Below are 57671 nucleotides of genomic sequence, written 5' to 3'. Positions count from 1 at the left end.
CATACAATATTAACGTGTTTAAAGACCAACAGTAGAAGTGAGTTATTCCTTATACGAAAAACGGCCTCTTTCTTTGATGCAGACAGACGTTCTGCAAAAGTAAAGGGGCCGTTTCATTGTGTGATTTTAAGTTAGTTCTGGGAATAAGTAATATAATATATCCGTCGTCACTCGACGTGATTCACCTTTATACGGGTAAATATGCATATACATCGATGGATTGAAGTTCGCTTCAATAATGCCATATGCACCTGGGTTTGCTGCTGGGACATCAAGGTCTTCGATAATTAAATCGATACCACTGATTTTTGCACCAAGGGCAGCTACTGCACCCACCGCAATCTCTTTATAATCATTTGAAATACGGTCCGTTACATCAATGGAGTCTCCGCCCGTACTGACATTGGAATTCTCGCGTAAATAAACGATTTCTCCGTCTTTTGGGATCGAGTCCAATTGATAACCTTGACCTTTTAACATCAAAACCTCCAATTCACCAAGCTGGATCAGCTCAAGAGGTGTGCGGTGATCTGTGCCGCGTAATGGGTCCTGATTCTTTTCTGTGACTAGTTCTTTGATCGTTTGCTTCCCATCACCTGTAACGTTAGCAGGTACACGTAGCATCACGGCCAGTACTTTGTCATGTAACACGAAGAATCGATATTCCGTACCGTTTAAAAACTCTTCTAATAAGATAGAGGAATCTTCGGCAAATGCAATGTTGATGGCGGATTCATAATCTTCGTAGCTGGCACCGTCTTTAAAGATGGATATACCAAGCCCGTAGTTAGTTGTTTTCGGCTTCACTACAAACGGTGTCTTAGCAAACATCTTATAGGCACGCAAAGCATCCTCTTTATTATTAAACTCTTCACCACCTGGAACATGGTAACCTTTTTCGTGAAGAATTTTCTTTGTCACGGTTTTATTTTCCATAATTAAAGTAGAAACATACGTATCTTTACTCGTCATATTACCGTTTTTTACGTATTCAATATGATCCCGCAGTTCCAGCTTCAAGAATTGATCTTGACGATCCAAGACTTCTACTTTGATCCCTTTTTGGAACGCGTCATACATCATAATCTGCGTGGATAACTCCATGTCGGTAAAGCCTGTCAGTTCATATGGCTTCTCCCATAGCTTCGTATACGTTTCCTTCGCGATTTCTGTAGCTACTTGGCCTTGACTTGTTTTTTTACCCTCTGAATAAAGTCTTCCCGCCAGCGTTTTGGAAGGATCAGCAAGCATCTCTCGTAGATTCGCAAATAATGAGTCGGAAACAGGGAAGTCCAGATCTTTTGATAACTGTTCCATCCCGTCAACGAGTTCATGCGCTTCCGCTTCAAACTGTGTATGTGACAGTGGATGCTCAAGTGCGACTATATCATTGCGAGCATCACCAACCTTACCCCACTCATCACTTTCCGGGTTTTCATCTTTCTGTAAAAGATAGAGCAGGAAGACATGCAGGAATTCCGCTTGCTCATAGCTAATGCCATTCGTTTCAAACGGATTCAAGTCGATATTTCGTAACTCTACGTATCGCACGCCAGTATGCTTGAAGTCTGCTACGCGATCACTGCCGCGCAAACGCATCGCCGTGTAAAATTCTTTTTCTTCTACTAACAACCCTCTATTAACTACGGAAGATAAGTCCGAAATGTATTTCTGGATTGTGCTGAATGATACATTTACGTCATCATGATTCACATAGCCAAAACGGCTGCTTCGAATACTTCTAACCGGTTCTCCTGGTTTATCGTCGCATCCATAGAAGTTCTCTTCACTTGTAGGAGAAGCGCCATAGAAATACGTGACGAGCCAGCGGTAGTACAAGTAGTTTCTCGTCAATTTCAAATAGATGTCTGTTTTGAATTGCTGATAATTCTCGATATCTGATTGTAAACCAAATAACATACGGAGCAATTCGTCACTGAATTCGAAATTGAAATGAATTCCGCAAATCATTTGTTTGCGGCGGCCGTATGAATTGGCCAAAGAACGACGATAGAGAACATTTTCAAAATTGTTCAGCTTCGCAATCGTGATGTCTTCCTCTTTTTCAGGAAGGGCAGGAGGCATGCTTAATGGCCAGAGCATTTCTTCCTTGCCCATGGAACGATAAGCTACGTCATGAATGCCTGATAGATAATCGAATAATTCTTCCAGTGTATCTAGAACAGGTGTGATTAGTTCCATTTGTGTTTCTGAGAAATCACGTTGAATATACGGATGTTCGTCTCCCATTCCGATATTCGCAGGGTGGTCGGTCGTTGCAAGATGTCCATTTAAATCTACGCGCTGACCTTCTTTTTCTATACCATAACGAGCTTTCAGAACGTATGGCTTTATACGTTCGTCAGCTAACATTTTCTTAAGATCCATTGTAACTATCCCTCCTATGTAATATATTTTTAAGTCCGTTCCTCTATCTTAGTTCATATACCCTTAAAAACAAAAACATCCACACTGCCTAGCAATGTGGATGTTTAAACTTGTGAAGAGAAAGGAGAAGGCACCGTTGATCGACGCTGCAGGTGGACGCTTTCACATGGGCGTGGCTTGAGCCTCCTCGCTTCGCTGTCGGGCCACAAGCCACGTCCTCCGAAAAGCGTCCTCCTCTGGAACGGAAATCCCACGCAGTATCCTATTTCAACTCTCTAAGTTTATTCAATTTATCCCAAGTTCTTCATATGGAAATCAAAGTGTTCCTCCAGGAAAGAAGAGATGAAGAAGTAGCTATGGTCGTAGCCTTCTACTTTGTTATATTCCACTGCTTGATTATGCTGCTTCGCATTTTCAAGGAACGTTTTCTCATTTAACTGCTCCGGATAAAAGCCATCTGCAGTACCTTGCGTAATAAGAATGGGTGGAATACCTGCTTCCTTCACTAACTCGGCAGTATCCCACTCTTTCCACGTCGCTTTGTCTTCACCTAGGTACGTCGTAAATGCTTTGATTCCCCAAGGAACATCGCTTGGACTTGAAATGGGAGAGAACGCGGAAATCGCTTTGAAACGGTCTGCATTTTTCATTCCAATCATCAACGCACCATAACCGCCCATTGAGTGACCCATAATACTTTCTTTTCCTGAGAAGTTAGGCACAAGAGTAGCTGCAATTTTACTTAACTCCTGTGTTATATACGTATACATCTGATAGTTCTTTGCCCAAGGCTCTTCCGTAGCATTCAAATAGAAGCCAGCACCTTGTCCAAGGTCAAACGCCTCATCGTCCGCTACGTCTTCTCCGCGCGGTGATGTATCTGGAATAATAACCGCGACTTGAAGTTTTTCAGCTAAGCTTTGGAAACCGCTTTTCTGGCTGAAGTTATCATCTGTACATGTTAATCCTGAAAGGAACCAAATTAATGGAATTTCCTTTTGTTCTTTATTTGACGGTAAGAAGATACTAAATGTCATATCACACTTGAGGACTTCTGAATAATGGTTGTACTTGTTTTGTTCCCCACCAAAAGATCGTCTTTGCTCAACGCGTTCTACATTCATGATCTCACTCTCCATATGTTAGTATTGATCGAATTGATTCACCTTTATGCAGTAAATCAAATGCTTCATTGATATCGGTAAAGTTTAGTTGGTGCGTAATGAACGAATCTAAATCAATTTCACCGTCCATGTAGTCATCAATCATCCCTGGCAATTCAGTTCTTCCTTTTACTCCGCCAAATGCAGATCCGCGCCATACGCGACCTGTAACTAGTTGGAATGGACGTGTATGAATTTCTTTACCAGCACCTGCGACACCAATAATGATGCTCTCGCCCCAACCTTTATGGCAGCATTCAAGAGCGGCTTTCATGACTTCGACATTACCGATACACTCAAAGCTGTAATCTACTCCACCATCCGTCATATCTACAATGACTTCTTGAATAGGCTTATCGAATGTAGAAGGGTTGATGAAATCTGTTGCGCCCATCTTCTTCGCCAGTTCAAATTTATCTTCATTGAGATCAACCGCGATGATGCGGCTCGCTTTCGCTTGCTTTAATCCTTGAATAACGGCTAAACCAATAGCTCCTAGACCGAAGACTGCCGTAACAGCACCTTCTTCTACTTTCGCTGTTTTATGAACAGCTCCAATGCCTGTAGTGACGCCACATCCGAATAGACATACTTTATCGAGTGGGACGTTGTGGTCTTCTACTTTAACTAGGGAGATTTCAGACACGACAGTATACTCACTGAATGTACTTGTTCCCATGTAGTGATAGATGGGTTCACCGTTGTAAGAGAAGCGTGTAGTACCGTCAGGCATTAATCCTTTACCTTGTGTTTCGCGAATTGCACCACATAGGTTAGTTTTACCGGATAGACAGAACTTACATTTTCCACATTCAGGTGTGTACAATGGAATCACGTGATCGCCAGGTTTAACGGAAGTAACTCCTTCACCTACTGAAACTACGACACCAGCACCCTCGTGACCTAATACGGCAGGGAATACTCCTTCCGCGTCATCGCCCGATAATGTATATGCGTCTGTGTGACAGACAGAAGTGTAAAGAATTTTGACTAATACCTCATTAGCTTTTGGTTCTTCTACATCGATTTCTACAATTTTAAGTGGTTCTCCAGGTTTGAATGCTACAGCTGCTCTACTTTTCAAATGAAGCCCTTCTTTCTTTTGCTTTATAGTGTTTACATTTCTATCATTACATATTATAATTCACCATGCAATACTGACTCTTTTGTCACTATGAACATGAATAGTATAGAAAGAAGTGAAGCAATATGGTCATTCATTATAAAGATAAACAATATTTCACTAGTAAGGATTTAGCTTTATCCGTCATTGGTGGACGTTGGAAAATTGCGATTATCTGGTGCTTGCTACACGAATCGCCATTACGACTAAGCGAGATGCAGAAAAAGCTTCCTGACGCCAATCAACGCATGTTAATCAGACAGTTGCGTGAGTTGGAAGAGGATAATATTGTGACACGCTACGTTTATCCTGTTGTGCCACCTAAAGTGGAATATCAATTAAGTGAAACGGGTCTGCTATTAGAACCAGTCGTGACATCGATTTGTAATTTCGGCGACCAGTTTTTGCAAACGATAGAAGTAGAACAAACAACAGTCGACTGAATGAGGACATTCTATAACCAAACAGGCTATACTAAGAATCACAGCAATATACTAGAGAGGGAACAGGTGATCACATGAATAATAATGACATTTTAAGTAGACTGCGCTATGCACTGGATTTAAAAGATTCTGCCGTTGTAGAAATGTTTGCATTAGGCGGACTGAAGACAAACAGAGCAGAAGTTAAAGAAATGCTAACAAAAACGAATGAGGATAGCACGGATGAAATGCAAATGAATGAATATGCCAAAGAAATTGACAACATTACGTTAGAGTCATTTCTTAATGGACTCATCATTTCAAAAAGAGGAGTACCTGAGAACACAGGAAATGCTCCTCAACCATTTTTAATGTCTGAAGAAGGCCATCGTAATGTAAATAATATTTTGCTGAAAAAAGTGAAAATCGCGTTAACGCTAACAAGTGAAGATATGCTAGATATTCTAGAAAGTGTAGGCGTGACGATCTCTAAAAATGAACTGAGTGCGGTTCTTCGTAAGGAAGGGCACCGCAATTACAAACCATGTGGAGATCGATATGCACGTAACTTTTTAAAAGGGTTAGCTATTCGTTATCGCGATACAGACACCGAGAATTAATAGTATATAATGAAAGATAAAAGTTAGGAGTGTTGGAGAAATATGTTCAAGCGTAACAAAGCATTGTACTTTATGATGAGTGTACTGGCATTGGCCATTCTTTTAGTAGGTTGTGGAAAAGCGACTGAAGAAGAACCAGCAGAAACAACTACTGAGACGCCGACAGAAGAACCTAAAGAAGCGGTAGATTACTCGGCAGATGTAAAAGAAAATCCAGTTGTAACCATTACAATGGAAAATGACGAACAAATCGTCTTGGAATTAGAGCCGACTGTTGCACCGAATTCAGTAGCAAACTTCATTTCGTTAATTGAAGACGGCTACTATGATGGGTTGATCTTCCATCGCGTCATTCCAGGTTTCATGATCCAAGGTGGCGACTCTTCGGGTGACGGAACAGGCGGACCTGGTTACTCTATTGATGGAGAATTCACTTCGAACGGCTTTGAAAATAATATGAAGCATGAGCGCGGTGTCTTGTCGATGGCTCGTGCACAGGACCCGAATTCCGCAGGTTCGCAATTCTTTATCATGACAGATGAAACGGCTTCTCTGGATGGCGAGTATGCAGCTTTTGGTAAAGTAATTGAAGGCATGGAAACAGTAGATGCTATCGTGGCTAATGAAACAGACGCTATGGATAAGCCTGTTGAAGAGCAAAAGATGAAGACGGTTGAAGTAGATACGAAAGGCTTCGATTATCCTAAACCAACTACACATTAATACGGAATGAAAAACGCAGTAGCCCATCATATAGGGCTATTGCGTTTTTACTAGTTATGACGTCTATATTTCCCGGGAAATCAATACGACATATGATTCACAGTACAAGAAAATGAGCTACTCTTTTTTAATTTGCTTTAACGTAGCGACGATAAGAAAGCTAACAATGACCAGTAACAACCAAGAACTTAATTTTCCAATTCCAACTAGATGCCACGTCTCACTCTGGTTTGGATAGGTCCATGCACCAAAGAAAGTAGCAATGTTTTCAGCAATCCAAACAAAAAATCCTATAAGAACAAATGAAAGAGCTAACGGCATTCGATACGATATATTGTTTACCCGATAGCGTACCGACGCTCGCCAGAAAATGATGAGCACGAGTATGGACAACCACCAACGCATATCAATCCAATAGTGGTGAGTGAAGAAATTTCCGTAGATGGCAATGGATAGCGGAACGACTGTGTAGAAGGGAGGCCATTGAATGAGTTGTACATCAAGTCGACGCCAGGCCTGACACAAATAACTTGCTACACTCGCATACATAAAGCCACTGTATAAGGGGACATCTAAAATTTTGAAATACCCTTCCTCGGGGTAAGACCATGAACCCATATGTACTTTGAAGATCTCCAAAGTAAGACCGATTATATGAAAGAGCGTAATTACTTTAAGTTCGTCCCGGGTTTCAAGACCCGAACGTAGCATCCACCACTGAGTGGCTATAAAAATAACAAGCAACCAATCATACCTTGGCAGGAATGGCAGAGAGATAATTTGTGTTAGTGCAAGTGAAGTGAAGATTATGACAGGGAAGATACAAGAAAGTGCTTGTTGCCAGCCAAACGTACTAAGTTGTTTTATAGCATGTACGACTCCTGTTTGTATACGGTGCGAATTCATAAACCACCACCTGCTTTTCTTAATGTAAATTAGTAGGACGCAGATATAATAGACAAAGTTCATTTACAGGTAGACGTTTCACGTGGAACATAGTAAATCAAAGCGGGAGGGGGATGGGTCTTGAGAAGATATGTAATCGATGCACATATTCATATGGATATGTATGAAAAAGATCACCAAAGTAAGATTTTGAGTGAGTTGGAACGAAATGATGTAACGGCACTAGTTTCGGTCTCGAATAATCTAGAGTCTTCTGTACGACAACTAAACCTTGCAAAAGCAGATGATAGAATCAAACCAGCAATTGGTTATCACCCCGAACAAGCTTTGCCGACGGAACAAGAAGTTTTATCTATTTTACGACTAATTGATGATCATGCAGAAAGTCTAACGGCTATTGGAGAAGTGGGGTTGCCTTATTACTTGAGACGAGAACGGCCGGGCTTGGATTTAGCTCCTTACGTACATTTGTTAGAGTGTTTTATACGTAAGGCAGGACAACTTGATTTACCAATCGCTTTACATGCGGTGTACGAAGATGCGGAAATAGTGTGTGAGTTACTGGAAAAGTACTCAGTTTCACGCGCCCACTTCCACTGGTTCAAAGGAGAAGATCGTGTTTTGCATCGTCTTGTTTCAAATGGCTATATGATTTCAGTAACGCCTGAAGTGGTATATAGACCAAAGATCCAACAATTAGTAGAAAGTGTTCCACTCAGTCAATTGATGGTAGAAACTGATGGCCCTTGGCCCTTTGAGCAGATGTTCAAAGATACGTTAACGCACCCCTCTATGGTCCATGAGAGTATGAAGAGCATAGCAGCCATTAAAGGGGTCGGTCTAGAAGAAGTCTATGAAGAAATATATTCTAGAACACAAGAATTTTATAGACTATAAAACAGAGATACGTCGCTATGACGTATCTCTGTTTTTCAATAGCTTTAATCTTCATGTACAAATTACAATAATTTTATGTGGTGTAGTTTGTGCAGGTATGCTTCTCGTTGCCGAACTGTACAGCACAATCAAATTCCGGTCGGCTATATTTCCTGTGAAATACTGACCATTTGTAGAAAGTATTTCAGTTTGAGGGGATAGATTTAGCTGAAGTGTTCCATCGCTACTTTGTAAGCGACGATTGAAGGAGTCTACTTTAACATTTTCTCGTTTAGAATCCTTTGACATAACTATGGCTCTAAATTGAGGAGGATAGATCATAGGAGTGGCGGCGTCCGCATCATAAAATCCTGTAACGCGATCACCAACAAGAATTTTCACTTGATGAACGAAATAAGTTGTTGGTTCTACTACAAAGTTAACAACGTTTCCGCGACCATTATCGACTGTCATTAGCATGTAGCAACCTGAGTCGTTGTTTTGCCCGGTGTAAAAATCATTTATTACCATTACGACACCGCTAAAAGATTCAAGATTCATTGTAAAACTCCTTTCATTCTCAACTCGTATCTATCTAGACTATGCAAAGCCTTCTAGTTCGTGACTGATTAAAAAGGCTGAAATATAAATTGAAAAAATTTTCCAAAATATGATTGACAAAGAGGTCAATAAAAGATATATTAAATGATAACTGTTCTCATTTATCTCTTAAAATCGTCACATAATCGTCATAAAACAATAGGCGTTTGAGTGCCTTCCTTTCATGTATGAGGCTATTTATGAGATACTTTAGAAGTAGAAGTCTATCCGACAATTGGCAATCAATTATTGGATTTATGTAGCATGAAAAATGACAAGTGAGAGGAGATTATGTACAAGTGAAAAAAACATTTTTGTACTTTTTAGTTGTAAGTTTTTTCGTGCTGACAGTTGGCTTGCCACAAGCATCCGCTAAAATAGCAGACGGTACCCAGCAATTAAACTATCAAGTAAACCAGCCAGACAGCTCTAATGCATCTATTGCTAATGATTACTTTCAAAAGCCAGCACTCGTCACCGTAACGAATGGTTCTGCCATCGTACAGCTTACTCTTAAGAATAGCTCATGGATTACGAAGTTTGAGCCAGCGGGCGGTGCAGAAGTAGTCAATGAAGACCTTAAAGCCGATACAAGAGTTGTAGAGTTTAGTGTAAGTGACATTTCTAAACCAGTGAAGATTCCTATGAAAGTAGATGTTGAGGATATCAATTATCACCACGAGTATACAGTTGATCTGGTGTTTGAAGAAAAAGCTGCCGTGACACCACCAGCTGTAAAACCTCCTGCAACAAATACGACGCCACCAAGTACGAACACGAATACGAATACCAATACGAGCTCAGGTACTATAACGAAAAAGCCTACTACAAAAGAGCCAGTAAAGAATCCACAAACTAGTGATTCAACGCCGTACCTATTAATCTTTGTATTAGCAGGTTCTGCATTTTTATTGTATAGAACTAGATTCCAAAGAAAACAGGGGGAACAGTAATTATGACGAAAAAAACATCATCTCGCGCAACGAAAGTAGTACTTGCTTCATTATTAGCAGCTTCTATCGCTATTCCAACAGCAGCATCCGCTAACCCGATCAGCACAAGCGATCAAGCAGTGTCGGCTTTGAAACAGACAATTGCTGTCGATCAAGTAGTTGACTTTCATGTTTATAAATCAGGTACAACTACACCAGAACCTGCAATCAGCAGTCACCTTGTTCCACAAGGTACGTTGGTAGAAAAAGATGGAGTAACATATGCGAAGGTAACGGTTGCAGTTAAATCAGCTCCTATGATTGCAGGCTTTCAAACGAAACAAGGAGAAGAGTTTGCTGATGCAACGGAAGTTAAAAATACGGACGGCACAACGACTTATACTTTCCCAGTAGTAGCGGATGAAATACATTCAGCCAAAATCCATGTTGTATACGCACCTGCTAACATGGACAAGTGGTATCCATTCGATTTCAAAGCAACAGTCGCGAAAGCAGACACAGATGCAGAAACAATTAGTAAAGTAAACGTAAAAGTTTACAAAGATGGAACAAAAGAAGAGTCTATCATGAAGGATTACATGTCCTCGACAGCTTCCGTAAAGAAAGTATCCGATGGTAATGAAGTAACTCTTACTTTCCCTAAAGGCGGTTACATCCACGGATTCAAAATTGCTGGCAAGGAAATTCCAATTGCAACAGATGACAAATCAACAGGGGCACGCACATATACATTTAAAGTAGCAGACCTAACAAAGTTAGTGAATGCTGACCTTCACGTAATTGTAAATGAAGGACCTGTTAAGTATGATGCAAACCATAAAGTACAACTGGACTTCACTAATGAAGTGAAACCAAACCCAACACCAATCGTAAATCCATTTAAAGATATTGACAAAGACGGCAACAAAGAAGCAATCCTTGCGTTGCTTGATAAAGGGATTGTAAAAAGCGCGGATAAGTTCAATCCACGTAACAACATCACACGTTCACAGTTTGCATTAATGGTAGCTCGTGCGTTAAATCTCGACACAACTAAAGATGTTGGATTTAAAGACTTAGGTAAAATCACAGATAAAGAGCGCATCAGCGCAATCAATGCTCTAGCAGAAGCAGGCATTGTACAAACGAATGAAAAGTTCAACCCGAATAACACATTGACTCGCCAGCAAGGTGCTTTGATGCTGTACCGTGCAATTCAATTTGCAGAAGGTAAAGAAATCAAAAAAGGAGATACAACTCTTCCGTTCTATGCAGATGGAAAAGTCATTACAGATCCTGAAGCGAAGCAAGCATTTGCATTGTTATACGCAGAAAAAATTATGACAGGCGCAAAACAACCGAATGGTAAAGTTTTGATCAACTCTGGCGATTCTCTACAACGTACACAAATGGCTAAAATTCTAAACGGTTCATTGAACTTCATGAAAAAATAAGAGTAAATACAGCTACTTCCTTTCGCTTTTTTACATGCGGAAGGAAGTTCCTGTCGTTTTACATGATATGTAAAGGAGTGTACGTTTGAAATGAAAAGAATTGTGTGGTTGCCTCTACTTTTGCTACTCATCTCAGCGTGGCTTCCTTTTCATTCTGTAAATGCAAATGAAAGCAAAACTAACGCAACAGATGTCTATCAAGTTGAACTAAATTTTCTATCACATGAAGCAGAGGATACAGATGTCTTATTTACTAAGCAGGCTACGTTAACTGTTAAGGAAGATCGCTATACGTTATCGATTTCAGCGAAAAATGATCACATCCTAACGCATATCACTGCCATGCAGCAAGGGAACAAAATGAGTACCCGACTGAATAGAGCAGAAAATTTAGTTCAGTTTGATATAAAGGATGTACAACAAAAGATTGAACTAGCAGGAACGTATAGATTAGCGAAAGAACATGCACAGCAAACATTTTCTTCTGAACTCCTCATCGAGCAACAGTCATTGCCAGCGTTTGATCAAAGCCAACCGATACAGTCAATTCAGGCAGGTGACGATACGATACACTATCAACTGCTGTTAGCTGGAAAATTGTCTGCAATGTATGACTATGTCAATCCAGTAATTCGTATCATTGAACGTGATCATCGATACTATTCACAGTTGGAGATTCTTCATCCTAGCAAGGTCAAGGGATTTACTGTGGAGCAGCAAGGAAACTTAGTGGAACCTAAAATAGTATCGCAAACCGATACACGTATTGTGCAGTTTGAAGTAGAAGACTTCCAGAAGGGGATACGCGTTTGGATGAAAGCGGAGAACCCTGTTAGTTCGCATGTAGAAGAAGAGTTTTTACAAATTGTTTTCAACCAGCAACAAACAGCGAAGTTTCTACGTAAGGAAGCTTCAAATAGTAAAGCTGTTTCTTCATTGACTAAGCGAGTAGAGCAACCTGCAAAATCTACTACTGCAGAGAAACCATCTAACGTTACGAAAAAAGATGAAAAGTTGGATAAGTCATCCGAAGAAAAGCAGCCAGTACAGACAGACGTACCCCCTCTTCTGACGGAAGAAAAACTGGAGTTTGATCGTACAGTGGACGATGCGAAGAAACAACCAGATCAAGTCGTTGCACAAGTAGCAAGTGAACCTGAAGAGGTAGCCATGAACGAGGAGACCGATCAGACAATACCGTTTGATATGTTGAAAATCGGTGTATTATTGTCATTGTGTATGCTGTCGGGTATTTTATTTTTACGCAGGCTGACAAAGAAAAACAGCGTAATAAGTGATAAATAACGAGTGGAGGATTACATTGTGCAAAAAAAATGGAAATATATACTGCTGATGTTGGCAATCATGACAGCAGCGATTATCGCAGGATGCGGTAATGATAAAGAAGAAAAGGCTGTTTCAGCAGATGACGCAGTGAAGAGTGAAACAGAAAAAACAAGTGATCAGCGAATTATTGCCGGTACTGTCGTTATTGCAGAAATTCTCGACAAGTTAGACATAGACGCTATCGCTATTCCTGAATCTGAAAAACAAATGGCAAGCCGTTTCGAGGGACTTCCTACCATTGGTAATGCCATGACGCCTGATATGGAAATCGTGAAATCTTTGGACACGACAGATTTCTTATCTGTTTCTACATTGGAATATGATCTTGAAGATGGGTTTGAGCAATTGAATATACCCGCCACATTTTTGAACTTTCAAAGTATCGATTCGATGATGGAGGAAATCCAAGGTCTTGGAGTGCGTTATGGTCGTACAGCACAAGCAGATAAATTAGTAGGGGATCTAGAGAAGAAAATTGAAGCAGCGGAAGTTGTGGCTGCGAACCGTAAAGGGCCGAGTGTTTTGATCTTACTCGGTATTCCAGGTAGTTATTTAGTAGCTACAGAAAATTCCTACGCAGGTGACTTAGTGAAACGTGCAGGGGGAACGAATGTAATGGCAGGGCAGGATCCTGAATACTTATCGTCCAATACGGAGTATCTTCATAATAGTAATCCAGACATTATCTTGCGTCTATCACACGGCATGCCGGATGAGGTCGTGGAAATGTTCAACGAAGAGTTTCAAACAAATGATGTATGGAAACATTTCGATGCTGTGAAAAATGGTAAAGTGTATGATTTAGAAGAAGAGTTATTCGGTACAACGGCTTCATTGCAAGTACCTGAGGCATTAAGTGAGCTAATGAAGATATTCTATCGATAACTCGATGAATTTCGTTTGAAAAGGAAGTCCGTCATGAAAAAAAGAATAACTAGTTATATAATCGTATCCCTGTTGCTTGTCGTAACTATCGTGTATTCAGCTACGACAGGCAGCATCAAAATGGGATTCTTTGAATTTTTTGGTGCACTCTTTGAACAAGGTAACAGTCAGATGGAAGCGATTCGTGATTTGCGATTTCCGCGCATGATTGTCGCAATATTTGCAGGGGCGGCATTGTCGGTATCGGGTGTCTTGCTACAGTCTGTCATGCGTAACCCGTTGGCGGATGCAGGGATTATCGGAATATCTTCCGGTGCGGCATTTGTACAGTTATTCATTATTTCATTCTTCCCGGCGCTCTTTTTCATGACGCCTTTATTTGCATTTATGGGCGGTGCATTCGCTTGTTTTCTAGTGTTTGCTCTATCGTGGAAATCAGGTCTTAGCCCGTTAAAATTAATTTTAGTTGGAATTGCGATCAATGCTATGTTCACAGGTCTCACTGAAGCTTTCATCAGCTTTGGTGGTTCATTAAACGTCTCAGCTTCCAGTGTCATCGGTTCAAACTTGACGATGCGTACATGGAGTGATGTCTCGACGATTGCGACGTATGGAACGATCGGATTGGTGCTAGCTTTTGCATTATACAGCTGGTGTAACTTATTGGTGTTGCAAGATAAGACAGCAAAAAGTATTGGCTTCCATGTCGCCCGTGCCCGTTTAATTATAGCGGCAGTAGCAGTATTATTGGCAGCGATATCGGTTGTAGTGGCAGGTGTGATTTCATTTGTTGGATTACTTGTGCCACATATTGCCCGTAGGTTAGTAGGGTATGATCACAAAGTGCTCATACCGTTCACTGCACTTTTGGGGGCGTTGATTATTCTACTTGCAGATACACTAGGGCGCACAATAGTAGCGCCGCTTGAAATACCCGCCTCAACGCTGATGGCGATTATCGGTGGACCGTTCTTAATATTCTTACTGCGAAAAGAGTGACTTGTTATGGAAATGAAGCGCATTGTTGTATCGCATGATAATATAACGAATCATTTGGATGACGTTTCTACGTCTATTTCTAAAGGGAAAGTTACAACGATTATCGGCCCGAATGGTTGTGGAAAATCGACATTACTCAGCGTTCTATCGAGAAGCAATATGCCGAAGTCGGGCACAACTTCACTCGAGAATCGTGACTTGGTGATGTTTAAGCCGAAAGAATTCGCAAAAAAACTAGCTATTGTGTATCAGCAGAATGACGTGCCAAAAGACTTGACGATTGAAAAATTGGTCAGCTTTGGCCGGTTACCTCATAAAACATTATTGCAGCGAAATCAGCAAGAAGATCAAAACGCTATAGATTGGGCATTGTCCGTCACGAATCTGACAGACAAGCGGCATAAAGACTTAGAAGCATTATCTGGCGGAGAGCGTCAACGTGTATGGATTGCCATGGCACTTGCACAACAATCGGAAATACTATGCTTAGATGAGCCGACCACCTATTTGGATATTTATTATCAGATTGAATTATTGGAGCTCGTAAAATCACTAAATGAAGACTATGGATTGACGATTGTCATGGTATTGCATGATATCAATCAGGCAATTCGATATAGCGATGAAATTATTATGATGAAGAATGGTCGTATTATTGCAGAAGGTCCACCGCGTGAGGTCATTACAAAGGATGTCATTAAAGAAGTGTATGGAGTCAATGCCGTATTCAAGGAAGATGACGAATTAGGCCTTTACATGATGTCCCTTGGCATTTAGGAGGGAAGCTGATGAAGAAACGTCTGTCGAAACTGTTGCCTTTCGTTTATTTGGCAGTCTTTCTCTACTCAGGCTATTTACTCGTACAGTATTTGTACACTTACGTGGAATCAGCCAGTTCGTTAAAAGATACGCAACAAATATATGAGACAGCCCTTGAAGATACAAAGCAACTAGCTGTAGCAGAAGAAACGTCACAAGAACATTCGTTAGGTGAGTATTCAATGCGTAGGCAATTTGAAAAATTGTATAAAGTGAACGAGGATATTGTCGGATGGGTGTCTGTGGAAGGTACCAAGTTACATAACCCCATACTGCAAGCTGAAGACAATGACTATTACTTAAATCGAAACTTTACTCGAGAAAGTAGCCGTGCGGGAAGTGTCTTTATGGATTTTCGTAATGATATCCAAGACATGAGTCAAAACACGGTACTCTATGGCCATGCAATGAGAAATGATACGATGTTCGGTAGCTTGAAAAAATTCGGTGAACAAGACTATGCAGATGAACACCCTATTATTTATGTCGATACGTTATATGATGGCTATGATATTGAAGTCTTCGCAGCCTATGAAACGACGATTGATTTTTATTATATTGAAACAGATTTTCAGACGAATGAAGAATTCAGTGAGTTTTTAGGAGAAGTTGCAGCACGGTCGCTAATCGATATGCCTGTTGAAGTCGGACCAGAAGATCGAATCGTCACGCTGTCTACGTGTAATAACTCTGTGAATAGTAAAGATAAACGATATGTAGTGCAAGGAAAACTCGTGAAGCGCTGACATACATTGATAATATGAAGAGTTGCTCTTAACGAGTAGCTCTTTTTAATTTCTTTAAGGATTCGTCTGATAATGATACGATAGATGAAAACAATGAGGTGGGGGACTTCATGGACTTAGAGCAACTACAAAATAAATTATTCGAGAACAAATCCTTGTTCATTGGGGAAGAGACAGCATTCCGTTCAGCCGTTATTATTCCGTTAGTAGAAGCGGAAGGAGAATGGCATGTGCTATTTGAAGTGCGTTCTTTCACGATGAGAAAGCAACCGGGTGACATTAGCTTTCCGGGCGGCAAAATAGATATAACAGATGCATCACCCATGGAAGCGGCTTTACGAGAGACACAGGAAGAGCTCGGAATTAATCCGAAGACGGTGCAAGTACTAGGAGAGTTAAGTCCATATATAGCATCGCCTTCATTCGTTGTCTATCCGTTTGTGGCAGTGGTTGATTACAATGAAATTATTCGTAGCTATAATAAAGACGAAGTGGAAGAAGTGTTTGCGATTCCACTGGACTGGTTGATAGAACATGAGCCCTATATGCATACAGTAGCAGTCGAAACAGCACCACCGGATAATTTCCCATTCGAAAAGATCATGAACGGGAATCAATATAAATTTAGAAGCCATTCACTTGAAGAATGGTTTTATGAGTATGGTAATTATACCGTTTGGGGTTTGACGGCTAGAGTGTTAAAGCATTTCATCGAGATCATGAAGAAATAAACTGGAATGAGGATCGAGTATGAAACAAAAGAAGTCGTGGAAATTTAAGTTATTTATTGGACTCGCTATTTTGCTATTGATCATTGCGGTTGGTTTCTTCGCGTTTGCTAGCTTTTATTATAAAGCGCAGTCTTACGCAGAAGATAATTTGCAATCAGATTCGGAAGTAACAGTCAAAAATGAAAAAGAGTTGGTGTTTGAACCGACTTTGAATAAAAAGAATATCGGTTTTATTTTTTATCAAGGTGCAAAAGTAGAGGCAGAAGCCTACGCTCCGATGGCAAAAGAGCTGGCAAAAGAAGGTTATACTGTGGTCATTCCTCACTTGCCGTTGAAAATGGCCATCTTTTCACCTGATCGAGCGGATAAAGTAATACGCAAGCATCCTGAAATTACTACATGGGCGATTGGTGGGCATTCTTTAGGCGGTGTCACGGCATCTGACTATGCATTACGGCATGATAAGATTGCTACGCTAGTGTTGTTGGCTTCTTATCCTGGGAGTCACACCGATTTGAGTGAAACGTCGGTGGATGTTTTGTCGATTTGGGCGAGTCGTGATGAAGTGGCAGATGCGAAGGCTATTAAATCGGCGAAGGCTAGTATGCCTAGTGGTGCGAAGTTCTTGGAGATAAAGGGCGGTAATCATGCAGGGTTTGGTGATTACGGCGAGCAGAAGGGTGACGGCAAGGCTACTATATCGAATGAAGAGCAGATGACTCAGACGACTACTGCTATTTTGGAGTTACTTGATACATTGAAGTAAGTTAGTAGGGCATATTCAGTAGCGGGCTTAACGACGTTACATCCTGAACTATTTTAAAAAGCTGTCCCGGAAATCGTAATCACGACTTCTGGGACAGCTCTATCTAGTGTTTATACAATTTTGCAATCAGGCTACTGTTAATGTAACGGCAATATTGTCTCTTGTAGCTTTAGAGTAAGGGCAGACTTGGTGTGCTTTTTCTACTAGTTCTTCTAGTCGTGCTTTTTCGATGTCTGTACCTTTTACTTGTAGTTCTACTTCTAGTTTGAAGCCACCGTCCGATTCGTCTTTACACAGGCTAACGTTTGCCGTGACTTCGGAAGAGAATTTAACACGTTCTTTGCTTGCGACGAGTTGAAGTGCGCTGTCAAAACAAGCCGCGTAACCCGCAGCGAATAATTGCTCGGGGTTAGTAGAGTGCTCTAATTCTTTCGCTCGTTTTGTTCCAGGCATTGCCGTATCGAATTCAACTACTTGGTCGGAAGATGCAACATGACCTTCTCTTCCTCCGTTAGCAGTTGCTGTGGCTGTAAATAGTTTTTCTGACATGAAATCACTACTCCTTGTATAGATTTTTTAGTCTCACTCCTTTGTGTACCCGTTTTTTCGTTTTATATGTACCATTTATTTAATTTTTTCCAGATAAGTGTGGTAGCTTCATCCAACGTGTTGAATCAATTTATTTACATCAGTTAGGAAGTGGGGACGAAGAATGAATAAGAATGATATTGCAGACATTCGTAAACGATTTAAATTAGATACAGATCTTCTAACAATCACTGATATTTACCATGTGTATATTAGACAGGAAAGCAGTGAGATTTATCATGAGGAAAGCCAGGTCTTTGCTTTACTGGACCGTGAACAACAGGAATTATTCATGACGAACTTCAAGAAAGTACTTGGTGGTAAGCTAGGTATGAAGTTATTTGAAGTGAAGTTCGAACGTCAGGAAGAAGAGCATAATGAGGAACACGCGCAAAAGTTATTGTATGAAGGTTTGCAGGCAGAAGAAGTAGATAATTGGAAAAATGAGATGCAGCATTTGGCATTGAAGATGGTGAAAGACATTCAATATGAAAAAGATCTTGTCATCACATTTGTTCGTGGGAACTACTTTAAGAAGACTAAGCGTAACAGTGAAGAGACGGAAATTGATATGCGTGATGAAGTGTTTACGACACCGTTTATTCTATGCAGTATGAATCACACCGACTTGCCGAAGCGCTCTATCGTATTTGATTTCCAAGAGCGTGAATTTAAATCGAATACGATGCTCGACCCTATCATTAATCTAGCATCACCAATCGGCGGCTTTCTCTTCCCTTGCTTTACAGACAATTCAGCTGATGTAAACCATGTCTTGTATGCAGCGGGTAAAGCGAATAAGCCGGATTATGCCTTCATAGAGAATGTCTTGAATGGAGAAGAAGTAGTTACTGCCGCCGACGATAAAGCTGTTTTCGAGGAAATCGTTAAACAAGTAGTGGGTGGCGAAGTAGATACGGAAACGCTAGGAAATGTCTACGAGGCAATCTACAGGTTGACTGTAGTGGATGAAGAAGAGGAAGAACCGGAAGAGCCACCAGCAATTGATGCGAAGCAAGTAGAGCGTGTGTTGAAAATGAGCGGTGTCGACTACGTCAATACAGAAGCGGTAGAAACGGCTTTCCAGACTATAGTCGATAACACATCTTATGAAATGAAGGCGGCTCACATTGTCCCGAGCTATACATCGAAGTCAATCAAAATTGAAACCAAAGTGGCCAATATTTCAATCAGTCCACAAGACTTGAAATATGTGAAGCAGGTCAATTATGATGGCAAGCAATGTATTTTGATTGAAGTAGAAGAAGATACGATTATTGAAGGATTTAAAGTGATTTCAGAAGATCTATTAACATGAAATTTTTCATTTCTTAAATAAAAAGAAAATATAACAGAATTCTGACACTTTATTGTGATTATCTTCACAAACAAACAGACAAGTCTCTTTAAACCTCGTTATATTTGATGTATACTAGAAAAGATGGTAGTAGTTGTATGGTCAAACCAAGACAGAATAAAGTGCTCCTAGTACGCGCCATGTATGCTGTGACGCCTTATTTAGGAACATTTACGTTTCTGTAAATTTCACATATAAGGAAGGTCAAAATGAGTAATAGACAAACTAAATCAGATGTTATTTTAATTGGTGCCGGAATTATGAGTGCGACACTAGGAACGATGCTAAAGGAATTAGCACCAGACTGGAACATCTCTTTGTTCGAGAAACTGGATAGAGCAGGTGAAGAAAGCTCGCATGAGATGAATAATGCAGGAACAGGTCACGCAGCATTGTGTGAACTGAATTACACTTCTGAAAGACCGGATGGTACTGTAGATATTGCGAAAGCGGTTAAAGTAAACGAGCAATTCCAGCTTTCTATGCAGTTTTGGTCACATCTAGTAGAGAAAAAATTAATTAAAGATCCTGAGCAATTTATAATGCCACTGCCACACATGAGTCTTGTACAAGGTGAAGACAATGTGAAGTATTTGAAGAAGCGCTTTGAAGCTATGACAGCAAATCCACTATTCGAAGGAATGGAGTTTTCCGAAGATCCGGAGAAGTTGAAAGAGTGGATTCCATTAATCATGGAAGACCGTACTGTCAATGAAGCAATTGCTGCAACAAAAATTGATACAGGTACGGACGTAAACTTTGGTGCGTTAACTCGTATGTTAATCGAGCATATGCAAAAAGTGGGCGTTGAAGTGAACTATGGTCATCAAGTGGAAGACATCAAGCGTACAAGTGATGGCGAATGGGAATTAAAAATAAAGAATAATAAAGATGGAAAACTCGAATTCCACAAAACGAAATTTGTTTTCATTGGTGGCGGAGGCGGAAGTCTTCCATTGCTTCAGAAAACAGGTATTCCTGAAAGTAAGCATATTGGTGGATTCCCAATCAGTGGGGTCTTCATGGTTTGTAAAAACCCGGATGTTATTGCAAAGCATCATGCAAAAGTATACGGTAAAGCTAAAGTTGGTGCACCGCCAATGTCTGTTCCACACTTGGACACTCGCTATATAGATGGCGAAAAATCCTTGCTGTTCGGACCATTTGCAGGCTTCACACCGAAGTTCTTAAAAGAAGGTTCTATGATGGATCTAATTGGTTCTGTAAAACCTAATAACTTAACGACTATGCTAGCATGTGGTGCAAAGAATATGTCGTTGACTAAGTATTTGGTAGAACAAGTAGTACAAACAAAAGAACAACGTATCAATGAACTGCGTGAATTTATTCCAGACGCGAAGAGTGAAGATTGGGATTTATGGACGGCAGGACAGCGTGTACAAGTTATCAAGGACACTCCAGATAGCAAAGGTACGCTACAATTTGGTACGGAACTTGTAACAGATAAGGATGGCTCAATTGCAGCATTGCTAGGAGCTTCTCCGGGCGCATCTACTGCAGTAGCAGTTATGCTGGACCTTATTAACAAGTGCTTCCCTGAGCAAGTAAGCGACTGGGAGCCGAAGTTGAAGGAGATGATTCCTTCATTTGGTAAAGCATTAGCAGAGCATCCTGAATTATTGAAGGACATGCATGCATCTACTTCCAAAACATTGAAACTAACAGAGAATGAGCTGGAGAAAGAAGTAGTTCATAACTAATAGTTAGAATCACAAAACTCTACTACGATAGGATTCGTAGTAGAGTTTTTTAATGAATTAACTGTTATATACACTTAACCCGTTTAGTTCTAGAAAATGAATAGTAAGTATAAATAAACAGTACCCACTGCTTTTGCAGTGGGTACTGTTTATTTAAACATGGAGACCTTTTTTAACATAGCGCACACTGGGATGGCAATCGCTATTCCCACTGCACATTGCACTAGATCACCTGGTATGGAAGCAAGTGGGATGATTAAACTGTTGTAGAGGATACTTTCCCCTACGTAGTAGCCTGCAACAGTGAATGGTGTGGAAATCAGCATGGCGAGTAGGTTGAATTTGAAGCTTGTTCCTTTACGGCCGTTTGACCATGCAACTTTACCAACAATATACCCTTGCAAGCCACGTGTCAGGATAGTGATAGGTGCCCACAATGCCCAGCCACTGACAAGGTCGAATAAGCCCATTCCGATAGCTCCTGCGATCATTCCTTTTTTAGGTCCGAATAAAATAGAGACAATGAACAACATGGCAGTACCCAGGTGAATCAGTCCGCCGTTTCCAAGAGGGAGCTTAATATTAAGTAAAAGTGTAGCGACGAACACGAGTGATGCAAGCATAGACGTCAGTATTAAATCAAATGTCTTTGTTCGTTGCGTAGGATAACTTTGTGTTTTCTGCATGGTCTGTACCGTCCTCACGTATAAAAGTATTAGATTTAGAATAAAGGGAATCTGATACTTTAAAAAGAGTCAATACAAGATAAAGTTTAGTGGTCAGAATAGAATGGATACATAGTTATGATTTTGAATTACGAATAAATACACTCTATACTAAAGAAAAAGGAAGTGAGCTAGTATGAAAAAACAAAACATTGCTTGGATTGCAGGAGCAGCTGCACTTCTTCCTTTTGCCTATGGCATGGGAGCTACCGCCTTGATCCGGTCAGCAGGGTACCGAGTCATGAAACGTCTGCCAGAACGAAGGGGTATTGCTTTAACATTTGACGATGGACCTAATCCCGTTTACACGATACAACTGCTCGATTTACTTAAGCATCATCAAATCAAAGCAACATTCTTCGTAGTGGGCCAACATGTTCGAAATTATCCTGAGGTTGTCGAACGTATGCACAAAGAAGGTCATCAAATCGGTATTCATCACGACAACCATACATCTAGCTGGTTGCTAACGCCTTCTATGTTGTCACGAGAAGTTAAGGAAACCCATCGTACCATCTTCGATATTACAGGAGAAGCGCCAACAGTATACAGACCGCCATGGGGTTTTATGAACGCAGCAACATTATTCGTCACGAGACCTTATCAAATCGTCCTCTGGTCACACGTTTTCAAAGACTGGAAAATAAATAGTTGTGAGCAAGGACTACTAGAAGGCTTGCGTAACGTCCCAACTGACGGTTCGATCATCTTACTACACGACGACGGCACTAACCGAGGTGCCGATGACCGTGCACCAGCGCATATGTTGGACAAGCTCTCTATTTACTTAGATGAAGCTGTAGGAAAGGGTGTAGAATTTGTTTCTGTTAATAAGAGTGAATTGTAGTTGTTCTGTATAAATCCACAATAAATTACATGAAAAGGTCTCTAATCTTGCTATAGGATTAGAGGCTTTTTCACGTAATTTTAAAAATGCTAACTCTACTACTTGTGAAAATTCTTATAATAGTGTATAAACATTGTATAAGGTTTTATTGCGAAACATGTAATTATTCCATTGATTATACAACTTTGTACAACGTTTGTTTCATACTAGAAGTAGGGAGATGTAAAACATGAAGAAAAAGGTAAACGTAATTGGCGCGGGTGTAGCAGGACTCGCGAGTGCCATCCGACTTCAACATGCAGGTTATCAAGTAGAGCTATTTGAGAAGGAATCTATGGCTGGAGGTAAGATGCACCGTATTCAACAAGACGGCTATCAATTCGATTTAGGGCCTACTATTGTGATGATGCCCGATCTGTATAAAGAAATTTTTTATCTATGTGGAAAAGACCCCGACGACTATATTCCCATGGAACGTTTAGATCCAATGTATAGCGTATATTTTGGCGACAAACCACAGGATCACTATGAAATCTCCGCTGAACTATCAAAACTGATGGAAGTGTTCGAAGGGATAAGCGAAGACGACGCGGCTGGATTCCTAGAATACTTGCAAGTGATTTATAAGCGGTTCCTAGTAGCGAAAGAACATTTCTTGCAGAAGCCATTCCGTAAACCATCGGATTTCTATAACTTGTCTGTACTTAAACAAGGTTTGAAGCTGAAGACGTTTGACACAGCGGATGCGTTTATGAGCAAGTACATTAAAGATGAACGTCTAAAACAGATGATCAGTTTCCAAACATTATATATTGGGGTTTCTCCTTATAGTGGTCCGTCACTGTATACGATGATTCCGATGATCGAATTCCTCTATGGCGTCTGGTTTATTAAAGGCGGAATGTACACTATGGCATCGTCGCTTGAGCGTTTGTTCCTAGAGCTTGGAGGGAAAGTACATTACAACACACCGGTTGAAGAGATTGTCATTGAAAATAGAGAAGCAAAAGGTATCCAAGTTGCGGGTGAATTTATCAAATCCGATTATGTAATGTGCAATGCGGACTTTCCATACGCAATGAAAAATTTGGTGAAAGATGTACCTTCTAAAGGAAAATACACAGATAAGAAAATAGATAATATGAAATACTCTTGTTCATGCTTCTTGATGTATCTCGGAATGGATAAGAAATATGAAGAAGTAAAGACTGCACACAACTTTATCTTCAATGAGAAGTTGAGAGAAAACTTGGATGATATTTTTACTGGTAAGAAACTAGAAGAGGCATCTTTCTACGTTTATATTGGCTCCAAGTTGGATCCTTCATTGGCACCTGAAGGTAAAGATGGTTTGTATATTCTAGTACCTGTTTCCGATCGTTCATGTTCACAATACGACTGGGATGAAGAAACAATCCAGCATTATCGTCACTACGTTCTAGAAGCATTGAAGAAAGTAAAAGGCTTTGAAAACGTGGAAAATGAAATTGTATCTGAAAGCTTTATGACACCGAAAGACTTTGAAGAACGTTTCAACGCACAAAACGGAGCAACATTCGGTTTGCAGCCAACACTTAGCCAAAGTAATCATTTACGTCCACAAAGTAAAGCAACGCATTGTGAAAATTTATACTTTACAGGTAGTAGTACACATCCAGGTGCAGGGGTGCCGATTGTTCTTCTTTCCGCACGAATCGCGACAGAAGAACTCATGCATGATGATAGAGGTATATTATTCCAAGCAACTTGAGAGGAGAATTCATATGGTAATCGATCGATCATCGACTATAGCTTCTGACTATGCCTATTGTGAAAAAATCATCAAGCGTCATTCAAAGAGCTTTTATTACGCGTTCTCAAATCTACCAAAAGATAAAGCACGCGCAGTATATGCTATCTATGCCTTTTGCCGAACTGCAGACGATAGTGTAGATGAAAATAAAGCAAGCGGTTTACAACTTATTGCGTTGGATCGATTGACAGATGAACTCAATCATTTTGCAAAAGGCCAAGAAGTAGATCATCCATTATGGAGAGCTTTACGTGACGTATTCAATCGTTTCGATATGGACATACAACCGTTTTACGAACAACTGACAGGGCAACGCATGGATATTCATTTTATTAGCCCATCGAATCTCAGTTCATTGGAAACGTATAGTAAGTATGTAGCAGGTTCTGTAGGAAAAATGTTATTACCAATTATTGCAAGTAACGCTAAGACAGACTTGAATCGCGTGGCGGAAGATCTCGGTATTGCGATGCAATTAACAAATATCCTTCGTGATGTTGGTGAAGATTACCGAGATAAAGGTCGTATTTACTTGCCACAAGAGGAAATGGAGCGCTATAAGTATAGTGAAACTCTTTTGTTAGAAGGGCAAATCACAAAGAACTTTGTGGATATGTGGGAATATCTTGCGAAACGTGCGGAGAACTTATATGACAATTTCACGCAACATATTGGAGAATTCGATGAAGACAGTCGTTTTCCCGTATTGTCGTCAGCACATGTTTATCAAGGAATATTAAATAGTGTACGAAAAAGTGGATACGATTGTTTTAATCAGAAGAATTATGTGTCAGCGGTGGAAATGGCAAAGCTAGTTGCCCGTGCGAGCATGTAAGAAGGAGAGTGGCCCTATATGTTGGAAAACCAAAAACGCGTAGTGGTGATTGGTGGTGGCCTGGGTGGGCTGTCAGCTGCTATTTCATTAGCGCAACGTGATTATTCTGTAACCTTGTATGAACAAAACGATCATCTAGGTGGAAAATTAAATCGCTTGGAGCAAGATGGTTTCGGTTTCGATTTGGGCCCTTCCATTTTGACGATGCCGCATATTTTCGAAAAACTGTTTGAGGATAGTGGGAAGTGTATGTCAGATTACGTAAAAATACTTAGATTAGAGCGCGAATGGCGTTCTTTCTTCCCCGACGGTACAGTGCTCGATTTATATGGTGATTTACAAAAGATGGAGCAGATGAACCCACAGTTATCACATAAGGATATGAAAGATTATCAGAAGTTACTGAACTATTCTAAAGGTCTGTATGACATGACGGAAGCGGGCTACTTTAAAGAAGGACTGGACTCCACGAGTGAAGTGATTAAACATCACGGCGCACTCAAGTCGATTAAAGGCTTTGATCTGTTTTCTACTGTACACAGTGCAATTGACGAGCGTGTACGTAATCCGCATCTGCGCGATATGTTGTCGTACTTCATAAAATATGTTGGTTCTTCTCCTTATGACGCGCCAGCTATTCTGAATATGATGGTCTATATGCAGCATGCACAAGGTTGTTGGTATGTACCGGGCGGAATGCATCATTTAGCTAATGCACTTGTCCAATTGGCAGAAGAAGTTGGTGTCAAGCTACATACAGGGATAGGTGTGCGGAAAATGAAGACAGCAGGAAACCAAATTATTGGCGCTGAACTGGCTCACGGTGAAATAGTAGAGGCAGACTATTTCGTTTCCAACATGGAAGTAATTCCGTTCTATCAGAAGATGGTCGATAGTGAACCTAAGTTCACCAAAAAACTCGAGAAGAAGTTTGAACCATCCAGTTCAGGCTTGGTGCTTCATTTAGGCGTAAAAAAGAGCTATCCGCAACTTAATCATCACAACTTCTTCTTCTCTAAGAATCTTAAAAAGCAAATGGATAAAGTGTTTGTGAAGAAGCAATTACCTGATGACCCAACAATTTATCTTGTTAACACGAATAAAACAGATCCTTCACAAACGTTACCAGGTCACGAAAATCTGAAAATCTTACCACATATTCCATATATTCAAGATAACCCATTTACACCAGCGGATTATTTGAAGCTTGAAAATAATGTGCTGAAAAAGCTTGAGCGTATGGGGCTAGAAGGTTTACGTGAGAATATCGTGACACGTGATGTCTGGACGCCTCATGATATTGAACGCACATATGGCTCTCACCGTGGAGCGATTTATGGGACGGTATCGGATAAAAAAAAGAATAAAGGATTCAAACACAAGAAGCATAGTGAACGCTTTGATAACTTGTACTTTGTTGGCGGTACAGTCAATCCAGGTGGCGGTATGCCCATGGTGACGCTAAGTGGTCAACAAGTATGTGATAAGATCCTGACGCGTGATATGGTGAAACGGTCACGATCATAAAGGAATGATGCGGAGGAGGAGTTTGCGATGGATGTCTTATCGATCTTGCTACTGATAGCACTTGTCATAGCACTCCTTGGCTTGTTATGTGGCGTACTAGTTTTTTGGCGAGTACCTACCATTCAACATAAAGGTATTCCCACATCTTCTGTTTCCATTATCATTCCAGCAAGAAATGAAGAGTTTCGTCTGAAGCCGTTACTTGAATCCATTGTTCATCAGCAACACGTATCGTATGAAGTAATTGTGGTAGATGACGGCTCTACTGATGGAACAAGAGAGCTGGCGCGATCTTACGGTGCTACCGTAATTTCAAATGAATTGTTGGAAGAAGGTTGGATTGGAAAATCTGCTGCTTGTTGGGCGGGTTCATTGGTAGCTAACAATGAATTATTACTATTTATGGATGCAGATACGGTCTTTACACATCCAGACAGTTTGTCGAATTATATCGCATCATTTGAATCCATGGGGAGCCGTGGAATTTTGTCTTTACAGCCGGAACACTGTGCTGAGAAATGGTATGAGCAGTTGGCATTTCTGTTTCCACTCATTGTGATGGTGGGTATGAACGTCTTTACAGTTGCAGGAACTCGTTTGAAAGCCGGGGGTTCATTCGGGCCGTGCTTGTTATGTGATAAGATGCAGTATGAAGAGATTGGTGGACATGCTGTCGTACGTGGAGCCGTAATGGATGATTTGGCGCTGGGGAAGGCGTTTCAACAACATGATTTGCCTGTACGTTGCTATGGCGGTAAGGGAATAGCCTGGTTGCGTATGTACCCGGGAGGCTTATCCGACATGGTACAAGGCTATTCAAAAAGTATGGCAAGTGGTTCTGCGGCTACGCACCCACTCGTTATGGTATTGATCTATGCGTGGATGGCGGGTGCATCAGTTGCTGCTAGTATGCTACTTGCTTCAGGCTTTAGTTCGACAGGTTGGCTAGGGGTGTCTATTGGTTTATATATACTGTACGCAGTTGAATTAGCGGTCGCATCTAAACGTGTCGGTCGTTTTGTTTGGTGGATATTCCCGTTATATCCACTATTGTTGGTCGTCTTTATTTCTATATTTACGTACTCACTTTATCTATCAAAGCGAAAAGGTAGTGTACAATGGAAAGGGCGAAATATTAATGTATGAGGTAATGAGTTGAAGGAACCAATGAAGGGGGTGATGGGATGCCGCTGATCGAATTGCCACTGCATAGAATCATTCTTCTGGATGCAGTCGCGTGGATGATCTTTCATCTAACTATATCGGTGGCGGCGCAGCGAATTCCTATCAATTGGTTTGCGCGGAATGGACGCTTGTTTAAGAGTTTTTCTTGGGAACAGGAAGGACGAATTTGGCAACGGTTATTCCGCGTGAAGAAGTGGAAGGGGCATATTCCAGACGGTACGTTGTTCATTTCGAACGGATACAATAAAAGTCATTTGCATGGAGCGGATGATTCATCGCTTTATGACTTTCTTTTAGAATCAAGACGTGCGGAATGTGTACATTGGTTAACTATTTTGCCAGGATTTCTCTTCTTTTTCTGGAATCCAGTTTGGGCTGCTTGGCTTAATGTTGCCTATGCCGTACTGTTTAACGTGCCGTTGATCGTGGTGCAACGATTTAATCGTCCTCGATTGGAAAGGCTGTTGAATTCATCACGATAAGTTTTGTAGTAGAATGTATGTATTGGGTATTGTATGATAACACAACCTAATTGCACAACTATTTGACGCAAAGGAAAAGGCAATTGCCTGCTCCTTTGCGCTTTTTTATTTGCGTAACTTTTTCACAACGACGAATACAATGGTCAGTGCTATAAGCGCTAAGCAAATTATTATCGATAAAATAATCGTAGGATACTCTCCATTAAATCCACTCACTGCAGTGTGCTTCGAGTAAATACCGTAATATGCCCAAATCAATACAAGCGCATAGGCGATATCTTGTTGTCGGATAGTAGTCAGAATTCCGATAGCAGCTCCAACGAATAAAATGATAATCGTCCATGTGACTTCCAATATTCCGAATCCATCCCAATCAATTGAGACGAGAAGGGCGGTAATATTCGCGATCGTAGCAATCGTGATCCATCCGAAGTAGACACTGAATGGAAGTTTGACGAAAAATGCTTCTCTACGTGTCAGTGTTGCATTCAATGTGATGGTATTGATTTTGATGAGAGTTAGCAACATAAGCAACATCACGACAACGGAAAATGGTAAGTATTCATAATGCCATAGGAAAATCCATGAAGCATTTAACAAAGAAGAAATACAGAAGTAAATGCCTACTTGGCTTAGAAGTTGTGGATTCTTCGTCTTTTGGAACAGCCCCAACTGATAGACGACGTGGAATAATAATAGTAAATAGATCAAACTCCATATGGAAAATGTAAATCCTGCAGGTGCGAATAGATTTCCGTATTTATCTGACAGCTCGCCTGTTGTTTGTCCGTTCAGAGGTAGGATATTTGCGAGTGCATTGGCTGCAATCATGATAACATACGTAACAACAATCGCTACGCGCAATAATACGGATGTTTTTCCTCGTTTCATTTCTTCACCTCGTTTAGTTAGATTATATTATAGTAGTTGGTTAAGTATTCCTGTTTTCTAGCAGACTGAAACACTTTGAAGCTTCTTCATTTATTCCCAACTGGTGGTATAATGGATCCCAACTGGATATAGCAGAAATAGAGGTGGAAAAAATGAAGAAACAAGTACATGTCGTGGGAGCAGTAATTGAAAATGCGCAAGGAGAATTATTGGCTGCTCTTCGAAGTCCTGAGATGACATTGCCGAACTACTGGGAGTTTCCAGGCGGGAAGATAGAAACTGGTGAAACATGCCAGGAAGCGCTGCGCCGGGAGATTCAGGAAGAACTAGGTTGCGTGATTACGGTAGGAGAAGCAGTAGAAGACACTACATATGAATACGAAAAAGTGATTGTTCGTTTGGAAACATTCATGGCGAGCATTGTCGAAGGAAAGCCTGTGGCGGCAGAACATGCTGAATTACGCTGGGTAGTTAGAGATCAATTACATATGCTTGAATGGGCACCTGCGGATATACCAGCGATAGAAAAGCTGGCAAACCAATAGCTTTAGAAATGGGGTAGCTTGGGAATGGGAGATTTTATTCGGCAATTAGAAGCATCTTTACAAAAAGGTTTTGTGAATAAAGAACATCATCAAAGTGGTAGTTATAAACCGGAGCTATTGGTGAACAGTTCCCAAAAGAACACGACGGTGTTGTCTTCTATTCAAGATGAACTTCGTCACTGTGAACAATTTCTCTTTTCCGTGGCATTCATTACAGATAGTGGGCTCGCTACACTTAAATCATTATTTTACGATCTACATAAACGAGGTGTAAATGGTCGGATCATCACGTCTACTTACCTATATTTCAATCAACCAAAAGTATTTCGTGAGCTTCTGAACATCCCAAATATTGAAGTGCGATTAACTGAAAAGCAAGGCTTTCATTCAAAGGGGTATATTTTTCAGCAAGGCGATCAGTATTCATTAATCGTAGGGAGCTCAAACTTAACTGCACATGCGCTGCAAGTGAATTATGAGTGGAATGTGAAGCTGACATCTCACCGCGATGGTGACATCGTTTATCACTTTAAGGATCAGTTTGAGGATGTATGGTCAGATGCTAATGAGTTAACTGAAGAATGGATTGCACACTATGAATTAGTTTATCAAGAGAATGCAGACCGGACGAGGGTGTCTCAAGTATTCGAGCATCCATCAGCTTATCAAACCAATGCCATTGAGCAAGCATTGGAAGTAGTCCCGAATAAGATGCAACAAGCAGCCCTTAGCAGTATTGAAGCAGTACGTGCAAATGGTCATGATAAAGGACTAGTTATTTCAGCTACGGGTACAGGGAAGACGTATCTTGCTGCTTTTGATGTGCGGAAATTTTCACCTAAACGTATGCTGTTTATTGTGCATAGAGAACAAATCTTGAAGAAAGCCATGCAGGATTTTAAACGTGTACTCGGCGGAATGGATGAAGACTTCGGCTTATACGTCGGGGCGAATCGACAAGCGGATAAAAAGTACGTTTTTGCGAGTATCCAAACATTATCAAAAGCTGAAAATCTTCAAGACTTTAATCCAGAAGACTTTGATTACATTTTAATTGACGAAGTGCATAAAGCAGGCGCAACTAGTTATTTACGTGTAATTGACTATTTTACACCCAAGTTCTTAATGGGGATGACCGCTACGCCTGAACGTACAGATGATTTCAATATTTACGAGCTTTTTGATTATAATATTGCGTATGAGATTCGTCTTCAAGAAGCGTTAGAAGAAGATATGCTGTGTCCGTTCCATTATTTTGGTGTGACGGATTTTGAAATAGATGGTGAGCTTATTGGTGACCACACGGTTCTCTCTAAATTGGTAACGAATGAACGCGTTGAGCATGTCATTGAAAAGATTGCCTATTACAGTCACGCCGGTGATCAGGTGAAAGGCTTGATGTTTTGCAGTCGAAAAGAGGAGGCGCGTGAATTATCAAAAGAACTCAATTTGCGCGGCTACAGAACCGTAGCATTAACGGGCGATGATTCGTATGATGAGCGCATGCGCAGAGTGGATCAGCTAGAAAAAGGAGAACTCGATTATATTCTGACCGTGGATATTTTCAATGAAGGTATCGATATTCCAAGTATCAACCAAGTAGTCATGCTTAGACAAACACAGTCCAGTATTATTTTTATTCAACAACTAGGACGTGGACTGCGCAAAGATCACAACAAGCCATTCGTTACGGTCATTGATTTTATCGGAAACTATGCGAATAACTATTTGATTCCAATTGCATTGTCTGGGGACCGCTCGATGAATAAAGACAATGTTCGAAGGAGTATGAAAGATACTAGTTATATTAAAGGCGTCTCGACAATTAATTTTGAAGAAGTTGCACAGAAACGGATTTTCAACGCAATCAACAGCAGTAATTTAACGTCTTTGAAAATCTTGAAAGAAGCGTATCAAGATTTGAGAAATAAAATTGGCAGAGTGCCTTATCTATCCGATTTTATCGAGCAGCATTCTATTGATCCGGTCGTTATCATTAATAAACACGATAGTTACTTTGATTTTCTACTAAAGGTTGTGTCTAAAGAAGACTCTATTCAAACGATTACTCCTTATGAAAATCAAGTATTAACGATGCTCTCTATAGAATTGATCAATGGCAAACGGATCCATGAAGTAGTGTTGGCGGAAATGTTACTTTCTAAAGGAAGTGTACGTTTAGATGAATTCATCTACGAGCTAGAATCTACAGGCTGTCAAGTGGATGAAGATACGATTGAATCTGTCATACGAATTTATGATTTATCGTTTTTCACACAAAACGCCCAAAGGAAATATGGCAATCAAGCGATTATAACGATGGATCATAACCAAGTTTTCACGTTCAACGAAAACATTCAGCAGAGTATAGAAGATGGTTCGTATGCAGTGTTTCTAATTGCAGACGTGTTGCGTAGTGCGAAAGAGAAATCTAAAGTATACGATTGTGCAAATAAATTAACGCTGCATGCCAAATATTCACGTAAAGATGTATGTAAATTATTGAATTGGCAGGCGGACGAGAGCTCGACGATGTATGGTTATAAAACGAAGCACGGTACTTGTCCTATATTCGTCACGTATCATAAGCATGGAGAAGTGGAAGCGAGCGTAGATTACGGTGATGAATTCATCAATCCTGAGTTATTCAAATGGTATACCCGCAGTAACCGAACGCTCCGATCGAATGAAGTGCAAACAATTATTCAGGCGAAAGAAAAAGATATCGACATTCATTTATTCGTAAAGAAGGATGACGACGAGGGAACAGACTTCTATTACTTGGGTAAAGGCCTACCTGACCAGCAAAGTGTTGTGGAAGACCATATGATAGATGGTAAAGGAAAGCGTTTGCCAGTAGTCCATATGAACATGGTAATGGAGCACCCAGTAGAAAATACACTCTATGATTATTTGATAGAAGCCTAAAAACCCCGCGAGATTACATCTCTCACGGGGTTCTTTTTCATCATTCACATTCGCATCGATACGTTTCGGAACAAGGAGGACATGTAGGACATTTTTTATGATGACGTTCTTTTTTCGATGGGTGATTCGATTTCTTTTTCTTACAAGTACAGCTTTTTTTACATGTACACTTACCCTGACATGTACACTTCTTCTTGCACTCACATTTGCGTTTTGGTTTATGCTCATTGCATGTACAGTTGGTTTTGCAGCCACATTTACGCTCCACTACTTCGAATTGTCGCATCATATCATGGTCTTCGTGCTCTAAAATATGACAATGAAGCATATAGCGACCGGTGAATGGAGCAAAGCGCATAATGACACGTGTCACAAACCCAGGTGGAGACTGGACAACGTCTTTCCAGCCTCGTTCATTTACGGCAGGTTTTACAGGAGGGCCTGTAAAATTGAGTAAACCATTCGCTGTGAAACCTTGGGCGTCAAATGGGATGCGATCGAGAATCTGGAATTGGATCAAATGGATGTGTATAGGATGCGTTGCGCCAGCCGTGTTGATGATGCGCCAGATCTCTGTATCATTCAGTTGAGGCTTGAAGTCGATTCGTTCCATGAAACCTTTATTATTAAACAAGAACTTTAAACGACCATATTCATCGATGTCTGCATCCAGTGTAATATCACGTGTTCGAGCAGCGTCGCATTCCCGAAGTTTAGGTATATGGCTGAGTATAGACGGGAGATTGCTCGTATCTGGTGCTGCTAATTCAACCACTCTGAACTGCATAATCCGACCATCGGTTTCAGGGTCAGGAGGAGTACCTATTGGTGGTGGGAAATCAAACGGAGTGGCTGCAGTATTTTCTAATACGATCGTATCATCGGGTGCCAGTTTGGAGAAATCAATAATGACATCCATCCGTTCAGCAGGTGCAATCGTTAACTCATCCATATAGACAGGTGTTTCCAATAATCCACCATCTGAACCGATTTGTATGATCTTCTGACCGTTTGATAAATTCATTTTATAAAAGCGTTCATTGGATGCATTCAATATACGGAATCGGTACTTTCTTGGCTCTACTTCTAAAAACGGCCAGACTTTACCGTTGACTGTGATGTTTTCAAATGCCTCACCAGGTGTGACGGAAGGATGAGGGAATGTCAATCCGGGTTGTACAGGTCCTGGTGTGAAAGCCGGTGTATCTGAATAAAATAGGGAGCCGTCTTCGTTAAAGCCACGATCAGCGATAATTAATGGAATTTCATATGCTCCAGAAGGAAGATTTAGTTTACGTTCTTCTTCATCACGAATAATATACATGCCAACGAGACCCGCATAGACATTTAAACGAGTAATGCCGACTGCGTGATCATGGTACCAAAGTGTAGCGGCACGCTGATTATTATTATATTTGTAGACAGGCGAGTCAAATACCGCGCCGACGGTACGATAGTTATTTGTAAACCAAGCTTCAGGATGACCATCGCTTTCAGGCTCAACTTCCGCGCCGTGTAAATGGACAACTGTACGAACATCTGGCATATGTTCGCTTGAACCGTGCAGTGTTCTATCGATTGGTAGGAAATGTTTCTCAGGGAGTTCATTCTTCCACTTGACATGTGCGCACTCACCACTGTTGACATTGACTAGTGGACCAGGGAATTGCCCCTCATATCCCCAAATTTTTGTAGGTGCCAATTCTGAATGAAACTCGTGAAAGAACTCTTTCATGCCAATTTCATAGTACGTGAAGCACTTATGCCTCTCCAGTGGAGTAAGATATTGAGGAATAGGTAGTGGGTCAATAAACGGTGTTAATTTCAATACATCGCTTCCTTCCAAGTGAATTTACTATCAAAACTAGTAAATGCAAAGGGGGGACCGTTTATGCCTATAAATATACGGTAGGCTATTCATCCTCACAAATATGATGTAAAATGACAAATGTACTTTTAGCTCATCGAGATAGGGAGGTTTTACGAATGAAAACCCGTTCACCAAAGAAAAAGCTTCTGATAGAATATGTCTGGATTATGATTGGATCTGTTTTAGTCGGTTTAGCTTTTAATATATTTTTCTTACCAGCGCGACTAGCAGCTGGAGGCGTATCTGGAATTAGTACCATTCTGTATGAGATGTATGGGTTTGAGCCTGCCTTTGTTCAGTGGCTTATTAATATTCCAATATTCTTCATAGGCATGTTACTTCTTGGCAAGGATTTTAGTCTAAAAACATTAGTTGGAACATTTTTTGTGCCACTAACTATTTGGCTGACTGCTGATATACCTTCGACTATCGACAATCCTTTACTATCCGCTATCTATGGAGGAATCATGTTAGGAGTAGGGCTTGGCATAGTTTACAGAGGAAATGGTTCGACTGGAGGACTAGCGACCGTGGCGCAAATCGTCAAGAAGTATTCGGGTTTGTCCAGTGGATATGCACAATTAATTGTAGATGGCATGGTGGTTATTGCATCCGCTATTGTATTTAATTTAGAGCTGGCATTATTTGCGATGATGGCGATCTTCGTAACCAGTAAGGTAATTGACTTTGTGCAATTACAGACATCACAATCTAAGCTGGTATTGATCATTACGGATAATGAAGAACGTATCCAGACGATTATTAAAGAGGAGATTGACCGCGGATTGACTAAGGTTCGCTCGGTAGGCGGCTTTTCCAATCAAGAGAAAACTATGATTTTATGTGTAGTAGAGCAAGCGGAAGCGATTTATTTGAAGAAGATTCTGAGAGAGGAAGAACCACAGGCATTTGTTGTATTCCTGAACGCTTCAGAAATTCTCGGTAGAGGATTCTCTCTTGCGAAAGTGTATTGAAAAAAGCTATCTTGGACATCCATTGATGTCCAAGATAGCTTTTTTACGATCATACTGGTTGTAAGTTCTCGCTTTCTTTTTCTAGAACGATGATTAATTCGTCTAGTAGATTAACTACTTCAATTGAAGCAACTTCTAATTGCCGCAAATCATTTTCAGCACCCGCACGGTCACCTTGTTCAAAGTGAGTTGCTGCTTCGCGTGCGTATTGATGAACTAATGCATGATACTGATCTATGTTTTGATAGGCAGTCAGATGACCGAGCCTTTTTTGGGTTTCAGGCAGGTTATACCATTTACCAAGGCGGCAATCTTTGTGAGAAGAAACATCTGCCGGCCTCACAGTCTCTAGACCTAATAGCATATTATAAATACGCCATTTCCATAGTATGTGATCGGCTTTCGATAATTGTAGTAAAGCTTTAGAAGATAAGTGAACACTGTTTTCGCTAATTACGCGTAAACGAAACTCATTGATCTCTTGACTCAAGTCGTAAATGGAAGCAGAAGTACTCTCACCAAATTGACGTATGTCTTCCTGTGTTTGTGAAATCGCCATCATACGATGAGACACTTCGTCAATTGAGGCAGCTTGTTGCTGGGATATGGCGGCTGTATTGCTGACATCCATATTAATTTCTTCGATTGCAGAAACAATAGCTGTCAATAACGGCAAAGCGTTTTTCGCTTCTGAAGTAGCATGCGTAATGATCTTCGTTGTATCTTCAATAGAATGGGATACGTTATTAGCATAGGATTTTAAATGTCCTACGTTATCTGTAACTTCAGCCAGTGCAGACACTGTATTTTCAGCCAGTTTACGAACCTCTTGTGCAACGACAGCAAATCCCTTACCGTGTTCACCTGCTCTCGCTGCTTCAATGGATGCGTTCAATGCCAGCAAGTTCGTCTGCCCTGCAATGCCATTGATCAATTGCACGACGTTTTCAATTTCTCCGATGCGGTGTTGCAAAGAAGAGAATGTCTCAACGATAGAACGGAATTGTTGTTCCGTTTGAAAAATATCTTCTAGTGTTGTTTCGATTGTTTTCTTACTGTTTATCGCATAATCTACGGAGTCCGCAGTCTTTTCAGAAATTCGTGAGGAAGTATTGGCTACTTCCGTAATAGAAGCTGTAATTTGTTCAGTAGCGGCAGTAGAGGATTGGATTTCATCAGATTGGTGGTCTAGGCTAAAGATCAAATCCTTCATGAACATGATCTTTGCATTCGCATCAACAAGACCTGAAATTTCTGTCACTACATGTTCTACTGTCTGCTCTGTCATCAGTTCAATATACAGTTGCTGATCAATATTGACAGCGGCTTGCAGAGACTTCAGTAAATCGAATGCTTTGGCTGGGCGATAACCGAAATGATACAATACATGCGTCTGGATATAAAAGGCGAATTGATTAAATAAAACAATAGTTTTTCCTGCTTCGAATTTATGCTTGCGTAAAGTAAAGAAGAAGCGAAGTGTCTTCTCCATATATTCTGTACTGCGTGTCATGGTGAAGAAGTCATGTAAATACTCATCAATTAATGAGCGAGGTACAGGATTTTTTTGTGTAGGAGAAAGTTCACTTAAATATTGTTCAAAAATATCAGTAATACTCGGTGTGATGTTCTCACACTTTTTATATAGTTCTTGAAGATTTTGAACGTCTTGTTTGTGGAAATTATTGTAGTGCAGTGTTTCTTGAAATCTCGGCGCAGAATCCAAATCCGTGCCTCTTTGAAGTAATTGTTTCATATTCATTTTGGGACGAAATGATGACATGGTATAAGCCTCCTAAAAAGGTGTTTATTAATAGTATAGATATTTTTACGCATAAATCAATGTGAAATAGGATAAATTATTTATAATTTGAGTAAAAGGGTCTAAATGGTGTTAATATATTTTTTCTGAACTAGAGCACAATAGAAATTGGTGATTTATTCTAGATTAACAAATGGAGGGAAGAGGAATATATGAAAAGTAATCAAACTATTGGATGGAAAGTCGAATGTAGCTACTGTGACTTACCGGAGGCATTTTATACAGAAGTGGAACCGAATACCGTCGACTCCCCGCAATTAGTCCTGACCAATGATGAATTGGCAGTATCGTTAGGGTTGGATGAAAAACAATTGCATTCTGAAGAAGCAATCGCCATCTTTGCCGGAAATAAACGCCTCGAAGGAATAGAACCTATTGCGCAAGCTTACGCGGGACATCAGTTCGGTAATTTCACGATGCTTGGTGATGGACGTGCCATGCTGTTAGGGGAGCATCTCACACCCGAAGGGCATCGGGTGGATATTCAATTAAAGGGCTCGGGAAGGACACCCTATTCGCGCGGTGGGGACGGACGTGCGGCACTTGGTCCGATGTTACGAGAGTATTTGATCAGCGAAGCCATGCATGGGCTGAGTATCCCCACAACACGCAGTTTAGCTGTCACCGTAACAGGAGAACCTGTTTTGCGGGAAAAGGCTTTGACAGGCGCAGTGTTGACGAGAGTCGCTTCAAGTCATTTACGCGTAGGGACGTTCCAATATGCAGCGGCGAGACAAGTAGTCGAGGATCTACGGGCTCTTTCAGATTACACGATCAACCGGCACTTTCCTGAAGCAAAATCAGAGTCACAACCCTATTTATCGCTATTGGAACACGTCATCCAACGTCAAGCTTCTTTGATTGCCAAATGGCAGCTGGTCGGCTTCATTCATGGTGTGATGAATACGGACAACATGGCAATAGGCGGTGAGACAATCGACTATGGACCTTGCGCATTTATGGATAGCTATGATCCAAAAACTGTTTTTAGCTCGATTGACGTGCAAGGACGCTATTCTTACAGCAATCAGCCTGGTATAGCAGAATGGAATTTAACGCGCTTTGCCGAAACACTTGTCCCATTGCTTCATGAAGAGCCAGCGGAAGCTGTAAAACTGGCAGAGGGTAAGCTTGCTGAATTTGGCAGGCTTTATGTTGCCGAGTGGATGGACGGTATGCGTTCGAAACTCGGTCTGTTCAATGAGGAAGAAGCTGATGCAACGTTAGTCAATGACTTACTTGCTATCATGGAAAACCATCAGGCTGATTATACGAACACGTTTCGTTCATTGACACTTGGTCAACAAGAAGAAATGTTTGGCATGCCTGAGTTCATTGAGTGGAAAGATCGCTGGACGGATCGACTGCAACGTCAGCCGCAAGATGTCCAAGAAGTAGAAGCATTAATGAAACAGCATAATCCATCAGTCATCCCGAGAAATCATCGGGTGGAGGAAGCACTAAAGGCAGCAGAAACAGGTAATATGCAACCGTTTATCCGTTTGCTTAAAGTACTTGAAAACCCTTATGCTTATACAGCGGAACAAGAAGAATACACGACACCGCCTTCTGATGGAAGTTCTTTTCAGACGTACTGCGGAACATAAAAAAGAGATGCCCCGGAAATTACAATGGGGCATCTCCTTTTTAATAAAGCATAGTTTAAGGCTTGATATAAGGGAAGTTAGTAGTGAATGTAAGTGGATTGCTGCTCGGTCAAAACAGCATATCTATTCATTCAAAAATCTCTCTCCATTCTTTAAAAATCCTATGCAGTAATATCCCGTTTCGTAAACACAGTGTAGCTAATCACCAAGAAAACGACTATATATACTGCCAATACAACAAGTGAGAACGGCATCGTGATTCCATCCACGAATACAGAATTGGTCTCATACATCGTCAGATTCATATGCGTGAACACCAAGTATTTCGCAACTTCATACTGAGAAAGTAATAAAGCGATCGTATTACCAGTAAAGAAAATGAATAATGACAGACCAATAGCCATTCCGTTAGAACGGAATACACTGCCGATCATGAAGGCAAACGTGGCGGTGATGAGCACGTTGGCGAAAGACAGAACCAGCATATACAGCCCGTGCCCCCATACCGAAACAGGGACGATTGCATTGCCAACTAATTTCAGTTCCTGACCCGCACCTGAAGGGAACAGAATATATGCACTGATGACCGTTACCGCGAATCCTATAGACATGAGCAAAATCCCAAACAAAAGGACTGTAATGTATTTTGCCGTCATGATTTTCCAACGACTAACTGGTCGCGTCAGTAACATTTTGATTGTGCCTTGGGAGAATTCAGAAGCTACGATGCCAGCTGCTGCTATGACTGTTAGAAGTACGACAAAGCTTCCAACCCCGACAGGATTAATAATCAAGGATTCCCGACCATCTTCAGCAAGAGGAGGAATGTTATTTGCTAAACGGTATTCTAAAACTTTAACCGTTTCCTCATTCTGTTTACGTTCCATTTCAGGAAGGTCAAGCTCAAGTGCCTCTTTTGTATAGTTTATCTGTTCTTGTGCATTGGACTTCCAATCGGTCGCCTCTGTACGATCTTGGTTGTTTATCCATTTAGTCAATCCCATTAGGCCGATGACTGAGATAATTAACAAAATAGTCATTACCCATGTACCTTTTTTAGCCCATAACTTCATCCATTCATTTTGTATGAGATTCAGCAATTTGTCCGCCTCCCGTCATTTCAAGGAATTGATCCTCTAGTGTTTTACGGTGTGGATGCACGGCATATACGTCAATTTTATTAGATGTGAGAAGCTGAATAATAAATGGAATCTGATCTTTTTCAGCTTGCAGTAGTAAACCGACAGGTAGTAATTCTATTGTGAAGCCATTGGAAATCAATAAACTCTTTGCATCTTCGGCAGGAGACAGTTCTAGGTAGTAATGGGATTGAGTAGTTTCTGCCATATCTCGTATATCGACAAGACGCCCATTTTGTATTACAGCTATCCGGTCGCACATTAATTCAATTTCGGATAACATATGGCTCGAAACAAAGACAGAAACACCTTCCGTTTCCGCTATGGTTCGCAAATGTTCACGAAACTCCCGAATACCTGCAGGATCCAGGCCGTTCGTTGGTTCATCTAGAATCAAAAATTTAGGGCGGTGCAATAAAGCCTGCGCCAAGCCAAGACGCTGTCGCATACCTAGCGAGTAAGTGGAAACCTTTTCATGAATCCGTTGTTCCAATCCTACTTGGGTAACGACTTCGTTGATTCGTTCTTTACTGATATTCTTCTGCATGCGTGCAAAATGCAGTAAGTTTTTGTAACCTGACATAAATTTATACATCTCAGGGTTTTCTACAATGACGCCTACTTTGGATAGACCTTCTTCAAAGTCTTCGGAGAGCGACTTCCCGTCAATCAGGATTTCGCCGCTAGTCCGTTTCATCAGCCCGACCATCATGCGAATGGTCGTAGTTTTACCGGCTCCATTTGGTCCAAGGAATCCTGTGATCTGACCAGGATATAGAGAAAGGCTGATATTATCGATGATTTTCTTGTTGCCAATGACTTTCGTCAAGTTTTGTAGTTCGACTATTGGTTTTATGTCCATAGATCCTCCCTTTTGTATCAGTGATGAAGAGTACTTATAGTATTTAACGATTTTTATTCGTAAAAGTTGTAAGACTTAAAAAGTTAAGCGTGGTCAAAGTCTGTTTTACGGATAATTCATATAGATAAGAGAATGGACAACGATGTCACCTTTTCCTTCTGTATACAGTGGTGCTTTTCATGTCAACAAGGAAATCCTTCAGAATAAATTCAAAGAGGTTAAGGATAATAATTTATAGGTTAATTCAACCGGTCTGCACTTGATCGTACGAATAGCGATACGATTCCTTTTTTGCCCGAATAAGTAAGAAGAACAATGTCAACGGGCCAATTCGTCCTAAGAACATGACAACGCAGAGTATGGCTTTGCCTGCGGAGCTTAAATCATCTGTAATGCCCATGGACAATCCTACCGTACCAAAAGCAGAAATGGTTTCAAACAAGACAGGCAGGAACGGTATACGTTCTGTAATGGATAATAAAAATAATGCGGTGAACACTACACAAGAGCTCACTGCAGCGATCGCCATGGAACGAACAATTAACTCTGCTTTAATTGTTCGTTTGAAAATGTGTGGTTCTTTTATGCCCCTGAAATAAGAAAGTGTCGCTAATATAATAATCATAAAGGTCGTCAATTTAATTCCCGATGCTGTAGAAGCACTTCCTCCACCGATAAACATCAGAAGAAGTGTGAGAAGCAATGAGGATTCTTCCATATCGCCAACAGCCATCATATTGAAGCCGGCTGTTCTTGGCGTGACGGCTTGGAAGTAGGAAGTCCATACTTTATCTATAAAGCTCAGATCCGCAATAGTTTTTTCATTGTGAAATTCTAGTATAAGCAAAAATAACGTAGCAATTGCATTCAAGGTCAATGTACCGTACACCATCATTTTAGTATGTAAAGCCCATTGTTGTATAGAACGCTTATGCCAAATATCCATCACTACTATAAAACCAATTCCGCCAATAACAAATAGACTAGATAAGATCAGGATGACAGCAGAATTCCCAGCGAACGATTCCAGATTATCTGGGAAGACGGAAAAACCGGCGTTATTAAATGCGGATATTACGTGAAACAAACTATAGTACAAGCCATGCTTCCATCCAAATTCAGGAACCCAGAAAAATGATAGTGCAATAAATGCAATACCCTCCGCTATGAAAACGAACAAAAGTATTTCACGCAGGAATTTAATCGTGCCTCCAATCGACTGATAGTTAAACGATTCCTGAATAAATATGCGGTTTTTCATGCCAACTTTTCTTCCAAGAATCATTAGTATAGCCACGGCAAATGCCATAAATCCCACTCCGCCAATTTGGATCAGAAAGAGTAAAATCAGTTCACCAAATAAAGTCAGTGTAGTGTTTATATTAAATACACTAAGACCGGTAACAGTCGTTGCCGAAGTGGCGGTGAAAAAAGCATCCGTCCAGCTAATTGGTGTATACGTAGCGAAAGGTAATTTCAGAAGTAAAGTACCTATCACAATAGTAACTGCGAAAGACAAAGCAATCAGTGCGGGTGGAGAAATAGTCCGTCGGCGCTTTAAAATAGTTGTCATATGTTGCTCATCTCCCGTATATCGAATGCAAAACGGCTTGTAGTATGTATCGGTTAAAAAGTAGTTATATAAATAAACCACAAAAAGACCTGTGGCCTCTTCAATATAGCAACAAGTCTTCGTTTTATGTTCACCGAATAGTGTGATATGGTAGTGGACAAGGGAGTGAATGTAAATGAGAAAATGTACAATTGATCACATGCAGCAGGATGTTGTGCAAAAGTTAAATGAACAACAAACATTCATGCCGCAAGAGCTAGTGGAAAATGGTAAGGTGTTTTTGACTAGGCAATTGAGTCAGGAAACATTGAATGAGGTATTTCATTTATTGAAAAAGTATGACTTGGCAACGGAAGTAGAACGTGCGGAACGTGATAGTAAGATGCAACAGTTATTTCTGTGAGCATGAAATTGACTCTATATGATAAGTTATTACTGTACATCACTTTGTAAAAGGGAGATCGCAGATTCAATTAACTGAATATCTTCTAAGATAAAAGTTTTGATATCGGCGGGTGCAGTATCGTACTCGTCACTGAGTAGTTCAAGCTCTCGGATGAAGATAGAACTTTCTTTATAGTTGGTCATGATAGCAACCCTCCTCATAAGTCAATTTACCCGTAGTGACAGGGTTTTAAACAGGAATTCATCCTAATATTTCATTTGTGTGACATTTCGCTGACTAACTAACTGTAAGTGAATTGGTGACCAAGTTAGCAGAAAATCCTTGGTACGGCTACGTCCGATAGACAGCAAGTTTTCAATTTCTTCTTCATTCATATCGAATTGAGTTGCACTGTAATCTTCTACAGGAATAAAGATTATATTCTTCTCTTGATCACGTGAGATATACTTTTCGTCATGCGCGTTTTTCATTGTGGCAAACAAGGCTTCGAATAACTGCAGGGCATTGCGAATAGAGCGTCCAGGTACTTCGTTTTGATCTCTACTTAACTTGAGACCAATTACTGGTCGTTTTATGGAAACCGTATCTTCATCGAAAATCCACATCGGGAAATTACTGAGTATTCCACCATCGACAACAATCGTTCCTTTCTGGGCTATCAGGCGCACCGGTTCAAAAAAGTATGGAATACCACAACTCATGCGAAGAGCTTTGGCAATTGAAAAACCATCAGGGTCGTATCCATATTGCTCTAAATCATCAGGCAAGACCATCATTTTACCGTTCGTTAAGTCGGACGCTACTAATTTCAACGAGCCTTTACGTAGGTCACCAAACGTGTAACAACTTTTTCGAGCTAGTTTATCAAAAAACCAATCCTCTAATGCTTTCCCTTGATATAAACCCATTCTCCAATAAAGCGATAACCATTTCATAAATGGAAATGATAGCAGGGACTTTCTTGGATCCAGCAAATCTTGAAAATCTTCTTCAGCCAACATGACTTCAATTTCATTAGCTGTATAGCCTGCTGCCAAAAAGCTTGCTACAATAGCACCGGCACTCGTTCCAGCTACATTTTCAAAATGATATCCTTGTTCCTCTAATTCTTGAACCGCACCTACTAACGCAAAACCCTTCAATCCACCGCCTGAAAACACTCCATTTATTCGCATGTGATCCCTACTTTCATTTTTATAGTCTTATACTGTAAGGTCTTAACTGAAGAAATAGAACAATTTTCATATGTAAATGTATGAAAAGTCTCATTCGGTGAACTATAATAAGGAATCTATACAAACATGTACTGGATTCGATTATAGATTGTTGGAGGAGGTGTGCAACATGAGTACATTTATGCGAATTGCACTAGCGTTAGTCATTATTGGTGCCCTTAACTGGGGATTGATCGGATTTTTCAACTTTGATTTGGTTGCCAGTGTATTTGGAGGACAAAACACGATTCTTGCTAAGATTGTTTATGCCATTGTGGGACTAAGCGGATTAGCTACAATTGGACTTTTAGTTAAATCGAATGAAGAAATGGTTGTCGATGTGGATGAGAAAGTAGAACCTCATAAACAGTTTGATCGAATTCGAAATGTGAATTACAACACAGAATTTGGTGAAGAGCTTGATTTGCAGAGAAAGCGTAAAAAAGTGGATCGGTCGCTTGAAGACCCCAAAGAATAATAAAAGAGGCGTTCTCGTTGCTATAACGGGAACACCTCTTTTTATGTTTTTAGAAATAGTAGAAGTCTAGTAAACGATGTCTTTCGATCGTCTATGGTAAGGTAAAAAGAAAAACCTGTAAAAAGGAGGATCTTATGACCGAACCGGATGATGTACAACTCTATTATCAAACAGTTGCTCATAATCGGCATTCATTTGAACAATTATATGACCGTTATGAAAAATTGGTTTTTTCATTTGCTTATCGAATGACTAATAACCGCACTATGGCGGAGGAAGTAACGCAAGACGTCTTTTTAAAGTTGTGGAATGGAACGAACCACTATACTGAAGACAAAGGAAAATTTTCTTCTTGGCTACTGACCGTGACACGAAATAAATCGATAGATGAGCTTCGTAAATCTAAACGCCATGCGTATGAACCGATGTTGGAGAAAGATTCATTGACGGAAGAGACCGTATCCACAGAAGTTACAGCTGAATGGAATGAACGGCGTGAAGTGATCCGTACGGCAATTGCGGAGCTACGCACAGAGCAACGAGAAATTATTGACTTGTTTTACTTTAAGGGCTTCAGCCAAAGTAAAATTGCCGAACACTGTAAGCTTCCACTTGGAACGGTAAAAGGTAGGATTCGGCTAGCATTAAAGCATTTAAAAGGAATTATTGGTCAGGAAGGAGGGGTGTCAAATGAATGAATCATGTCATATGCTGATTGACTATTTCAATCGTACCCTGACTGAAGACGAGATGAGACAATTTGAAAATCATTTGATTGAGTGCCCATCCTGTCAAGAAGAGTTAATGGAGTGGGAGATGTTAACAGAAGATCTACCTTATGAGTCAGAAGCGATAGAAGTACCGACAGATTTAAAAACGCGTATATTTGCTTCACTTCCTGACATCCCAGAACAAGCAAAAGTTGTACCGATGCCGACTAAAGAAAAAAGTCGTCGGCGTACGGGTCCCGTAACATCCGTACTGGCTGCGGGGTTATTTGCCTCACTCGTTGCGAATGCTTTCTTGTTTTCAGAAACACAAAAGGAATCTGAAATAGCACAGAGTGAAATCCAGTTAATTGGTCAAAGTATACTGGCACCAAAAGAAGGGTCGAGTGCATCCGCAGTCGCAATGTTAATAGCGGATGGCAATCAAAATATATTGCTACTCGACGCCAAAGATTTACCAACGCTCTCTAGAGATGAACTATATCAAGTCTGGGTGATAGAAGGAGATCAGCCGTATCCTGCGGGAATTGTTCAGCCAAATGAAACCGGTACAGGGACTGTTAGCCATCCGCTCACAGATCTTTCGGGAACATGGGATACTGTTGCGATCACGGTAGAGAAAGAACCGAACCTCTCAGCGCCAGAAGGCCAGATTATATTGGCCGGCGGAATATAGTAGAAGAATAGCCTGAACCTTCATGTAAAGTGATGGGTTCAGGCTTTTTCCTGCTGTATTCAACGCTATATTTATAGTTTTTTTAAAAACTTTTAAGGAAAAGTGATCCGTTTGTATATTCGTTGCGTTAGCTGTATAACAAAAACGAAAAAGGGAGCGATTGATTATGAAATTCAAAAAATCTTGGGCAGCTATTCCATTGAGTGTGTCACTACTATTTCCAACAGGAGCGATTCTGACAAGCGCAGCTGAACACGAACATGGAGGAAAAGCTTCTGAAGCTGTATCGAACAAAGCAGTAGATTTACGAGCAACACTCGACAGCATTCTTTCAGAGCATGCTTACTTGGCGGTTATTACGATGCAAAAAGGATTGGATGGTGCCGCCGACTTTGAAGCAGCCGCGGGGCAGCTTGGAGAAAATACGGATGAATTGTCGAAAGCAGTAGGTTCTGTTTACGGCGACAAAGCAGGTGAGCAATTCAAAGAAATCTGGAGCAGCCATATCGGCTATTTCGTCAACTATGTTACGGCAACAGCTGAGAAAGATGAAGAAGGTAGAAAGAAAGCACTTAAAGATCTAGACGGATACCGTGTCACTCAGGCAGACTTCTTGGCTGTCGCTACCGAAAATCGTCTAAAGGCGTCAGATCTAGAAGAAGGCTTGAAAATGCACGTCGATCAGTTGATCTGGGCATTCGATAACTATGGAGCAGAAGATTACGATAAGGCATATGAAAGTCTAAAGGAATCTATGCATCACATGTTCGGAACAGGAAAAGGTCTATCATGGGCGATCACTGACCAATTCCCTGAGAAATTCGACAATCTATCCGTAGACACGAAAGCTGCAGATTTACGCGAATCACTAAACAATGAATTTTCTACACATGCAGCTTTGGCGATACTTGCTATGCAAAAGGGAATCGACGGTGCGAAAGACTTTGACGCAGCTGCAGCTATTTTAAACAGCAATACAGAAGATCTAACGAAATCCGTGGAATCGGTGTACGGAGCTGAAGGAGCAAAACAGTTCAATGAAATCTGGAGCAGTCATATTGGCTACTTTGTGGATTATGTACAAGCAACAGCGAAAGAAGATAAAGCAGGACAAGACAAGGCCATGGCAGATTTGGATGCCTACCGTGTAACACAAGCTGCATTTTTGGATACGGCAACGGAAGGTCGCTTGAAAGCAGCAGATCTTGAAGAAGGTTTGAAGATGCACGTCGATCAATTACTAATGGCTTTCGATAGCTATGTAGATGAGGACTACGAAGCAACATATGACAATATTCACGAAGCATACAGTCATATGTTTGGTGTAGGAACCGCATTATCTGGTGCGATTGTTGATCAGTTCCCAGATCAGTTTGCTTCTGCAATGCCTGCCGACATGCCGAAAACAGGAATGGGCGGTATGAGTCAAGAAACGGATTATACAGTACTGTGGGTCACATTAAGTATGATCTTCATCGCAGGCACATCTCTTGTCTTGATTCGTAGAAAAACAGCAGAACAGCAATAAAAGAATACACTACTTTTTTAGGAAGGAGCCGTGTAGATGATGAAACTATATATACAAGTACTCATTGTGGCAATGCTGTTGGCTGGTTGTACACAGCCCGAGGCAAAACCGCAAGAGAAAGTTGTGAAGGCTTCTTCCCCTATAGAAGTAGCTGAGGTGGAAGATATGCCGATTGTTCCCTTACGTACGCCGGAGGAATTTTCATTAGAAGATAAACGGGTTGGTATCGAGCCGAAAGTAATTGAAATTCCTTCGCTCGACGTGAAGGCTACAGTTGAAGAAGTAGGGCGTCTTGATAATGGCCAGATGGGAGTCCCGCAAGACCCCAATCAGGCAGGCTGGTTTTCACCGGGTACAAAACCTGGTGGCAGGGGGAGTGCAGTTATTGCAGGACATGTAGATTCAAAGACGGGCCCAGCCGTATTTTATGAATTGGATAAGATGGAAATCGGCGACGACGTCTTGATACATGGTGAAGACGGGAAGACAATGCGTTTCGAAGTAGTGAAAAAGATTGCGTATCCACGTACTGATGCACCAGTTGATGCGATCTTTGGCTTCACGTATGGCAGTGGATTGAATTTAATCACGTGTACAGGATCGTGGGATCGCAAAGCTAAAACGCATGATGATCGTCTTGTCGTCTATACCGAATTAGTGGAATTAGCAGAATAAATAAAGTGAGGTGCCTAGTAAGAGCAGGCACCTTTTTTATGCAGAAAAATAAATAAAAAGTGCCGTGAACTTTTTAGCTGTTGTAGAGTCTAATGTATAAGAAGCTAGAAGAAGAGGTGATAGTCCAATGGAGGTTAATGAAAAAGAGTTGCATAGAAGAGCAATAGCCGGCGATGATGACGCATTTCTGGCTGTGATGCAACTATATAAGGAACCGCTTCTGCGGACAGCCTTGGCTTTTCTGCGAAATGAAAATGACGCGATTGAAGCACTACAGGAAGTAACGTATCGCGCATATAAAAAAATTGCGACAGTGAAAGATTCGAATTATCTCAAGACGTGGCTCATTCGGATTATGATGAATTACTGCCAAGATCAGTTAAAACTACGTAAACGATTCACTGTAGACGCCAGTGGATTAGAGACAGTATCTGCAGAGGATATTTCGTATCTTGAAATGAGGGAAGCGTTAGCTACTTTATCTAATGAAGAGCAACGATTAATTTATTTAAAATATTTTCAGGAAGTGAAAATTAAAGATATTGCACAATCGGAAAATATTCCAGAGGGCACAGTGAAGTCAAGGCTTCATAAGACGATGCGCACGCTGAGGTCATACTTTGAAGATAAAGGGGGTAGTGATCATGTATGAGACAGAAGAAGAGCGGTTGAAGCGACTGAAAGATCGTTTGGATCAACAGCAACTACCTTTATCTGAAGCTGATCAAGCGATCCGTCAAGGCATGGAAAGGGCGCGGCAAGAAAAGCGAGAGAGTAGAAAGAAACGAAAAAGAATATTCGGAAGTGTAGCGGTTGTGGCATTGTTGCTTCTGACATTCATTACGTCTATTCGCGTATCTCCTGTCTTCGCCAATGCAGTAGCCTCCATTCCAGGTCTGGAAAAGTTTGTGGAATTGATTGCGATAGATAAAGGGCTCGATGCAGCGATTCAGAACGACTATTATCAAGAAATCGGAGCGACTCAAACGATTGACGACAAAACACTTACAGTAGATGGCGTCATTTTAGATGAGTCGGGAGTTAATATTTTCTATACAATTGCATCCGATCATTCATTGAAAGGCTTACGAGTCGACTATATCAATTTACAAGCGGAAGGAATTCCCGAAGGCAGCTTTTCTTATGGAAATATGATGGATGAGGGAGAGAATTATACGTACAAAGATCGTATAGATTATCAGTTTGGTGAACAGTATACTTCACACAATCAGTCATTTGATTTGGAAGTAGCTATCAAATTGAAAGGCGAAGTGACGGTGTTTACTGTACCGTTTACTGTGCCTAAGCAAGTTAAGCCAAGTGAAGTCTATTCAATAGATAAAGAAGTGGAAATCAAAGGTCAAAAGTTTTGGATTGAAGACATTACGATATCCCCATTACGAGTAGGTGTAAAAGTTTCTATTGATCCAGATAATACGATGAAAATATTACAATTCGAGGATATGCGATTGGAAGATGAAAAAGGTGACGTATGGGGAGCAATTCGAAACGGTACGATCGCATCTGGAGGGGAAGACGGTAAGTATACGTATTTCCTACAAAGTAATTACTTCTCAAAACCAGAGAAACTATATTTGCGCATCAATAAAGTGCAGGCATTACGAGCCGAGGATGCCTTTGCTGAAGTGAACACGGAAACGAGTGAATGGATCAATCAGCCAGAAGATCAAAAGATTCGGTTGTTAGAATCCAATAAACATCACGCTGAATTCATCATGGACAATACGGGCGAGGAGGAGTTTCCATTTTTCTTTATTGGATCTGCAGTTGATGCAAACGGGAAAGAGGTGGAAACCCCTTCAACAGGTAAATATGGTGATGGAGAAGCAACGCATTGGGATTTGAACTTTGATCGGACCGATTATGTAAATCCATTGAAGCTAGAATTATTCGCTTATCCGAATTATCTCGAAGGCGATATTAAATTAGAGTTGAAATAAAAATGCAGTGGGGATAGGCTCCTCACTGCATTTTTAGGTTGTTCGTTTGATAAAACTGACATGACGGCCTGCCTGCTTGTCTTGTCGATAAGAAAAGCCGTGTGGACTCAGATACGTACAAGTACGATTGATCATAATTTGAGCATCGGGTATCCCTGCAAGCTCGCACTGCTTTTTCACGGTCAGTTGATTATCGATCTGATATTTCTTAGTATCCTGATTATAAGAAATCCACTCGTCAGCATAGCGAAGCTCGTGGAATTTTTTATAGACATCCTCATCCACTTCGAATTTCTCCTGACTAAGTGCTGCACCAATTTGGACATGAATATGACTCATATCGCAGTTCTCGTGTTGCTGTAAGTGGCGGAATAACTTCAAAGTAATTTCTTTCACAGTGCCTTGCCACCCCGAATGAATGGCTCCGATCAATGTGCTATCGTCACTGTAAAATAAGACAGGCACGCAATCTGCCGTTAAGCTGCAAAGTACAATGTCGGGTTCAAAGGTATACAGAGCATCGGTGTCAGCTATTGCCGTATCTTGCCGCAACGCACCTTTCCCTCGATCTTGAGTTGTCACTTTATGAAAGTTTGCGCTATGTGTTTGATTGGCAAATACGAAGTCTTCCACTTCACACTGCAAATTGCGGGCCAACTCTTGACGATTATGCAGTACGTTTTTCTTGGAAATACATGCGTGCAAGGCGGTGTTGTTGCATTCGGGTTCACTACAAACCTTCATCGTCATGCCAAGTAGTAAATTGTCATGTTCTTGATAGACGATAGTTTTCATAACTCTTGATCCGCATTCAGCAATAGTTGGGTTAATATTTGTGCGCCATAAATTAAGGCGTCTGTATTGAACGACATCTGCGGATGATGTAAGCCTGGTTTCAAATCACAACCAAGTCCAATCATCGTGGCAGGAATATCAGGTGTTTTCCACGTGTAGAAGTGAAAATCTTCTGCCCCTTGAGAAATACAAGGACCCTCTACATTTTCTTCACCCAGTACAGAACCAATTGCTTGCTGGGCTAGTCGTACAGCCGTTGCATTTTCTGTAGCAGCAGGGGAATAGCCTTCTTCTTCATATGTAATCTCTGTCTCTGTCAACGCAGCAGTGTGTTGGATGATGTAGCGAGCTTTTGCCAGTAAAGCATCCATCGTGTCATTCGTTTCGGCGCGAACATCGAGCGTAAATCGCGCACTGGCTGGTATAGAGTTGCTCGTCTCGCCGCCATGTAACTCTGTCATTTTGATGGAAAACTTTTTATTTCCAAGTAATCTGATTTGACGCAGTGACTGGATGAGAGAACTCGCTGCTTCAATTGGATTATTGCCTTCTTCAGGTCTCGCCGCATGCGCTGGTGTGCCCGTAATCATTCCTACAATGGTCGCTGATGAGCCATGCAAGATTACGGGTGCTGATTTACCGAAAGGAACTTCCGTGTGAGGACGCACGTGCAAGCCGCCTAGAAATAATACATCATCGAGCACGCCTTCTTTCATCATTTGCAACGCGCCTTCTGCTAACTCTTCTGCTGGCTGGAAAATGAAGCGGATGGTATGATGCAAATTCTCTTCAACTTTCTTTAAAGCGAGTGCCGTATATAGCGTCATCGTACTATGTGCGTCGTGTCCGCAAGAATGGTTGGCTATCACTTCACCATGGACTTCCTGTACTAATGCATCCATATCAGCGCGCAACGCAATAACACCTTCCTCTTTACCAGCGATCTCCGCAATAAATCCATGATGCCCTGTATACGTAGTAACAGTCAATCCTGCAGACGAAAGCTTATCTTGTAAATATCGGGATGTCTGCTGTTCTTGCCAGCTGGGCTCAGCGATGGCGTGTAGTTCTTTATAGGTTTGTAGGAGTTGATTCTTATGCTGTTCAATGTAGGTTATTGGGTTAGTCATTTGATTTGCCTCTCTTCCATAAAGTTGTATATCTTAAAAGTAAAACATACCGACTAGGAAATCACAAAAAAATAATAGTAAATCTTCATAAATAAATTGACTTTTCAAAACGCTTACTCGAGAATAGTAAAGTAATACTAAGCTTATTAACTAAAGGAGGAAGGGTTATGAAACGCTTAGTAATTGCAATGAGTATGTTAGTAGGTTAACTCTACCTAGACGCATATTCATAGACAAGTTACATTCAATGAAAATGAAAAATAGAGTTGTGTAAGAAAGCATAAGAAATATTCCACGAAGATGCACCATGGGTTCCGTTGGTGCACACGAAACCATCTATTAGTTTTCCTAAGTAAAGTCTTTTTAAAAGTGTGTATAAAAAAGTTGAAATTGCATAAGTGTATAAAAAACGTGATACTGTAAGGTTTTGCTTATGCTGTATACTGATTTCATCAAATAAATAGTGCATATGTGTTTGATTTTCATCTGTTTTTACAGTATAGTGTAAACCTGCTTGTGCAATTCATCTATTAAGGGGGAACTATGAAGAAAATTTCAAAAGTATTTTACATTACTATTGTGTTAATCGTAATAGCGGTTGGCTATGGAGTAATAAATCCAGTCCATTTTGAGGAAATTACGTCAGCTGGTAAAGCTTTTGTAGCATCTACTTTTGGTTGGTACTACATGTTGATCATGACAGCGCTATTGTTACTTAGTATATTTATGATATTCAGCCCATACGGTAAAATTCGTTTGGGAAAAGATACAGATCGTCCGCAATTCTCTACAATAACATGGATCGCGATGCTGTTCTCGGCTGGGATGGGAATCGGACTAGTGTTTTATGGTGCCGCAGAACCTTTATCCCACTATGCAGTACCTGCAACTGAGGACGCACTAACACCAGCTGCTTTTAAAGAGTCCATGCGGAAAACATTTTTACACTACGGTCTACACATCTGGGCTCTCTATGGAATGGTCGCTTTGGCTTTGGCATACTTCCAGTTTAGAAAAGGTGAACCGGGCCTAATTTCGGCAACGTTGAAGCCGATCTTTGGAGAAAAAGTTAAAGGTCCTTTAGGGACTGTTATTGATGTACTTGCAGTATTTGCAACAGCATTCGGTGTAGCAACATCACTCGGATTGGGTGCCGTTCAAATTAACGCAGGTTTGGACTACTTATTTGGTTTCACGATAGGTATCCAGTCACAAATTATTATCGTAACCGTCGTAACTGTTCTATTTATCGGATCAGCTTGGTCGGGACTAAGTAGAGGGATTCGCTATTTGTCCAATATCAACTTAATTTTGGCGGTAGCACTTTTGGGATTAATCCTAATTCTTGGACCTACGTTACTCATCCTGAATATGTTCACTGATACTGTAGGTGGCTATTTTACACATCTCATCGATATGAGTATGGGTACGGCTCCACTTAACGGAGAAAATCGTGGATGGTTAGATGGATGGACAATCTTCTACTGGGCTTGGTGGATTTCTTGGTCACCATTTGTCAGTATGTTCATTGCACGTGTTTCTAAAGGACGTACGATTCGTGAATTTATGGCAGGCGTTTTGCTTGTTCCTTCATTCTTCGGTTTCCTATGGTTCTCTACATTCGGTACAACAGCAATTGAAATGCAGAACAATGGAATAGCAGATTTGGCGTCATTGGATATTGAAGTTGTCGCATTCGAAATGTTTAATGCCATGCCATTTTCATTAGTTTTATCACTGTTTGCAATTCTTTTAGTTACGTCGTTCTTTATCACATCGGCTGACTCAGCAACTTACGTGTTAGGTATGCAGTCGACGTATGGTTCGTTGACGCCACCAAACTCTGTGAAGGTAATCTGGGGCATTATTGTTTCGACAATCGCATTGATTTTGCTTTCTGCAGGTGGACTTCTTGCATTGCAAAATACGATTATTATAGCGGCCTTGCCGTTCTCGTTCGTTATTTTATTGATGATGTATGCGTTGTTCAAGTCAATGAATGAAGAGTTATATAAAATGAAATAAAAGTGAGGGACATGCGGGTTTGACTGCATGTTCCTTTTTTGTTTAGATTGTACGTTGGGGGATGTGGTAAGGCATCGTTTCGCTGCGTTTATATACTGTTTTTTCATTTCTTAAGCAATTGCACGTTGAGAATGGTAAAATAGCGTATACAGATTTTATTGAAACAATTGAAAAGGAATAGGTGTACAGTATGAGTTTATTAACAGTAAAAAATATTAGTCACGGTTTTGGTGATCGTGCCATTTTTGACGATGTTTCATTTCGTTTATTATCGGGTGAACATATAGGATTAGTTGGTGCAAATGGAGAAGGAAAATCTACATTCATGAATATTATTACGCATAAGCTGGAACCTGATGCAGGAACGGTCACATGGTCCAAGCGTGTGCGTATCGGTTATTTAGATCAGCATGCCGTTTTGAAGCAAGGGATGTCCATACGTGATGTACTACGCACAGCGTTTCAGTACTTATATGATATGGAGACGGAAATGAACGATCTTTTTGCGAAGATGGGTGAAGTAGAGCCAGATGAACTGGAAGGTTTGCTTGAAGAGACTGGACAAATTCAAGATTCATTGGAGCAAAGTGGTTTTTATATGATTGACGCCAAGGTAGAAGAAGTGGCAAATGGACTTGGATTGAACGAGTTTGGATTGGATACTGACGTGAACGCTTTGAGCGGGGGTCAGCGTACGAAAGTATTACTGGCTAAACTGTTACTTGAAAAACCTGATATCCTATTGCTCGATGAGCCAACGAACTATTTGGACGTGGAGCATATTGAGTGGTTGCGTACGTACTTACAAGAGTATCCTGGCGCATTCATTTTGATCTCTCATGATATTCCGTTCCTGAATAGTGTCATCAACTTGATCTATCATATGGAAAATCAACAAGTCACTCGTTATCCAGGAGATTACGACGAGTTTTTGCGTGTGCATGAAATGAGACAGCAACAAGTCGAAGCGGCTTATAAAAAGCAACAGAAGGAAATCTCTCATCTGAAAGATTTCGTTGCACGCAATAAAGCCAATGCTGCAACTAGCCGGATGGCAACATCAAGACAGAAGAAGCTAGATAAGATGGATATTATTGAGTTAGATTCAGAGAAGCCGAAACCTCATTTTGATTTTAAAACGGCAAGAACCCCCGGAAAGTACTTATTTGAAACGAAAGATTTGGTCATTGGATATGATGAACCTTTATCCAAACCGTTGAATCTTATCATGGAACGTGGACAGAAGATTGCTTTGGCAGGGGCTAATGGTATTGGTAAAACCACATTGCTAAAAAGTATTCTCGGGGAAATAAAAGCTCTATCAGGTAAAGTAGAGCAAGGCGAGCATCTCTCGATCGGATACTTTGAACAAGAAATGAAAGCCGATACGGATAACACCTGTCTAGAAGAGATTTGGAGTGAGTTTCCACATCTTGCTCAATATGAAGTGCGTTCGGCTTTAGCGCGTGTTGGATTAACGACAAAGCATATTGAAAGTAAAGTGAAAGTATTGAGTGGGGGAGAACGTGCGAAGGTGCGTCTTTGCAAACTAGTAAATAGTGAAACGAATTTATTAGTTTTGGATGAGCCGACCAATCACTTGGATTACGATGCAAAAGAAGAACTAAAACGTGCATTGAAAGAATACAAAGGAAGTATCTTGCTGATTTCACATGAGCCGGAATTTTATGAAGGTATCGTATCTACTATATGGAACGGGGAAACTTGGACTACGAAGATGTTCTGAGCAGACCAATTTGTTCCACGTGAAACAAAAACTCCAGCCGGTTATTTGGTTTGGAGTTTTTCGCGTTCATTCACGAATCATCAGATAAGAGAGAGATACGTTTAGCAGATCAAAACATCTGCATAAACTTCTTTAATGCGAATGAATGATAGCTATTCTTTTTTGTAACAATGCCAAGCTTCCACAATAAATCAGGCTTCTGGAGAGGGATCATGACGATGTTTTCATTCGTGACTTTTGTTGAGATCGATTGAGGAAGAAGTGTAATACCAAGTTTTGCTGCAACTAATTCAATAATTAAATCCCATTGCGAACTTTCGTAAGACACGGTCGGATTGAAACCTGCATCTTTGCATGCACTGATGATATTGCGGTGCAATGCAAAGCTTTTGGAGAATAGTATAAGAGATTCATCTTGTAAATCGGATAGTGCGATAGAATCAAGCTGTGCAAACGGATGGTCTTTATGTACAAAAAGAAAAAACTTATCAGATATAAAAGGCTGTACATTGAAGAGATCCGTATTTGTAGGCAGCACGACGATACCCACGTCAATTTGTCCTTTTTCAACAAGTTCTTCGACAATACGAGCCCCATGCTCATGTAGCTCGATTTTAATATGAGGATAATTCTCTGAAAGGTTTTTTGCAATTTGCGGGAAAAATAATGTGCCAATCAAAGGTGGCATACCAATCTTGATATCCCCTGAAACACCTTCTGCCAGGCCTTCTAGCATGATAGGAAGTTCGCTGATCAATTGAACGATTTGCTGGCCTTGTTCATATACAATATTCCCCGCATCTGTCAGTCGAAGACCACGAGTAGAGCGGTTAAACAGTACGACATTCAATTTTTCTTCAATCTTTTTCACCGATTTACTTAAAGAAGGCTGGGATATATATGAGTGTTCAGCTGCTTTTGTAAAACTTAGGTGGTTAGCCACTTCTATAAAAGCATGAAAGTCTTTAAGTTCCATGATCATCCGACCTTTCTTTATTCCAATCGGGAATAAAATTCATTCAATATATTCATTTTACATATAAGTCAGAACTCTGTACACTATTACTAAGAGTCTGAAGGAGGTTATAGTATGAGTAAAGTGATGAATTCATTTATGGAAGCGATTTCAGATATTCAAGATGGTGCTACGCTGATTGTGGGAGGCTTCGGCTTATGTGGTATTCCCGAAAAGTCGATCGAAGCATTATGTGATAGTGGTGTAAAGAATTTAACGGTAGCTAGTAATAACTGTGGAGTAGATGATGCAGGTCTTGGTAAGTTGCTAGTAAATAAACAGATTAAAAAGATGATTGCTTCCTATGTTGGAGAAAATAAGATGTTTGAAAAACAGTTCCTAAATGGAGAGCTAGAAGTAGAACTAAGTCCTCAAGGTACGCTTGCAGAAAGAATCAGAGCAGGCGGTGCGGGGATTCCAGGATTCTATACGGCAACGGGAGTAGGTACACCGATTGCGGAAGGCAAGGAAACAAAAGAATTTAACGGTAAGACCTATCTGCTTGAACAAGGTATCGTTGGAG

The 57671-nt window shown here is 40.7% G+C and carries 54 protein-coding genes (1 of these 54 only partly in view); 36 read left to right on the top strand and 18 right to left on the bottom strand.

The window, feature by feature from the left end:
- Positions 1 to 126: 126 nt before the first annotated feature.
- The 3 genes from gshAB to Q7P97_RS09490 all read right to left on the bottom strand — a co-directional run bounded on the left by gshAB (position 127) and on the right by Q7P97_RS09490 (position 4635).
- Positions 127 to 2388, bottom strand: coding sequence for a bifunctional glutamate--cysteine ligase GshA/glutathione synthetase GshB (gene gshAB / locus Q7P97_RS09500; protein WP_303968960.1), 2262 nt, complete (start codon positions 2386 to 2388; stop codon positions 127 to 129).
- A gap of 290 nt (positions 2389 to 2678) precedes the next feature.
- Positions 2679 to 3512: an S-formylglutathione hydrolase gene (gene fghA, locus Q7P97_RS09495; RefSeq protein WP_303968959.1), complete on the bottom strand. Its 834-nt coding sequence runs from the start codon at positions 3510 to 3512 to the stop codon at positions 2679 to 2681.
- Positions 3513 to 3516: 4 nt separating this feature from the next.
- Positions 3517 to 4635, bottom strand: coding sequence for an S-(hydroxymethyl)glutathione dehydrogenase/class III alcohol dehydrogenase (locus tag Q7P97_RS09490; protein ID WP_303968958.1), 1119 nt, complete (start codon positions 4633 to 4635; stop codon positions 3517 to 3519).
- Positions 4636 to 4760: 125 nt separating this feature from the next.
- Here Q7P97_RS09490 and Q7P97_RS09485 point away from each other — a divergent pair, with 125 nt between their 5' ends.
- The 3 genes from Q7P97_RS09485 (at position 4761) to Q7P97_RS09475 (ending at position 6439) form a co-directional block, all read left to right on the top strand.
- The gene (locus Q7P97_RS09485) at positions 4761 to 5117 is read left to right on the top strand and encodes a winged helix-turn-helix transcriptional regulator (RefSeq protein WP_303968957.1); all 357 of its coding nucleotides are present in this window, start codon (positions 4761 to 4763) and stop codon (positions 5115 to 5117) included.
- Between the two features lie 74 nt (positions 5118 to 5191).
- Entirely contained in the window at positions 5192 to 5716 is a 525-nt protein-coding gene (locus tag Q7P97_RS09480; protein ID WP_303968956.1) for a YehS family protein, read from the top strand.
- Between the two features lie 42 nt (positions 5717 to 5758).
- On the top strand, positions 5759 to 6439 hold the full coding sequence (locus Q7P97_RS09475) for a peptidylprolyl isomerase (protein WP_303968955.1): 681 nt from the start codon (positions 5759 to 5761) through the stop codon (positions 6437 to 6439).
- Between the two features lie 117 nt (positions 6440 to 6556).
- Here Q7P97_RS09475 and Q7P97_RS09470 read toward each other — a convergent pair whose 3' ends face one another.
- Positions 6557 to 7345 (bottom strand): DUF817 domain-containing protein, encoded by a 789-nt coding sequence (locus Q7P97_RS09470; protein WP_303968954.1) that lies wholly within the window; start codon positions 7343 to 7345, stop codon positions 6557 to 6559.
- Between the two features lie 120 nt (positions 7346 to 7465).
- Between Q7P97_RS09470 and Q7P97_RS09465 the strand changes: the two genes are divergently transcribed.
- Entirely contained in the window at positions 7466 to 8242 is a 777-nt protein-coding gene (locus Q7P97_RS09465; RefSeq protein ID WP_303968953.1) for a TatD family hydrolase, read from the top strand.
- A gap of 51 nt (positions 8243 to 8293) precedes the next feature.
- Here Q7P97_RS09465 and Q7P97_RS09460 read toward each other — a convergent pair whose 3' ends face one another.
- Positions 8294 to 8782 carry a hypothetical protein gene (locus Q7P97_RS09460; protein WP_303968952.1) on the bottom strand — a complete coding sequence of 163 codons (489 nt, stop codon included), beginning with the start codon at positions 8780 to 8782 and terminating at the stop codon, positions 8294 to 8296.
- Positions 8783 to 9120: 338 nt separating this feature from the next.
- On the opposite strand from Q7P97_RS09460, the gene isdC reads away from it, so the two are divergent.
- The 9 genes from isdC (at position 9121) to Q7P97_RS09415 (ending at position 17500) form a co-directional block, all read left to right on the top strand.
- Positions 9121 to 9774 (top strand): heme uptake protein IsdC, encoded by a 654-nt coding sequence (gene isdC, locus Q7P97_RS09455; protein WP_303968951.1) that lies wholly within the window; start codon positions 9121 to 9123, stop codon positions 9772 to 9774.
- 2 nt (positions 9775 to 9776) lie between these two features.
- The gene (locus Q7P97_RS09450) at positions 9777 to 11207 is read left to right on the top strand and encodes an NEAT domain-containing protein (RefSeq protein ID WP_303968950.1); all 1431 of its coding nucleotides are present in this window, start codon (positions 9777 to 9779) and stop codon (positions 11205 to 11207) included.
- Positions 11208 to 11297: 90 nt separating this feature from the next.
- A complete protein-coding gene (locus tag Q7P97_RS09445) occupies positions 11298 to 12512 on the top strand; it encodes an NEAT domain-containing protein (protein WP_303968949.1) in 1215 nt (404 codons plus the stop codon).
- Positions 12513 to 12560: 48 nt separating this feature from the next.
- Positions 12561 to 13439, top strand: a complete 879-nt coding sequence (gene isdE / locus Q7P97_RS09440; protein WP_303968991.1) for a heme ABC transporter substrate-binding protein IsdE — start codon at positions 12561 to 12563, stop codon at positions 13437 to 13439.
- Positions 13440 to 13472: 33 nt separating this feature from the next.
- Positions 13473 to 14438 carry a FecCD family ABC transporter permease gene (locus tag Q7P97_RS09435; protein ID WP_303968948.1) on the top strand — a complete coding sequence of 322 codons (966 nt, stop codon included), beginning with the start codon at positions 13473 to 13475 and terminating at the stop codon, positions 14436 to 14438.
- Between the two features lie 6 nt (positions 14439 to 14444).
- On the top strand, positions 14445 to 15215 hold the full coding sequence (locus Q7P97_RS09430; protein WP_303968947.1) for an ABC transporter ATP-binding protein: 771 nt from the start codon (positions 14445 to 14447) through the stop codon (positions 15213 to 15215).
- Positions 15216 to 15226: 11 nt separating this feature from the next.
- A complete protein-coding gene (gene srtB, locus Q7P97_RS09425) occupies positions 15227 to 16003 on the top strand; it encodes a class B sortase (protein WP_303968946.1) in 777 nt (258 codons plus the stop codon).
- Positions 16004 to 16113: 110 nt separating this feature from the next.
- Complete coding sequence (locus Q7P97_RS09420; protein WP_303968945.1) at positions 16114 to 16734, top strand: NUDIX hydrolase; 621 nt, start codon at positions 16114 to 16116, stop codon at positions 16732 to 16734.
- Between the two features lie 19 nt (positions 16735 to 16753).
- Positions 16754 to 17500, top strand: coding sequence for an alpha/beta hydrolase (locus Q7P97_RS09415; protein ID WP_303968944.1), 747 nt, complete (start codon positions 16754 to 16756; stop codon positions 17498 to 17500).
- A 126-nt stretch (positions 17501 to 17626) separates the two neighbouring features.
- On the opposite strand, the gene Q7P97_RS09410 is transcribed toward Q7P97_RS09415, so the two are convergent.
- Positions 17627 to 18049, bottom strand: a complete 423-nt coding sequence (locus Q7P97_RS09410; RefSeq protein WP_303968943.1) for an organic hydroperoxide resistance protein — start codon at positions 18047 to 18049, stop codon at positions 17627 to 17629.
- A 163-nt stretch (positions 18050 to 18212) separates the two neighbouring features.
- Between Q7P97_RS09410 and Q7P97_RS09405 the strand changes: the two genes are divergently transcribed.
- Complete coding sequence (locus Q7P97_RS09405) at positions 18213 to 19406, top strand: DUF4317 domain-containing protein (RefSeq protein WP_303968942.1); 1194 nt, start codon at positions 18213 to 18215, stop codon at positions 19404 to 19406.
- A gap of 248 nt (positions 19407 to 19654) precedes the next feature.
- Complete coding sequence (locus Q7P97_RS09400) at positions 19655 to 21166, top strand: malate:quinone oxidoreductase (RefSeq protein WP_303968941.1); 1512 nt, start codon at positions 19655 to 19657, stop codon at positions 21164 to 21166.
- Positions 21167 to 21315: 149 nt separating this feature from the next.
- Here the strand turns inward: Q7P97_RS09400 and Q7P97_RS09395 are convergent, their stop codons facing one another.
- Positions 21316 to 21852: an ECF transporter S component gene (locus Q7P97_RS09395; RefSeq protein ID WP_303968940.1), complete on the bottom strand. Its 537-nt coding sequence runs from the start codon at positions 21850 to 21852 to the stop codon at positions 21316 to 21318.
- A 175-nt stretch (positions 21853 to 22027) separates the two neighbouring features.
- Between Q7P97_RS09395 and Q7P97_RS09390 the strand changes: the two genes are divergently transcribed.
- The 6 genes from Q7P97_RS09390 (at position 22028) to Q7P97_RS09365 (ending at position 28559) form a co-directional block, all read left to right on the top strand.
- A complete protein-coding gene (locus Q7P97_RS09390) occupies positions 22028 to 22738 on the top strand; it encodes a polysaccharide deacetylase family protein (RefSeq protein ID WP_303968939.1) in 711 nt (236 codons plus the stop codon).
- Between the two features lie 229 nt (positions 22739 to 22967).
- Positions 22968 to 24488 carry a phytoene desaturase family protein gene (locus Q7P97_RS09385; protein ID WP_303968938.1) on the top strand — a complete coding sequence of 507 codons (1521 nt, stop codon included), beginning with the start codon at positions 22968 to 22970 and terminating at the stop codon, positions 24486 to 24488.
- A gap of 13 nt (positions 24489 to 24501) precedes the next feature.
- Positions 24502 to 25365: a phytoene/squalene synthase family protein gene (locus Q7P97_RS09380; RefSeq protein WP_303968937.1), complete on the top strand. Its 864-nt coding sequence runs from the start codon at positions 24502 to 24504 to the stop codon at positions 25363 to 25365.
- Positions 25366 to 25383: 18 nt separating this feature from the next.
- Entirely contained in the window at positions 25384 to 26892 is a 1509-nt protein-coding gene (locus Q7P97_RS09375; RefSeq protein ID WP_303968936.1) for a phytoene desaturase family protein, read from the top strand.
- Between the two features lie 27 nt (positions 26893 to 26919).
- Entirely contained in the window at positions 26920 to 28038 is a 1119-nt protein-coding gene (locus tag Q7P97_RS09370) for a glycosyltransferase family 2 protein (RefSeq protein ID WP_303968935.1), read from the top strand.
- A 38-nt stretch (positions 28039 to 28076) separates the two neighbouring features.
- Positions 28077 to 28559 carry a glycosyl-4,4'-diaponeurosporenoate acyltransferase CrtO family protein gene (locus tag Q7P97_RS09365; protein WP_303968934.1) on the top strand — a complete coding sequence of 161 codons (483 nt, stop codon included), beginning with the start codon at positions 28077 to 28079 and terminating at the stop codon, positions 28557 to 28559.
- Positions 28560 to 28664: 105 nt separating this feature from the next.
- Here Q7P97_RS09365 and Q7P97_RS09360 read toward each other — a convergent pair whose 3' ends face one another.
- The gene (locus Q7P97_RS09360) at positions 28665 to 29450 is read right to left on the bottom strand and encodes a TspO-related membrane protein (protein WP_303968933.1); all 786 of its coding nucleotides are present in this window, start codon (positions 29448 to 29450) and stop codon (positions 28665 to 28667) included.
- Positions 29451 to 29602: 152 nt separating this feature from the next.
- On the opposite strand from Q7P97_RS09360, the gene Q7P97_RS09355 reads away from it, so the two are divergent.
- Both Q7P97_RS09355 and Q7P97_RS09350 read left to right on the top strand, forming a co-directional pair.
- Positions 29603 to 29995: a (deoxy)nucleoside triphosphate pyrophosphohydrolase gene (locus tag Q7P97_RS09355; RefSeq protein ID WP_303968932.1), complete on the top strand. Its 393-nt coding sequence runs from the start codon at positions 29603 to 29605 to the stop codon at positions 29993 to 29995.
- A gap of 24 nt (positions 29996 to 30019) precedes the next feature.
- Positions 30020 to 32923 carry a DEAD/DEAH box helicase gene (locus Q7P97_RS09350; protein WP_303968931.1) on the top strand — a complete coding sequence of 968 codons (2904 nt, stop codon included), beginning with the start codon at positions 30020 to 30022 and terminating at the stop codon, positions 32921 to 32923.
- A gap of 40 nt (positions 32924 to 32963) precedes the next feature.
- Here the strand turns inward: Q7P97_RS09350 and Q7P97_RS09345 are convergent, their stop codons facing one another.
- A complete protein-coding gene (locus tag Q7P97_RS09345) occupies positions 32964 to 34751 on the bottom strand; it encodes a multicopper oxidase family protein (protein WP_303968930.1) in 1788 nt (595 codons plus the stop codon).
- A 158-nt stretch (positions 34752 to 34909) separates the two neighbouring features.
- Here Q7P97_RS09345 and Q7P97_RS09340 point away from each other — a divergent pair, with 158 nt between their 5' ends.
- Complete coding sequence (locus Q7P97_RS09340; protein ID WP_085427643.1) at positions 34910 to 35767, top strand: YitT family protein; 858 nt, start codon at positions 34910 to 34912, stop codon at positions 35765 to 35767.
- 49 nt (positions 35768 to 35816) lie between these two features.
- Here Q7P97_RS09340 and Q7P97_RS09335 read toward each other — a convergent pair whose 3' ends face one another.
- Entirely contained in the window at positions 35817 to 37550 is a 1734-nt protein-coding gene (locus Q7P97_RS09335) for a globin-coupled sensor protein (RefSeq protein ID WP_303968929.1), read from the bottom strand.
- 191 nt (positions 37551 to 37741) lie between these two features.
- Here Q7P97_RS09335 and Q7P97_RS09330 point away from each other — a divergent pair, with 191 nt between their 5' ends.
- Entirely contained in the window at positions 37742 to 39196 is a 1455-nt protein-coding gene (locus Q7P97_RS09330) for a protein adenylyltransferase SelO (RefSeq protein WP_303968928.1), read from the top strand.
- A gap of 161 nt (positions 39197 to 39357) precedes the next feature.
- On the opposite strand, the gene Q7P97_RS09325 is transcribed toward Q7P97_RS09330, so the two are convergent.
- The 3 genes from Q7P97_RS09325 to Q7P97_RS09315 form a co-directional block, all read right to left on the bottom strand.
- Positions 39358 to 40296, bottom strand: a complete 939-nt coding sequence (locus tag Q7P97_RS09325; RefSeq protein ID WP_303968927.1) for an ABC transporter permease — start codon at positions 40294 to 40296, stop codon at positions 39358 to 39360.
- Positions 40274 to 41197, bottom strand: coding sequence for an ABC transporter ATP-binding protein (locus Q7P97_RS09320; RefSeq protein ID WP_303968926.1), 924 nt, complete (start codon positions 41195 to 41197; stop codon positions 40274 to 40276). Before Q7P97_RS09320 ends, Q7P97_RS09325 begins: the two co-directional genes overlap by 23 nt.
- A 244-nt stretch (positions 41198 to 41441) precedes the next feature.
- Positions 41442 to 42770: a TrkH family potassium uptake protein gene (locus Q7P97_RS09315; RefSeq protein ID WP_303968925.1), complete on the bottom strand. Its 1329-nt coding sequence runs from the start codon at positions 42768 to 42770 to the stop codon at positions 41442 to 41444.
- 175 nt (positions 42771 to 42945) lie between these two features.
- Between Q7P97_RS09315 and Q7P97_RS09310 the strand changes: the two genes are divergently transcribed.
- The gene (locus tag Q7P97_RS09310) at positions 42946 to 43173 is read left to right on the top strand and encodes a hypothetical protein (RefSeq protein WP_303968924.1); all 228 of its coding nucleotides are present in this window, start codon (positions 42946 to 42948) and stop codon (positions 43171 to 43173) included.
- Positions 43174 to 43202: 29 nt separating this feature from the next.
- Here the strand turns inward: Q7P97_RS09310 and Q7P97_RS09305 are convergent, their stop codons facing one another.
- Positions 43203 to 43358, bottom strand: a complete 156-nt coding sequence (locus Q7P97_RS09305) for a hypothetical protein (RefSeq protein WP_303968923.1) — start codon at positions 43356 to 43358, stop codon at positions 43203 to 43205.
- A gap of 63 nt (positions 43359 to 43421) precedes the next feature.
- Positions 43422 to 44351, bottom strand: a complete 930-nt coding sequence (locus tag Q7P97_RS09300) for a patatin-like phospholipase family protein (protein WP_303968922.1) — start codon at positions 44349 to 44351, stop codon at positions 43422 to 43424.
- A gap of 169 nt (positions 44352 to 44520) precedes the next feature.
- On the opposite strand from Q7P97_RS09300, the gene Q7P97_RS09295 reads away from it, so the two are divergent.
- The 7 genes from Q7P97_RS09295 to Q7P97_RS09265 all read left to right on the top strand — a co-directional run bounded on the left by Q7P97_RS09295 (position 44521) and on the right by Q7P97_RS09265 (position 50436).
- Positions 44521 to 44868: a DUF378 domain-containing protein gene (locus tag Q7P97_RS09295; RefSeq protein ID WP_303968921.1), complete on the top strand. Its 348-nt coding sequence runs from the start codon at positions 44521 to 44523 to the stop codon at positions 44866 to 44868.
- Between the two features lie 134 nt (positions 44869 to 45002).
- Complete coding sequence (locus tag Q7P97_RS09290) at positions 45003 to 45566, top strand: RNA polymerase sigma factor (protein ID WP_303968920.1); 564 nt, start codon at positions 45003 to 45005, stop codon at positions 45564 to 45566.
- Complete coding sequence (locus tag Q7P97_RS09285; protein ID WP_303968919.1) at positions 45559 to 46272, top strand: anti-sigma factor; 714 nt, start codon at positions 45559 to 45561, stop codon at positions 46270 to 46272. Before Q7P97_RS09290 ends, Q7P97_RS09285 begins: the two co-directional genes overlap by 8 nt.
- A 166-nt stretch (positions 46273 to 46438) precedes the next feature.
- On the top strand, positions 46439 to 47800 hold the full coding sequence (locus Q7P97_RS09280; protein WP_303968918.1) for a copper amine oxidase: 1362 nt from the start codon (positions 46439 to 46441) through the stop codon (positions 47798 to 47800).
- 36 nt (positions 47801 to 47836) lie between these two features.
- Positions 47837 to 48475: a class F sortase gene (locus Q7P97_RS09275; RefSeq protein ID WP_303968917.1), complete on the top strand. Its 639-nt coding sequence runs from the start codon at positions 47837 to 47839 to the stop codon at positions 48473 to 48475.
- Between the two features lie 127 nt (positions 48476 to 48602).
- Positions 48603 to 49127 carry an RNA polymerase sigma factor gene (locus tag Q7P97_RS09270; protein WP_303968916.1) on the top strand — a complete coding sequence of 175 codons (525 nt, stop codon included), beginning with the start codon at positions 48603 to 48605 and terminating at the stop codon, positions 49125 to 49127.
- Positions 49120 to 50436 (top strand): DUF4179 domain-containing protein, encoded by a 1317-nt coding sequence (locus Q7P97_RS09265; RefSeq protein WP_303968915.1) that lies wholly within the window; start codon positions 49120 to 49122, stop codon positions 50434 to 50436. Before Q7P97_RS09270 ends, Q7P97_RS09265 begins: the two co-directional genes overlap by 8 nt.
- Positions 50437 to 50469: 33 nt before the next feature.
- Here the strand turns inward: Q7P97_RS09265 and pgeF are convergent, their stop codons facing one another.
- A complete protein-coding gene (gene pgeF / locus Q7P97_RS09260) occupies positions 50470 to 51231 on the bottom strand; it encodes a peptidoglycan editing factor PgeF (RefSeq protein ID WP_303968914.1) in 762 nt (253 codons plus the stop codon).
- Positions 51228 to 52361: an amidohydrolase gene (locus Q7P97_RS09255; RefSeq protein WP_303968913.1), complete on the bottom strand. Its 1134-nt coding sequence runs from the start codon at positions 52359 to 52361 to the stop codon at positions 51228 to 51230. The genes pgeF and Q7P97_RS09255 overlap by 4 nt, the downstream gene beginning before the upstream one ends.
- A 543-nt stretch (positions 52362 to 52904) precedes the next feature.
- On the opposite strand from Q7P97_RS09255, the gene Q7P97_RS09250 reads away from it, so the two are divergent.
- Together Q7P97_RS09250 and Q7P97_RS09245 are read left to right on the top strand one after the other, a co-directional pair.
- Positions 52905 to 54386 (top strand): BCCT family transporter, encoded by a 1482-nt coding sequence (locus tag Q7P97_RS09250; RefSeq protein ID WP_099624901.1) that lies wholly within the window; start codon positions 52905 to 52907, stop codon positions 54384 to 54386.
- 190 nt (positions 54387 to 54576) lie between these two features.
- Positions 54577 to 56133 carry an ABC-F family ATP-binding cassette domain-containing protein gene (locus Q7P97_RS09245; protein ID WP_303968912.1) on the top strand — a complete coding sequence of 519 codons (1557 nt, stop codon included), beginning with the start codon at positions 54577 to 54579 and terminating at the stop codon, positions 56131 to 56133.
- A 109-nt stretch (positions 56134 to 56242) separates the two neighbouring features.
- On the opposite strand, the gene Q7P97_RS09240 is transcribed toward Q7P97_RS09245, so the two are convergent.
- Positions 56243 to 57109: a LysR family transcriptional regulator gene (locus Q7P97_RS09240; RefSeq protein WP_303968911.1), complete on the bottom strand. Its 867-nt coding sequence runs from the start codon at positions 57107 to 57109 to the stop codon at positions 56243 to 56245.
- A 114-nt stretch (positions 57110 to 57223) separates the two neighbouring features.
- Between Q7P97_RS09240 and Q7P97_RS09235 the strand changes: the two genes are divergently transcribed.
- Positions 57224 to 57671, top strand: partial view of a CoA transferase subunit A gene (locus tag Q7P97_RS09235; RefSeq protein ID WP_303968910.1) — the 5' portion only. Its footprint extends 248 nt past the window's final position; only the first 448 of its 696 coding nucleotides appear in the window; the start codon lies at positions 57224 to 57226; its stop codon lies beyond the right edge, outside the window.

The sequence above is a fragment of the Sporosarcina ureae genome (genome assembly GCF_029267015.1).
Lineage (GTDB): Bacteria > Bacillota > Bacilli > Bacillales_A > Planococcaceae > Sporosarcina > Sporosarcina ureae_D.
The sequence above is the reverse complement of the archived record's forward strand: the minus strand, read 5'-3'. Positions and strand labels throughout refer to the sequence as shown.

What these genes read in the sequence shown, in the direction of transcription:
- gshAB (WP_303968960.1), bottom strand. Translation starts at nt 2,388, where the DNA reads ATGGATCTTAAGAAAATGTTAGCTGACGAACGTATAAAGCCATACGTT.
- fghA (WP_303968959.1), bottom strand. Translation starts at nt 3,512, where the DNA reads ATGAATGTAGAACGCGTTGAGCAAAGACGATCTTTTGGTGGGGAACAA.
- Q7P97_RS09485 (WP_303968957.1), top strand. Translation starts at nt 4,761, where the DNA reads ATGGTCATTCATTATAAAGATAAACAATATTTCACTAGTAAGGATTTA.
- Q7P97_RS09480 (WP_303968956.1), top strand. Translation starts at nt 5,192, where the DNA reads ATGAATAATAATGACATTTTAAGTAGACTGCGCTATGCACTGGATTTA.
- Q7P97_RS09475 (WP_303968955.1), top strand. Translation starts at nt 5,759, where the DNA reads ATGTTCAAGCGTAACAAAGCATTGTACTTTATGATGAGTGTACTGGCA.
- Q7P97_RS09470 (WP_303968954.1), bottom strand. Translation starts at nt 7,345, where the DNA reads ATGAATTCGCACCGTATACAAACAGGAGTCGTACATGCTATAAAACAA.
- Q7P97_RS09460 (WP_303968952.1), bottom strand. Translation starts at nt 8,782, where the DNA reads ATGAATCTTGAATCTTTTAGCGGTGTCGTAATGGTAATAAATGATTTT.
- Q7P97_RS09450 (WP_303968950.1), top strand. Translation starts at nt 9,777, where the DNA reads ATGACGAAAAAAACATCATCTCGCGCAACGAAAGTAGTACTTGCTTCA.
- Q7P97_RS09445 (WP_303968949.1), top strand. Translation starts at nt 11,298, where the DNA reads ATGAAAAGAATTGTGTGGTTGCCTCTACTTTTGCTACTCATCTCAGCG.
- isdE (WP_303968991.1), top strand. Translation starts at nt 12,561, where the DNA reads ATGTTGGCAATCATGACAGCAGCGATTATCGCAGGATGCGGTAATGAT.
- Q7P97_RS09435 (WP_303968948.1), top strand. Translation starts at nt 13,473, where the DNA reads ATGAAAAAAAGAATAACTAGTTATATAATCGTATCCCTGTTGCTTGTC.
- Q7P97_RS09430 (WP_303968947.1), top strand. Translation starts at nt 14,445, where the DNA reads ATGGAAATGAAGCGCATTGTTGTATCGCATGATAATATAACGAATCAT.
- srtB (WP_303968946.1), top strand. Translation starts at nt 15,227, where the DNA reads ATGAAGAAACGTCTGTCGAAACTGTTGCCTTTCGTTTATTTGGCAGTC.
- Q7P97_RS09420 (WP_303968945.1), top strand. Translation starts at nt 16,114, where the DNA reads ATGGACTTAGAGCAACTACAAAATAAATTATTCGAGAACAAATCCTTG.
- Q7P97_RS09415 (WP_303968944.1), top strand. Translation starts at nt 16,754, where the DNA reads ATGAAACAAAAGAAGTCGTGGAAATTTAAGTTATTTATTGGACTCGCT.
- Q7P97_RS09410 (WP_303968943.1), bottom strand. Translation starts at nt 18,049, where the DNA reads ATGTCAGAAAAACTATTTACAGCCACAGCAACTGCTAACGGAGGAAGA.
- Q7P97_RS09405 (WP_303968942.1), top strand. Translation starts at nt 18,213, where the DNA reads ATGAATAAGAATGATATTGCAGACATTCGTAAACGATTTAAATTAGAT.
- Q7P97_RS09400 (WP_303968941.1), top strand. Translation starts at nt 19,655, where the DNA reads ATGAGTAATAGACAAACTAAATCAGATGTTATTTTAATTGGTGCCGGA.
- Q7P97_RS09395 (WP_303968940.1), bottom strand. Translation starts at nt 21,852, where the DNA reads ATGCAGAAAACACAAAGTTATCCTACGCAACGAACAAAGACATTTGAT.
- Q7P97_RS09390 (WP_303968939.1), top strand. Translation starts at nt 22,028, where the DNA reads ATGAAAAAACAAAACATTGCTTGGATTGCAGGAGCAGCTGCACTTCTT.
- Q7P97_RS09385 (WP_303968938.1), top strand. Translation starts at nt 22,968, where the DNA reads ATGAAGAAAAAGGTAAACGTAATTGGCGCGGGTGTAGCAGGACTCGCG.
- Q7P97_RS09380 (WP_303968937.1), top strand. Translation starts at nt 24,502, where the DNA reads ATGGTAATCGATCGATCATCGACTATAGCTTCTGACTATGCCTATTGT.
- Q7P97_RS09375 (WP_303968936.1), top strand. Translation starts at nt 25,384, where the DNA reads ATGTTGGAAAACCAAAAACGCGTAGTGGTGATTGGTGGTGGCCTGGGT.
- Q7P97_RS09370 (WP_303968935.1), top strand. Translation starts at nt 26,920, where the DNA reads ATGGATGTCTTATCGATCTTGCTACTGATAGCACTTGTCATAGCACTC.
- Q7P97_RS09365 (WP_303968934.1), top strand. Translation starts at nt 28,077, where the DNA reads ATGCCGCTGATCGAATTGCCACTGCATAGAATCATTCTTCTGGATGCA.
- Q7P97_RS09360 (WP_303968933.1), bottom strand. Translation starts at nt 29,450, where the DNA reads ATGAAACGAGGAAAAACATCCGTATTATTGCGCGTAGCGATTGTTGTT.
- Q7P97_RS09355 (WP_303968932.1), top strand. Translation starts at nt 29,603, where the DNA reads ATGAAGAAACAAGTACATGTCGTGGGAGCAGTAATTGAAAATGCGCAA.
- Q7P97_RS09350 (WP_303968931.1), top strand. Translation starts at nt 30,020, where the DNA reads ATGGGAGATTTTATTCGGCAATTAGAAGCATCTTTACAAAAAGGTTTT.
- Q7P97_RS09340 (WP_085427643.1), top strand. Translation starts at nt 34,910, where the DNA reads ATGAAAACCCGTTCACCAAAGAAAAAGCTTCTGATAGAATATGTCTGG.
- Q7P97_RS09335 (WP_303968929.1), bottom strand. Translation starts at nt 37,550, where the DNA reads ATGTCATCATTTCGTCCCAAAATGAATATGAAACAATTACTTCAAAGA.
- Q7P97_RS09330 (WP_303968928.1), top strand. Translation starts at nt 37,742, where the DNA reads ATGAAAAGTAATCAAACTATTGGATGGAAAGTCGAATGTAGCTACTGT.
- Q7P97_RS09320 (WP_303968926.1), bottom strand. Translation starts at nt 41,197, where the DNA reads ATGGACATAAAACCAATAGTCGAACTACAAAACTTGACGAAAGTCATT.
- Q7P97_RS09315 (WP_303968925.1), bottom strand. Translation starts at nt 42,770, where the DNA reads ATGACAACTATTTTAAAGCGCCGACGGACTATTTCTCCACCCGCACTG.
- Q7P97_RS09310 (WP_303968924.1), top strand. Translation starts at nt 42,946, where the DNA reads ATGAGAAAATGTACAATTGATCACATGCAGCAGGATGTTGTGCAAAAG.
- Q7P97_RS09305 (WP_303968923.1), bottom strand. Translation starts at nt 43,358, where the DNA reads ATGACCAACTATAAAGAAAGTTCTATCTTCATCCGAGAGCTTGAACTA.
- Q7P97_RS09300 (WP_303968922.1), bottom strand. Translation starts at nt 44,351, where the DNA reads ATGCGAATAAATGGAGTGTTTTCAGGCGGTGGATTGAAGGGTTTTGCG.
- Q7P97_RS09295 (WP_303968921.1), top strand. Translation starts at nt 44,521, where the DNA reads ATGAGTACATTTATGCGAATTGCACTAGCGTTAGTCATTATTGGTGCC.
- Q7P97_RS09290 (WP_303968920.1), top strand. Translation starts at nt 45,003, where the DNA reads ATGACCGAACCGGATGATGTACAACTCTATTATCAAACAGTTGCTCAT.
- Q7P97_RS09285 (WP_303968919.1), top strand. Translation starts at nt 45,559, where the DNA reads ATGAATGAATCATGTCATATGCTGATTGACTATTTCAATCGTACCCTG.
- Q7P97_RS09280 (WP_303968918.1), top strand. Translation starts at nt 46,439, where the DNA reads ATGAAATTCAAAAAATCTTGGGCAGCTATTCCATTGAGTGTGTCACTA.
- Q7P97_RS09275 (WP_303968917.1), top strand. Translation starts at nt 47,837, where the DNA reads ATGATGAAACTATATATACAAGTACTCATTGTGGCAATGCTGTTGGCT.
- Q7P97_RS09270 (WP_303968916.1), top strand. Translation starts at nt 48,603, where the DNA reads ATGGAGGTTAATGAAAAAGAGTTGCATAGAAGAGCAATAGCCGGCGAT.
- Q7P97_RS09265 (WP_303968915.1), top strand. Translation starts at nt 49,120, where the DNA reads ATGTATGAGACAGAAGAAGAGCGGTTGAAGCGACTGAAAGATCGTTTG.
- pgeF (WP_303968914.1), bottom strand. Translation starts at nt 51,231, where the DNA reads ATGAAAACTATCGTCTATCAAGAACATGACAATTTACTACTTGGCATG.
- Q7P97_RS09255 (WP_303968913.1), bottom strand. Translation starts at nt 52,361, where the DNA reads ATGACTAACCCAATAACCTACATTGAACAGCATAAGAATCAACTCCTA.
- Q7P97_RS09250 (WP_099624901.1), top strand. Translation starts at nt 52,905, where the DNA reads ATGAAGAAAATTTCAAAAGTATTTTACATTACTATTGTGTTAATCGTA.
- Q7P97_RS09245 (WP_303968912.1), top strand. Translation starts at nt 54,577, where the DNA reads ATGAGTTTATTAACAGTAAAAAATATTAGTCACGGTTTTGGTGATCGT.
- Q7P97_RS09240 (WP_303968911.1), bottom strand. Translation starts at nt 57,109, where the DNA reads ATGGAACTTAAAGACTTTCATGCTTTTATAGAAGTGGCTAACCACCTA.